The following is a 54,437-nucleotide window of genomic DNA, read 5'->3' on the forward strand; positions in this document are numbered from 1 at the left end:
CTCGGTGTCGAACCATTGCTGGAGGAAGAACCAGGCATCGATGGCGGCCTGGTGCATGGCCTTCTTGGCGGTTTCGTCCGGTGCGAAAGGTTTGCCCTTGACGATGCCCAGGGACGACAGCATGCCCATCATGACCTTGTCGTGTTCGCGCACTGGCTCCACGCTCATGATCGCGTGCATGTCTTCGAAGTGACGTTCGTCGTAGAACGGCAGCGTCGGGTAGCGCTCATGGGCTGGGTCGATGAACTTCTGCTGCGGTGGCGACTTGGCTTCAGCCAGGTAATACATGCGCAGGCGCTTGGCGTATTCGTAGGCGTCCTTGGCGGTCTTGCCCGCGGGCGGCACCGAGCGAAACGCCAGGGCGATACGGTAGTTAGGCGAGGCCACATGGATATAACCCTTGGGTACCTCACCCTTGTAATCAGGTGCCGTGAACAGGTACTTGCCACCTTTGCCTTTGTCGAGCCCTGCCGGGCCTACATCGGCGATGGTGAGTTGCCAGGCATCCACCACCTGGCCATAAAGGCTACCGTCCGCAGAGGCTGCCGGGATTTCCAGCACCACAGGGCCTTTGCGCAGGTCCGTGTAGGCTGCGATGTAAGGCGTGGTGCTATTGGCAGTAATGGCTTCAAGTTGTGGGCTAGCCGTTGCCGAGTAGGCAATGATGTCATTGTCCTTGTAGCCAAGATCCTTTTCGGCAGCACGGCGGAAGGAATAGATGGCAATCGCCGGCATGTTCCAGAGGATGGCTTCGAACGCACGCTGGTACTTGATCTGGTAGTCGAAGTCCTTCACCGAAGGGGTGGCTCCCGCTGGGGGTTGCCCGCCCAAGGGTTCGGTTGCTGCCTGCGCGGTGACGACAGTACAAGCGGCAATGGCTGTGACTAGCAGGCAAGGCTTCAGACAGGTGACCATCCGAGTCATCAATCCATCAATGGCATCCATGAGGATCTCCTGTGGGCAAGAGACTGCCGGTAGGCCGCTGCTTTGCAGCATGGCCGCCTTCATCGAACTTGAAGCAGTGTAGGTGAGGTTTTCTGGACAATCGGGAAAATGCTTACGTTTTGCACCCGTTCTTTAACGCCGCTGCGGTGGCACGGGTTGCATCACTCGCCAAGGCTGCACCACCACTTATGGCATCACGGAATCGACCTATGACTGGCATTCGCGCGAGTGGTCTATCCCCATCAATCAGACCGTCACCCAACTGCTCAGCTGGCGGCGACTGAGTGCATAAAAACTAGCGGCCGGCAATTGACCTTTCTAACCAGTCAGCACGAGTCATCTCCCATATTTCGACCTCCATCAGTCCAGATACAAATTCTCCTGCCCGCACGTCTACCAAGCGCATACCCTCATGTTTCGAGACCCTGCGAGATGCGTCGTTGGCAACAGCTTTGGGAACCTGCATGACCGGACGCGACAGTGTCTCGAACCAATAGGCATTGATAATCCGGCATGCCTCACGCATGTAGCCCTTTCCCCACCACTGTGGTGCGAGCCAGAAGCCTCTGTTGTTTCCAGGCTGATCATACAAACTGATGCTACCCAGGGTGCAGCCAGCATCGCTGCGCATGCGGATCATCCAGTGCCTTTCACGACCTGCTGCCATAGCAGGCAGGGCGATATCTCGGACATAAACCAGCGCCCCGTCTTCTGGATACGGCCATGGGACACGACGATCCAGGTAGCGAACCACCTCCCAGCAGGGGAATAGCTCCTGAATGATGGGTGAATCCTCCAATTGGAGAGGGGTGAGAACCAGCCGATCGGTGATCAGCGTCGGAAGACAGTCCATGACATTCGTTCCTGGGCATCCCTGTGAGACGTTGATTATCAGTACAGGGCTTTCCTGTGTCGACCGCTCTCTGATTTGTGAAACGTCACTGGCCTCGCCCTACCGTAAAACTCACAAACCGAGCGCCAACGCTGCAAGCTTCGCCACCTCAAGGGGTACATTCGGATCAATGTCGTCCTCGAGCATCCAGGCTGCTGACAACCCGGTCCAGGCGAGCACCCATTGCAACAACCTGCGGCGATCAATTTCGGAAGCTTGTGCCACGACCCCTATACGGCGCTCGAAACAACCTGGAGCCAAAGCGCTTTTGATATCCGGATTGCAGAAAATATTCGCGTAATCGAAGCCGCGCTCACCGTACAGTCCCTTAGGATCGATAGCGAGCCATCCCTTGGGGCCAAAGTCCAAGACATTTCCGTGATGGATATCGCCATGCAGTACCGTGACTTCGCGAGGGCACCTAAAAAGTTGGCGGGCGGTTTCTGCGCTTTGTTCAAATACACCTCTGTGCGTTGCCGCTGCGCTCCATAAGGCTTCGAACCGTTTAACCAGGGGGACCAAAGCAGGTAGCGGTTTTGTACGAGGGATGTGGAGGCGGCGGACCACCGCACAGATAATACGAGTAGCCTCGTCGTCCTGGCCGCAGCTCACCATGTGCCCAAGGGAGACCGAGCCGTTCGCCCGCTCCATGAGTAAGGCCTCACCGTCATGTGCCAGCACGGGAGCTGCTCCTTCACCGTCCCACCAAGCCATAAGCAGGTTGCCTGCTTGCTCTTCTAGCGCTTGCGAGATTTTGAGCATGGCTGGCAGGCCGTGGTGGCGAACGGGCAGTAGATGTCCATTCAGCGAGGCGAAAGCATCACCGTCGATGGTCAGCTCCCATCGTTTCAAGTATTGATCAAACATAAATTTATTAACTTTCGCACTTTCCAGAGCAGCATCATGAATGATTGAGACATAAGACGAAATGTCTGCTTAGGTCAGCACTGCTGACTGTCCCTCGGGTAGCTTTGGGTCGGTTAGCGCCCCTGGATCGGAATGACCATCCTTGTCCTCCCTCACGTGGAGGACAAGCCATGAACACCATTACGACCGGCAGCCATCAACCTTGGAACAAAGGAAAATTGGTCGGGCAGAAAGCCCCGCTCCGACTCAAAGATATCTGGGCCATTCGGGTAAGGCTCCAAATCGCGGAGGAAACTCGTGATTTAGCTCTCTTCGATCTGGCCATCGACAGCAAGCTACGAGCCTGCGATTTGACCAAGCTTCGTGTACGCGACGTTGCGCATGGGGAGCACGTGTCATCGCGAGCAATAGTGATGCAGCAGAAAACCCAGCGCCCCGTGCAGTTTGAGATTACTGAGCAAACGCGGGTGGCTCTGGAGGCCTGGATACATCAAGCCCATCTCCATAGCGAGGATTGCCTTTTTCCAAGCCGGCTACACGCCTCACTGCAACTCTCTACCCGGCAATACGCCCGAATCGTCAAAGCTTGGGTAAAAGCTATACCTGGGCATTGAGGTCGATGACGCATTGGAGATGGCGGAGCAGACGGAGGTCTGACAACTTACAGCGGCGGTCGAGGTATGACCGTCGCTATCCGACCCATAGCGACCATTCGACACCGGCAGTAATTGGCTGATTGGCCGCAAGGTTTCCCGGCAGGCCTGTGAAGGCCTGGAAGCAACTGGTCTTGCGAATGGCCTTGCCGGGAGGTTATGGCGTAGAGGCATGCAGATGTGCAGCTAAGGGAGTAATCAGACCGTTGGCAATGGCACTGGCTTCAAGCTTCGCATGCTCTGCGTTCAGAAAGACATAAGCGGCTTGAAGGGTGGCGATTTTCGCTTGAATTTCGACCATCTTGCTGGCAACTAAAGCTGCGCCTTGCGCGCAATCGATCTTATTGCCTCGCTTGGCTGCAAGAATTTCTCCAATCTCAGCGAGGGAAAAACCGCCACTCTGGGCGCTCTGAATAAAGGCCAGGTCAACAACCGTCTGATCGCTGTAACTGCGGTAATTGTTGGCTTGTCGTTGTGCCACGATAAGCCCGAGCTGTTCGTAATAGCGCAATGTATGCCGACCGACGCCACTGCGGCGCTCTAATTCTCCAACGTTCACACTAAAAACTCCTTGACTGTAGAGCGTGCTCTACACCTTAGCCTGCACCCATTATCCAAACAAGGGATCAGGCATGAGCGTGGAATGCTTCGTCACAGGCGGCAGTGGATTTGTGGGGCAACATTTACTGGCCCGTCTTACTGCTGCAGGGTACAAGACCTGGGTGCTTATGCGCACCCCTGGCAACATTGAGCGTCTTAGAAAACAGGTAGGTCAACTGGGTGGTAATCCCGCCTATATCCATGCCGTTGAGGGCGACATCAGCATAGAGGGGCTTGGGCTCAGCGAAGCGGACAAGCAGTGCGTGTCTTCGACCTCTGTGATCTTCCACCTCGCAGCGGAGTTTTCCTGGGGGCTGACAATGGAGCGCGCCCAATCAGTCAATGTGCTTGGGGCGCTGAGGGTCGCCAAGCTTGCGGCGAGCCAGAGCATCCGATTGCTGATGGTGGGCGGCTTTATGCTGAAAAACCTTAACCACCTTGCCAGTATCGGTGTTGATATAGAGTGCCCTGAAAACACAAGTTGGCACAAAGTCTACGGCCGTGTAGGTGGTTACGAAGGAAGCAAGATCGAGTCACATTTTGCAGTCATCCGTTATATGCAGGATGCGGGCGCGGACTACACGATCGTTCATCCTGCTACGGTGTGTGGCCACAGCGAGAGTGGGCACATACTGGAGGGACAACCTCTGGTCGCACTCATTCGAAATCTGGCACAAGGTCGGTTCAAAGCGGTCCCCGGTTCCCCCAGGCACTGGTTGCCATTAGTCAGCGTTGACTACCTGGTGGCGATGATGACCTATGTGGCGTTCGATCCCTCGATGGCCAACCGGCAGGCGCTGGCGCTCTATGAATACACATTGAGCCTGCAGGGGATGCTTGAGCAGATCGCAAAAACGCTGGAGGTCAAGGCGCCCCGCCGGCATGTACCGATAAGGTTGCTCAGGTGGCTTTTGACGATTCCCGGGCTGGCAGCACGATTTGCGATCAGCGACGAGTCATTGGACTTCATCCAGACGCAGCGCTTCGACATGAGTGATAGCGAGCAATTGGAACGCAAGTATCAGTTAACTCATCCCGATATGGCGCGCACGTTGGAGAAGACGGTGCACTACGTCAAGGATCAGTTTCTCCACTAAAGCAGGCCGGCCGTAATGGCTCAAGAAATACGTAAAACAGCGAGCTCGCGTTCGAAGCGCGTGGCCCTATGTCAGCAAGACCTCTCCGTACTCTAAAGACCCGTGACAAGGAATGTACTAATGCAATCCTATTTTGGCAAAGGCGTCCTCTTTGCACTCTGCGCCGCAGCCCTGAATGCGACAATCGGCGTACTTAGCAAGGTGTTGATGAACAGTGGGTTCAACTCCAGCAGCATCGCCTTAATTAAGACAGTTCTCGGCTGCCTGCTACTGTCAGTCCTGCTCCTGTTTCTCAAGCGACCCGCGACCACTGCCAAGTGGTTTCACGCAGCCATTTGTGCCTTTCTCGGCATTTTCGTGTTGTTCCACTTTGAAACCTCGGCCTATAGCCATTACGCGGCGGCGGGCGTCGTCGTCATTCTGATGGCGAGCGCCTCCATATCGTCGATTCTCTTTGGACGCATGGTCCTTCATGACCCCATTACCGCCAACGCAATGGTTGGCGCCGGCTTGGCCATCGCCGGTATTACGGTGATTTTTGGCGCCGACCTGGGACAAGGCTTCACGCTGCAAGGCGCAATGCTTGCTTCGATTGGTGGATGTGGCTACGGGGCCTTTTCGGTTGCCATGAAAAGGATGGGGGTATCGGGAGGGCTGCATTTCACCCGACAATTGTTGTTCTTTGGCAGCCTGTACCTGCTGATGCCGGCTGCGGCCGATGGTTTCGTGACAGGAGAGCTGTCGCTGCTGGCGATCGCTGTACTGCTGGCGCTGGCCACGCTGCCGACAGTCCTGGGTTTCTTCTGCACCACCAAGGCCATCGAGTATCTCAAACCATCACAAGTGCAGGCGCAGGCGCTGGAGCTGACCGAACCCCTGTTCGCCGCGCTGCTGGCATTTGTGGTGCTCAATGAGGTACCGCGCGAAAGCCTGTACGTGGGAGCGGCACTGATCATCATCGGACTGTGCTTCTCCAATGAACTAATCCGCTTGGGCGGCAAAGTATCTGCCCCTTCGACCGAATGAGTTTTTTCGGACCCTGATAACTTCAACAATCAGTTATTTGAAGTGGCTCAGGAGGCTGGGCGTTGCTGGCCGAAAGTGGACATCCTCCGGGCTACCCAACCTCCAGGTGCTGGCTATCGGCCAAGTTGCTGTCGAGTGACAGGGCAATGGTTGGTCGCTGCCAGGTGGTTTGCAGTGCCGGTGTTCGCGGCTAAAACTGCTCCCACGAAGATTGCGGATGAGCTCTGTGTCAGCTTTGGGTCGTAAGCAGCCTTTCGCGACTGGCCGCTATCGACCCAAAGCGGACCTAGTCAACCGTGATAATTTGCCGTTCGGCGAGCGACGCCTTCACTTATGGAGGAGCAAGCTCTTTTACCCTAACGCGGCAGCGAATGCTTCTGGCGTGGGGCTCTCCTCCCATTGCGCGATAGTCGCCGGCAGCACCAGCCATGGCTGCTTGCGCCGAGTCCAGATATGCGCAACCGGCTCGAAACACTCAGTCCCTTCCAGGATGCCGGCCCGTACCACTCGCATGCCGGGTGCTGCCGTGGTCTCGTTGAACAGCCGGGTATGACATGTACCGCAGGCATGTTGGGTAGACGTTTGACCTTGGTGTTCATGCTCAAAGATCGCCGTTTCGCCAGCCACCTGAACAGCCGAAGCCGCGCTCAGCATGTGCAGACCAAACGCACTGCCGCTCCAGCGCTGGCAGTTCAAACAGTGGCAGGCATACAGCGGCGGCAATTGCTGCGCCACGATCTCAAGGGTGATTTGCCCACATCGGCACTGACCGGTGATTCTCATGCGTTGGTTCCTTACAATGACGCCCGGAAAAATGTGGGCGAATGATCGCCTTTCACGGGTTCGGGCAGAAGATCAAATTAGGAGCAACTGTTGGCTAAGAATGTATGAGCGGCATTGAATGGGAAAGCCAGCGTGTATTTCTCGCCGTGTTGCGCTCTGGCAGCCTGAGCGGCGCGGCGAAGTTGCTGGGTATCGCCCAGGCCACTGCGCGTCGGCGCCTGGACCATCTTGAACACGCTCTCGGTGTAAGTCTGTTCACCCGCACACCTCAAGGGCTGACGCCTACTGCCGGAGCGCAGCGCCTGATTGAACATGTGGAGGCCATGGACCTGGCCGCGCAAACCTTCAACCGCATGGCCAGTTCTGAAGCGTCGGTGGATCACGGCACGATTCGGCTGACCTGTGGCGAGTTGCTTGGCGTCGAGGTATTGCCCGACCTGCTGCCCCCTTTCCATTACGAATACCCCAGGCTCAAACTTGAGTTGAGCATAAGCGATACCCTTGAAGACATCGCCAGGCTGCAATCGGACATTGCGGTCCGGCTGATGCGGCCCAATGAAGCGGATATCACCGTGCGGCGTGTCGGTAGTTTGCAGATTGGCATCCATGCCAGTGCCGGGTGCCTGGAGCGCTATGGTAATCCAGCCTCGCTGCTGTCGCTTCGCCAGCTGCCGCTGATCGGCCCGGATAGACGCTCAGCGGATTTGCGTCGGTTTGTCGATGCTGGTCTGTGCGATGCCGACCAGCATTTCGCCATTGCCTCTGATCATCACCTTGCTCAGCTGGCCGCTCTGAAAGCGGGCTTGGGCTTCGGACTCTGCCCGACGCGAATCGCAAAATCGCACGGCCTGGTACATGTCCTACCCCTCGATTTTGGCTTTGAGGTAGAGGTGTGGATCGCAATGCACAATGACCTGCGCAAAATCAACAGGATCGCTCAGGCGTTCGAGGTTCTAGGAGAGCAGTTACATCAGTATCTATGCTTGGCCGATCAGTGAGCAGCGTAGGCCGTGGCATCCACTGCTTGGTCTGAACGGCTTCAATGGGTCGAATCGCGACGGTCATACCTCGACCGTCGCTGGACGCTGTCAAACCTCCGTCTGCTCTGCCATCTCCAATGCGTCATCGACTTCAATGCCCAGGTATCGCACCGTGCTTTCAAGCTTTGTATGGCCGAGAAGGAGCTGAACTGCTCTCAGGTTCTTCGTCCTGCGATAGATCAGCGATGCCTTCGTACGTCTCATCGTGTGGGTGCCGTACATAGCTGGATCTAGCCCAATAGACTTTATCCACGCCTTGACGATTCGGGCGTACTGCCGGGTGGAGAGATGCACTGAGGCGTGTAATCGGCTTGGAAAAAGACAATCTTCGCTGTGGAGTTTGGCTTGATGTATCCAGGCCTGTAGGGCCAGCCGTGTTTGCTCTGTAATTTCAAACTGCACGGGCCGCTGGGTTTTCTGCTGCATCACTATCGCTCGCGATGACACGTGCTCCCCATGAGCAACGTCGCGTACGCGAAGCTTGGTCAGATCGCAGGCTCGTAGCTTGCTGTCGATGGCCAGATCGAAAAGGGCCAAATCCCGAGTTTCTTCCGCGATTTGGAGCCTTACCCGAATGGCCCAGATATCTTTCAGTCGGAGCGGAGTTTTCTGCCCGACCAATTTTCCTTTGTTCCAAGGCTGATGGCTGTTGGTCGTAATGGCGTTCATGGCTTGTCCTCCATGTGAGGGAGGACAAGGATGGTCAGCCCGATCCAGAGGCGCTAACCGACCCTTTGCAGCCGTTCGAGGAGTCTACGAAACCGAGGTCGATTCAGTTCGACATCTTTCGGGGGCCGCAGGACTCGTTCCTGGGACACCTGAGAACGAACTCACTGACGTTCGTGGAGGCGAGTTACCTGTGGTGACACCGAGTTCATGTCGCCAAGCTCCTTCACCATGTAGACCGCAGACGTCGGGCAGAGGCTGTTGAACTCCTCCGAATTGGAAATTGCCTTTGGGGCTTGGGATCGGTCTCTGTGCTCATATCCCCGAGCCTCGAAGAAGTCGGGTGCTGTAGTGGTCAGCAGATGAAGGCTCTGGGCTCCGTCAGCTTCCGCTATTCGCTCAAGTGCTCTGAGCAGCAGGGTACCGATCCCTGACTTTCGCTGGGCCGGTACGACAACTAGTGAGCGAATCAGACGAGTCCGGCCACTTCCTTCAATGCCCCCGTATCCCAACTCCGTTTCTCCCCGGTGAAAGGAATAGAACATTCGGTCGGGCTGCAAAAGGTCTTGGGTCGGCAAGCCCGCTGCAGTCAGATGCGCAGCCAGGCCTTGGATTTGATCGGTACCAAGCAATCGGACAGAGATATCAGACTGGTTCATTGGGGACTCTGGGGATGGTATCGAAGGCCAGTATAGGTCCCGGAGCGGGGGCTTTTTCCAGTTTTATGACGTCCCGTCAGGCGAGGCAATTATAAATATCTGCTTTACCGCATATTTGAATAGGCATATATTCGGATTTCCAGATATTGGCCGTACACGCATTCCCCAGGAGGTCACATGCGGGAAACACTGACTCCCCCCATCGTTTTCAAATGCCTGGCTGATGACACCCGGGCCCGGATGACCCTGCTGATCGCCCGTGAAGGCGAACTCTGTGTCTGCGAACTTACCCACGCGCTGGAGCTGAGCCAGCCGAAGATCTCCCGGCATCTTGCCCAGTTGCGCGAGGCTGGAATCCTGATGGATCGCCGCAAGGGTCAATGGGTGTACTACCGACTGCACCCCGAACTGCCGCAGTGGGTGGACGCGATGCTGAAGGGAGTGGTCGATGCCAACCAGGAATGGTTGAGCTCTGATGCATTGCGCCTTGCCGAAATGGGCGAGCGGCCGCAGGGCCCTGTTGCTTGTGCTTGAGACTTCCCTTCGCTGATTGAGTTGTAGTCATGCTGATCGCATTTTTGATTTTCCTGGTGACGATCGTTCTCGTCATCTGGCAGCCCAAAGGCCTGGGTGTTGGCTGGAGCGCCGCACTGGGGGCCGTCGTGGCGCTGCTGGCGGGCGTCGTGAGCCTGTCCGATATCCCCGTGGTCTGGCAGATCGTCTGGAACGCTACCGCCACTTTCATCGCCGTCATCATCATCAGCCTGCTGCTGGATGAGGCGGGGTTCTTCGAGTGGGCGGCATTGCACGTGGCCCGCTGGGGCAATGGCAGCAGCCGCAAGCTGTTCGCCTTCATCATCCTGCTGGGCGCCGCTGTCTCGGCGCTGTTCGCTAACGACGGTGCGGCACTGATCCTGACCCCGATCGTCATCGCCATGCTGCTGGCCCTGCGCTTCTCCCCGGCGGCGACGCTGGCATTCGTCATGGCGGCGGGCTTCATCGCCGATACCGCGAGCCTGCCGCTGGTGGTGTCCAACCTGGTGAACATCGTTTCCGCCGACTACTTTGGCATTGGCTTCAGCGAGTACGCCTCGGTCATGGTGCCGGTGAACCTGGTCAGCATTGCCGCCACTCTGGGAATGCTGCTGTGGTTCTTCCGCAAGGACCTGCCGCGTACCTATGAACTCGACCAGTTGAAGGCTCCGAAAGCCGCTATCCGCGACAAGGCGACGTTCGTTGCCGGCTGGTGGGTGCTTGCGCTGTTGCTGGTCGGCTTCTTCGCCATCGAGCCGCTGGGCGTTCCGATCAGCGCCATCGCTGCTGCCTGTGCGCTGATCCTCTACCTGATCGCCGCGCGCGGGCACGTGATTTCTACCCGCAAGGTGCTCAAGGACGCGCCTTGGCAGGTCGTGGTGTTCTCGCTTGGCATGTACCTCGTGGTCTATGGCCTGCGTAACGCCGGCCTCACCGACTACCTGACGCAGATCCTCAATGTCTTCGCCGGCTACGGGATCTGGGGCGCATCCCTCGGGACGGGGCTGCTCGCCGCTGGCCTGTCGTCGGTCATGAACAACATGCCCACTGTGCTGGTAGGCGCCCTGTCGATCCATTCCGCCGAGGCCACCGGCATCGTGCGCGAGGCCATGATCTACGCCAACGTCATCGGCTGTGACCTTGGTCCGAAAATCACCCCAATCGGCAGCCTGGCCACCTTGCTGTGGCTGCACGTGCTGGCCCGCAAGAACATCGTCATCACCTGGGGTTACTACTTCCGCACCGGCATCGTTCTGACGCTGCCGATCCTGCTTGCCACCTTGGCCGCATTGGCCATCCGCCTGAGCTTTTGAACCGGAGATACCTGATGAAAGTCTTGTTCATGTGCACCCACAACAGCTGCCGCAGCATCCTGTCCGAGGCGCTGTTCAATCACCTGGCCCCCGAGGGTATGGAAGCTGTGAGTTCTGGCAGCTTCCCAAGCGGCAAGGTCAATGAGCGGGCACTGAAAACCTTGGAAGCCGCCGGTATCCCCACCGCTGGTCTTTCAAGCAAGGCCTCGGATGCCTTCGAGAGTTCTCCTCCCGACATCGTTGTCACCGTGTGCGACCGCGCTGCCGGCGAAGCCTGCCCGATCTTCTTCGGTCCATCGCTCAAAGCCCACTGGGGCCTGGCCGATCCTTCAGCGGTCACCGGGAGTGAGACAGAAATCGAAGAAGCCTTCCAGACCACACTTGCGAAGATCGATGAGCGCGTGCGCGCCTTCATTGCGCTGCCTTTCTCGCAACTGAGCCAGGACGAACTGAAAGCCGAACTTGCCCGCATCGGCGCGCTGTAGGCCCTGGATCAATGGAGACCGAAATGAACGACCACCTGCCAAATGTCCAACCAGAACTGATTGATCTGCCGTCGCTGGAGCGGCTGGCGCCGAAGGATCCTTCTACACACAAACCGCGCATCCTGCTGCTGTATGGATCGACCCGCGAGCGCTCATTCAGCCGCTTGATGGTCCAGGAAGCTGCGCGCCTGCTGGAAGAGTTCGGCGCCGAAACCCGTATCTTCGACCCTTCCGGCCTGCCGCTGCCGGATGACGCTCCGGACTCCCACGAGAAGGTGCTGGAACTCCGCGAGCTGATGCAATGGTCCGAGGGCCAAGTGTGGTGCTCCCCCGAGCGTCACGGCTCAATGAGTGCTGTCTTCAAAGCGCAGATCGATTGGGTACCGCTGGCCATAGGCGCCGTTCGCCCAACCCAGGGCAAGACCCTCGCGGTGATGCAGGTGTGTGGAGGCTCGCAGTCTTTTAACGTGGTGAACCAACTGCGCGTGCTTGGCCGCTGGATGCGTATGTTTACCATCCCGAACCAGTCGTCGGTGCCAAAAGCCTTCTTGGAGTTCGATGAAGCCGGACGCATGAAACCGTCGTCTTTCTACGATCGGCTGGTGGACGTGATGGAGGAACTGACCAAGTTCACGCTGCTGCTGCGTGATCGCCAGGATTACTTGGTAGACCGCTACTCCGAACGCAAAGAGTCGGCGGAAGAACTATCCAAGAGAGTCAATATTCGGTCTATTTGAGGTCATGAGCATGTCGCATCCTTACTCATTGAAATCCTTGCCCCATGCTCCGGGTGTACTCATTTTTACGCCTTGTCCGGGCACCCAGACCAGCGCTCTCGTTGAAAGCCTGGATACGCTCAAGCAGGCCGGTGCCGTAGCGCTTGTTACGCTGATGTCGGACGCAGAGCTTCAGGAAAACGGAGTTGCCCAGCTTGGCATCGCGGCCAAGCAGCATGGGTTGGAGTGGTTCCAGCTGCCGATCGAGGATGATCAGGCTCCTGATCAAAACTTCGAGGCTCGGCTGGGAGAGATTCGCCACCAGTTGGACGCTTTGCTCGCTTCCAACAAGGCCCTGGCAATCCACTGCAAGGGCGGCTCCGGCCGCACCGGGCTGTTCGCTGCCCGTCTGCTGATCGAATCCGGAATGCCGCGCCGCGAGGCGATCACCTGGGTGCAGGAGCTTCGCCCTCGGGCGATTCAGAAGCCTGCGCACATCAACTACATCAACCAGTTCGGCGAAGACTGAGCGCTCCAGCCAGAAAGGAGAAACCATGGTCACCGAAGGCGAACTACTCGATGTCATCGTGATTGGCGGCGGGCAGTCCGCGCTGACGGTGGCTTATTTTCTCAAGCGAGCCAAGCTGTCGTTCCTGTTGCTCGATGCCGAAGCGGCTGCGGGCGGGGCTTGGCGCCATGGCTGGGACTCGCTGACGCTGTTCTCGCCCTCCGCATGGAGCACGATCGCGGGCTGGCCGATGCCGCCAGTCACCGAAGGTAATCCCGATAGGGATCACGTGGTCAGCTATCTGGAGCAGTACGAGGCACGCTACGGGTTTTCTATCGTTCGTCCCGTCAGCGTCACGTCTGTGGAGCGGACCGGGCGTGGTCTTCGTGTACGCTCGAAGGACCGCGACTGGGAGGCTCGTGTCGTCATCAGCGCAACGGGGACCTGGAGCAACCCCTATGTTCCGGCCTATCCGGGGATAGAGCTGTTCCAGGGACAGCAGATTCACTCCGCCCATTATCAATCACCCGAGGCTTTCCAAGGAAAGCGCGTGCTGGTCGTTGGTGGTGGCAACTCGGGGGCGCAAATCTATGCGGAGCTGTCTGAGGTCGCCGACGCAACGTGGGTAACCACGGAGGAACCGGCGTTTCTGCCTGATGACGTTGATGGCCGGGTGCTGTTCGAACGGGCTACCGAGCACCTCAAGGCTCAACAGGAGGGCCGTGTTATCGACGCACCGGTCGGTGGGCTTGGCGATATCGTCATGGTGCCCTCAGTGGTCCGGGCTCGCGAGCGCGGGGCCCTTCGTGCTGTAAGGCCTTTTACCTCATTCACGCCGGACGGGGTCGCTTGGCTGAACGGTGAGAAAACCCAGGTCGATGCTGTGGTCTGGTGTACTGGGTTCCGGCCGGCGCTGGATCATCTGAAGGCACTGGACGTGCTGGATGACAACGGTAGGGTCGAGGTTGATGGGGGGCACTCTATTCGCGAGCCGCGCCTCTGGCTGGTCGGATATGGCGACTGGACCGGCCTGGCCTCGGCGACGTTGATCGGCGTCACCCGTACCGCGCGCAGCGCGGTCAACGAAGTAGTTGAACACCTGAACAGCTTGGAGCAGCCGGATGCATAGCGGAATCGATATTCGTGTCGCCAGACCAGAGGATGCAGAAGAGATCCAGATCATCTACGCGCCCATCGTGCTCAACACGGCTATCTCATTCGAAGAGGCAGTGCCGAGCGTGGAGCAAATGCGCGAGCGGATCTCCACGACGCTGCAAACCTACCCGTATCTGGTGGCTGTGCGAGAAGGACGAGTAGTCGGCTATGCCTACGCCAGTCAACACCGCGCGCGTGCGGCGTACCGGTGGGCGGTGGATGTGACGGTGTATGTCGCTGAAGGGCAACGCCGCAGCGGGGTTGGTCGGCAGCTCTATGACGTGCTGCTGCCAGTTCTGAAGCGTCTGGGATATCGCTCGGCGTATGCCGGCGTTGCCTTGCCGAATGAAGGCAGTATCGGGCTGCACGAGCGACTCGGTTTTCAGCACATCGGTACGTTTCCGCAGGTCGGATTCAAGCTCGATGCTTGGCATGATGTGGGGTATTGGCGCTTTGATTTCGGAGACGAAGGTCTTCGCCCCGAGGCTCCAATAAGCTTCCTATCCCAAATTCCAATGCCACGTTAGAGCGTCCCAGTGAGATTAGCTGTCTTCCGCGAAAGGCAGCTATGGGTCGATTGCGGCCACTCGCGACCGTCTGCTTTCGATCCAAGGCGGGCGCTCACCATTGTCACATTTCGCCAATAGGCAGACTTGAAGCATCTTGGCTAGGGGCTAACTGGATTCGCCTGCGCGAGATAAAGCTTGGAGGACATCGATGGCTTTAGCGGCATCATCCTTGGCCACGAAAATGTGATCATGGTAGAACGCGGCGATCACGTTGCAACTGAGGCCAGCCTTTCCGAGTGCGGTCGCGAATGCGGCCGTCAAACCCACCGCATCAAGCGCTGAGTGGATCGTGAGCGTGATCCAAGCCGCCACAAAATTGTACTCAAGGCCCAGTGCATCAGCGCGTTCGCGCTCAATGATGACAGTGAAGCCTTCTTTTTCGCGGAATGTACCAAGTACATCGGTACCCAGAAGCGCGGACGCGTCCGCCACTGTGCAGAATACAAAGTCGCCTTCATTGAGGACTGGGCTCATGCCGCGGAGCAGGGCTGAGATGGATTTTTCGCCTGACATAGGGTACTCCCGCTTGAAAGGCAGTAGTGTGCATTTCAGCGGGTCATTAGTTTAATCAATTCTACTCATTATCGATTAGTTCTACTTATGCAAGATCCCGCCCAAGTCACCTTTCGTTCACCAGGCTAGACCAGGTCTGCCAGACGCGAGTGGCGCCATGCAGTAGAGGGCTGTTGTAGCCTCCTGTGTAGAGCATTCGAGCGCCGCCAGTAGGCAAGCATGCAAACTGTCCTTGCGCTGCGCTCGATGAAACGCAACCCCGTGCCTAGTTCGTGGGCAAGAGGATCACGAAGTTCTTTTTCATATCTTCCAGCACGGTCCATTTCCCCTTGGCGCCCGGCTCGATAATGAACGTGTCCCCAGCGGCCAGTGTGAGGGGGGCGCAACCTTCAAGTTCAATGACGCAGCATCCACTCAGGACATGGCAGAACTCCCAAACTTTGTAGTCGATGCGCCACGCTCCGGTGCTGGCTTCCCATTCTCCAGAAATGCGACCTTGCTGTTCATCGTGATAGTACTTGGACGTCAGCGTATGAGGGGCGCCTTCCACGACCTCTTCAAAAAAAGGCAGGTCGCGCACCGGTTGGATATCCAGTTCGCGGAACACGGTCAGTTTCTTGTTCATGGTTTTTTCTCGAGCACGTTGTGGGTAGGGCGATACATCAAATAGGCTTCGCCGGTTACGCTCAGCATGGGGTGCGGAACGATCTGGCAGGTTTTAACAATTTGAAAACCGTGACGTTCATAGAAGCGGCGTGCACCGTGGTTTTCTGCATAATCGATCAGGCATAGCCCATCCAGGCCAGCGTCGTCGGCGCGCTGCTGGGCGTGGCGAAGAAACTGGACGCCCAGCCCCTGGCTGCGCCAGGCCTCATCTAACGCCAGGCTGGATATGTATAAGGTGGCGGGTATTTCCATGTCGGAATAAGGCGCGAGGACCGGGTCTGTCTCGACAGGCCTGTCAGGGGTCTCGCGCAACGCATAGCTATGCATCATGCCGATGACGCGCCCTTCGAAAGTGGCCATCAAGCAGTTCTTGTAGGAAAAGTCACCCTGTTCCCTGGCATAGCGAGACGCACCGACACTCAGCAATGCTTCTCCTGGCACGGCAAGCTTGCTCCATATGTAATCGGCCATGCCCTCCGATGTCAGTTGAAAGAAGCGCGCAATATCGTGCGCGTCCGCGGCTTGAGCGGGTCTGAATTCGATAGACATGTACGGTGCTCCCATGGGATCGGGTAGTTCGTTTTCAAGGATTACGCCTTTGACAGGGTGGCAGGGTAGGCGGGTTTAACGGTTCCCATCATGCTCTGGGCGAACACCGTCAGCATGGTGTGCGACGCTATCCCACGATCAAAGGCTCGTGGCCGTCTAATGGCTCAAGCCTGGGAAATCGATCGATCAGTTGCCGGAGGTGGTGAGGCGAGAAGCAGGGCAACGTGTACTTCCATGGCGGGATGGCAGGATTCAGCGCGGGTTTGCCTCCTAGTGGGGGCGTCTAGGGGCCGCACTGGCTATCGCTGGAATTTCGGTAATCTTCGGTGGCGACCTGCAGCCGGTTTTAGCCTGCAAGGTGCTGCGCTCACCTCCATTGCCGGCACCGGCTATGGGGCCTTTTCGGTTGCCATGAAACGTATGGAGGTATCGGGAGGGCTGCACTTCACCCGGCTGTTGTTGCTCTTTGGCAGCCTGTATCTGCTGATGCCGGCTGCCGCCGAAGGTTTCGTGATCGGCGAGTTGTCGCCGCTGCTGGCGCTGGCTACGCTGCCGACAATCCTCGGTTTCTTCTGCACCACCAAGGCCATCGAGTACCTTAAGCCATCCCACGTCCAAGCGTTGGAGCTTACGGAGCCACTGTTCGCCAGAAGTCGTCATGTGAACCAGTTCAACGCCCGAGGCTCGCAATTGAGTAGCACGTGTTTGAGCTCACTGAATTCCTCCAGGCCCGTCGCCGATAGCTCGCGGCCGATGCCGCTGGCCTTGAAACCACCCCAGGGCGCCTGGGGAAATGCCAGGTTGTAATCGTTCACCCACAGTGTCCCAACCCGCAGCCGCCGGGCCATGCGATTGGCGCAGCCCAGGTCGCCGGTCCAGACCCCGGCCGCCAGGCCATAGGGCGTATCGTTGGCCAACCGCACGGCATGTGCCTCGTCGGTGAAGCGTTCGACGGTGATTACCGGGCCGAAAATTTCTTCGCGAGCAATGCGCATGTCGGCCTGCACGTCACTGAGCAGGGTAGGGCGTAACCAGAACCCCTTTTCCAGGTGCGCATCCGTGGGGCGCTGGCCGCCGGCGCGCAGGCGAGCGCCTTCGCCTTGTGCCGCCTGGATCAGCGACAGCACGCGATTCCGCTGGGCCGCCGATATCAGAGGCCCCATGCGCGTGCGGCTGTCGAAGCCATCGCCGAGAACAATAGCGTCGATGCGTTCGACCAGGCGCGCGACGAAGCGATCATGCACGGAGGCTTGCAACAGCAGGCGCGAGCCGGCCGAGCACACCTGCCCTGCGTTGAAGAACACGGCGTTGAGCGCCTGGTCCAGGGCCACGTCGAGGTCGGCATCAGCAAACACGATATTTGGGTTTTTGCCACCGAGCTCCAGCGCCAGGCGCTTGAAGTTGCCACTGGCGGCCTGCATCACCTTGGCACCGGCTTGGGCGCCACCGGTGAACGACACCATGTCCACCCGGTCGCTGAGCGCCATGTGGTGGCCTACGGTGCCATCGCCGCAGACCAGGTTGAACACCCCGGCTGGCAGCGCCAGGGCGGCCAGCAAAGCCGTCAGGTGCAAGGCACTTAGCGGCGTCAGTTCGCTGGGCTTGAGAATCACCGTGTTGCCCGCAGCCAAGGCGGGGGCGAGCTTCCAGGCGGTTTGCAGCAGAGGGTAGTTCCACGGCACGATCAACGCGCAGACACCTACCGGCTCATGGCGTGTGACGCTGATGACGTGGTCGGGGGCATGCGGGTGAGCGCGATCGGTGCGCGCTTCAAGCAGCCCTGCGTAGTAGCGAAAGGTGGCCACCACGCAGGCCATATCGGCCTCGCTCTCGCCCAGGGTCTTGCCGGTGTTGAGGGTTTCCAGGCGCGCCAGTTGCGCGGCATCGGCTTCGATGGCTGCCGCGATGCGCAGCAGCCAGGCGCTGCGCTCACTCGGTGGCAGCTGCGGCCAAGGGCCGTGGTCGAAGGCGTGACGGGCGGCGTCGATCGCGGCGTCGACATCCTGGGCGTCGGCTTCTGGCGCCAAGGCCAGCAAGGACTCGTTGGCGGGGTTGAGGATTTCCCGATAGCGGCCGCTGTGTGGCTCACGCCATTGCCCTGCGATGAATAGCGATTGATGGGACACACTGAGTCTCCTGGCTTGCCTATGTATGGGCACACCATAGACAGGCAGCAGGGTGCGAACTTGACGAAATACGACAGGGCCAGTGCTGCGCTCGTTCGCGACAAGGCAGGTCGCATCGCATCAAGTCAAAAGCGTCGCCATCCCTAGACTCGAAGGGTATGAACGCGCCCCCGAGGGGCGCGCCTGCCGCCCGAGGAGCTGCCATGCACAACTCATCCATCGCTGTTCTAGACGCCCATGCCCAGGCCCGCGTCGAGCTCGCCTGCGCATTTCGCTGGACCGCCCGCCTAGGGATGCACGAGGCGATTGCCAACCATTTCAGCCTGGCTGTTTCCGAGGATGGCCGGCGTTTTCTGATCAATCCCTATGGCCGGCATTTTTCCAGGATCCGCGCCAGCGACTTGCTGCTGCTCGATGCCGACGACCCCTCGGCGTTGCAACGCCCCGGGGCGCCGGACATCACTGCCTGGGCCCTGCATGGCGCCTTGCACCGGCGGCATCCGCATGCGCGCTGCATCCTGCATGTGCATTCGAAGTACGCCACCGCCTTGGCCTGTTTGGCCGACTCGCGCCTGCCACCGATCGAGCAGAACGCCATGCGCTTCTTCGAGCGCGTGGCCATCGACGAGGGGTTCGACGGCATGGGGCTGGGGGATGAAGCCGAGCGGGTAAGCCGCCAGTTGGGCGACAAGCCGATTCTGCTGATGGGCAACCACGGTGTGCTGGTGGCGGCCCCAAGCGTGGCCCAGGCCTTCGACGACCTCTACTACTTCGAGCGGGCCTGCGAGCTTTACCTCACCGCGCTTGCCAGCGGCCGCCCTCTGCGTATCGCCAGCGATGCCGTGGCGCGCAAGACAGCCCGGCAATGGCTTGATTATCCGGATTTCGCCGCCCGCCATTTCGCTGCGCTGCAGGAAATCCTCGATGAGCAGGAGCCGGACTATCGCAGCTGAGTGCATACGCCCGTGCATTGTCACGCCCACCCTGAACCGTTCTGGAGTCGCTCGCATGCCAAAGAAAACATCAGTGCCCGTGCTTGCCGCATCGCTGCTCGTCGCGTCCATCGCCACCGCCCAGGCCAGTGACCCCGCTGCCTGCCAGACAGTCAACTTCGCGGAGGTCGGCTGGGCTGACATCGCCGCCACCACTGGGCTCGCGACTACCGTCTTGCAAGGCCTGGGTTACAAGACCAAGACCCAGATGCTGTCGATCCCGATGGCGTACCAGGCCATGGAAATGAAGAGCATCGACGTCTACCTTGGCGCCTGGATGCCGTCGATGGCGGCAATTTCCACGCCTTTTCTGGAAAAAGGCAGCGTCGAGCGGGTACGCACCAACCTGACCGGTGCCAAATACACCCTGGCCGTGCCGGACTATGCCTACGAGGCCGGGCTCAAGCGCTTCGAGGACATCGCCCGGTTCAAGGACGAGTTGCAAGGGCGCATCTACGGCATCGAGGCCGGCAATGATGGCAACCAGATCATCCAGGGCCTGATCGACAAGGACAGCTATGGCCTCAAGGGTTTCCGCCTGGTCGACTCAAGCGAGGCCGGCATGCTGGTGGAAGTACGCCGGGCGGTGCGCTCGAAAAAGCCGATCGTGTTCCTGGGGTGGGAGCCGCACCCAATGAACAGCCAGCTGTCGATGCGTTATCTGAGTGGTGGCGACGCTGAGTTCGGCCCGAACTACGGGGCTGCAGTGGTCGACACCCATACGCGCAAAGGCTTCGGCCAGGAATGCCCGAACGTAGGTGCGTTATTGTCTCGGATGGCGTTTGAGCTGGGGATGGAAAGCCAGATCATGGGGGCCATTCTCAACGACAAACAAAAGCCTGCGCTGGCATCACGGGAGTGGCTCAAGCGCAACCCACAGGTGCTGGAGAACTGGCTGGCGGGGGTGACGACGTTCGATGGCCAGCCAGGGGCATCGGCGGTGCGCAGTTACCTTGGGCTTTAACCTATGGCCCTGGGGCGCTTTGCGCCCCAGGGCGGCGATGCATCTGTGCAAGCCCGCGCAATGCACCGAGATCAGATCGCCAACGGCTGCCGGTCATGCCCCAACGGCTGGCGCATGACCGGGGCGCTCAAACTCTGCGAACGGTCGTTGCTCGGTGCACAGCCGAATTTGGCGCGGTAGGCGCGGGAGAAGTGTTCCAGCGAGCCGAAACCTGCACTGGCTGCAACCTGGGCAACGCTCATGCGGGTTTGCTGCAACAGGTTGTGGGCGCGTGCCAGGCGCAGGCTGAGGTAGTACTTCAGCGGCGTAAGGCCGGTGTGCTGCATGAACTGGCGCTCCAGTTGGCGACGCGACAGTGCCACACGCTCGGCGATGGCCTCGCAGCTCAGCGGTTCTTCCAGGTGCTGTTCCATCAACTCGATGGCCCGCCCCATCTTGCCGGCCTGGGCATGCAGGTTGCGGCGATAGCCTTCGGCTTGCTGGACCTGCGGCTCGCGTACCTGCTCGATGAGCATGTGCATGGCCACTTCGCGTGCCAGGTTGCCACCGGCCAGCCGGTCCAGCCAGCTGAGCACCATGTCCAGCACGGCAGTGGCGCCTGCGCAGGTCAGGCGCTTGCGGCCCAACGAGTAGAGCTGCGCGCAGGCTTGCACCCTAGGGTAGCTTTCTTGGAAACCTTGCAGGTTGTCCCAATGGACGGCGGCCGGGTGGCCGTCGAGCACACCTGCCGCAGCCAGCAGCTCGGTGCCGGTTTCGATCCCTACCATGACTGCGCCGAAGGCCGCCTGGCGCTTGATCCAGGCCTTGAGGGCCGGGTTGCGCGCGTGGCGGTGCACATCGAAGCTGGCGATCACCACGCAGGCATCGAATTCGCTGTGCTCGCCGATGCCCGCCTGGGCACCGGCGAGCAGGCCGTTGCTGGCGGGCACCGGCTGGCCGTCTACCGAGAGCAGGGTCCACTGGAACAGGTTGCACTGGGCCAGCCAGTTGGCGATCGAAAGCGGCTCGATCAGCGAGGCCAGGCCGAAGTTGGAAAACGAAGGCAGCAACAGGATGCCGATGCGCAGCGGAGGGCTGGCAGGGCCCTGCCACTGAAGGTCAAGGGTTTCGGATCGTTTCATGGTTGCACCAGGCTCGGCAATGGGCGCCGGCTGCATTGGCCGGCACCTCGTTCACAGGAAAGGCCCGCTGCGCCTATGCAAGCGCAGTGGGCCGGCTTTGGCAAGTACCCCTCAACGCTGGCATTCGCGCCAGCGTGGGTGAACCCACACAGGTGCATCGCTTGCGGTAAGCGCGGTGAGGCCACGGATCAGGTCGCTGGCCTTCTCGGCGATCATCACCGTGGGCGCGTTGGTGTTGCCGCTGACGATCTGCGGCATGATCGAGGCATCGACCACCCGCAGCCCGCGCAGACCGTGCACGCGCAATTGTGGGTCGACCACTGCTTCGGGGTCGCTGGGCGGGCCCATCTTGCAGGTGCCGCTGGCGTGGTAGCCAGTCTCGGTGATGCGTCGCGCCCAAGCGTCGAGCTGCGCATCGCTCACCTGGTCGGCACCGGGTACCAGCTCGTCACCGGCATAGGCGCGCATGGCCGGCTGGGCGAGGATCTCGCGTACCAGGCGGGCGCCTGCACGCATGTCGGCGCGGTCGCGCTCGGTGGTCAGGTAGTTGAAGAGGATGCGCGGCGCCAGGTGCGGATCGGTGCTGACCAGGCTGACGCTGCCCAGGCTGGTGGGGCGCATCAGGTCGATGTGCACCTGGAAGGCGTGCTCGGGCACCAGGTCGACGCTGCCTGGCTGGACCGCCAGCGGCATGAACGTCAGTTGCAGGTCGGGAAACTCCACCCCGGCCCGCGAGCGGATGAACGCGCCCGCCTCGAAATGGTTGCTAGCCGCCAGGCCATCGTGGCTGGCGAACCAGCGCGCGCCGATCAGCCATTTGCCCGGTGCACGTGTCCAGGGGTAGAGCGACACCGGCTGCTTGCAGCGGTACTGCACGACGGTATCGGGATGGTCGTTCAGGCGCTGGCCTACTCCCGGCAGGTCGCGTACCAGGGGGATGCCCAGGCGCCGCAGATGCTGGGCCGGGCCGACGCCAGAAAGCATCAGCAGTTGCGGTGAGTTGATGGCGCCAGCACTCAGTAGCACCTCTTGGCGCACACGCACCTGGTGCACCACGCCGTCCATTTCGAACTCCACCCCGTAGGCTTGTTCGCCGTCGAAGAGAATCCGCCGGCTCAGCGCCGAGGTGGCGATGGTGACGTTGCCGCCTTTGAGTGCTTCAGCCAGGTAGCCGCGCGCGGTGCTCCAGCGCTTGCCGTCGCGGGTGGTGCGGTCGACCGGGCCAAAGCCTTCCTGGCGATGGCCATTGAGGTCGCTGCTCACGCCATAGCCGGCTTGCTGGCCGGCCTCGATGAAGGCCTGGCACAGTGGCGGCGAGGTATCGCCTGGTGTGACGTGGAGCAGCCCGGTTGCGCCGCGGTAGGTGTTGGCGCCGTCCCGATGGTTTTGCGCCCGCATGAAGTAGGGCAGCACCTCCCGATAGCTCCAGCCTTCGCAGCCTTGTGCAGCCCAGCCGTCGTAGTCGCGGGCATGGCCACGAATGTAGACCATGCCGTTGATCGACGACGAGCCGCCCAGGGTGCGCCCGCGTGGTGTGCCGATGCGTCGGCCGTCCAGGCCCGGCTCCGGTTCGCTGGTGTAGCTCCAGTTGAAGCGGGTGCCACCTACCACGATGCCCACTGCTGAGGGCATGTCAATGGTCCAGCTGGCGTCCGGCGGGCCGGACTCCAGCACCAGGATGCGCAGGGCCGGGTTCTCTCCCAAGCGCTTGGCCAGCACGCAGCCGGCCGAGCCGGCACCAATGATCACATAGTCGTATTCATGCCCGAGCATAAAGGCTCCCCCATGACAGTGGTCAGCGGCCTGCGCCGATGCCGTCGAACACCAGCTTGTGGAAGTGATGCACCAAATGCTCGCTTTCGTTGCTGCGCTCGGCGTCGATCATGTAGCGGCCCTGGTCGTAGCCGAGCGAACGCAGGCCTTTCTGCACGCTGATGTTGAGCTCGATGTCCTCGGGGCCGAGGTCCTCGTTCATCCACTTCATGCAGGCGTGGGAAACCTCCGGGACCTGCTCGTGGGGGCTGTAGTAGCCAAAACGCAGCAGTGAGCGCTCTGCGTCCAGCGGGATCATGATGAACGTGCCGAGAAACGCCGAGAAGGGGAAGGTATAGAAGGTGTTGTTCGGCCACAGCCCGATGTTGAAGAAGCGCTCATCGGGGTTGCGTGGCCCGCTCAGCTTGACGCCGTAGGCTTCCTCGGCCTGCTGGTTGGCCGGTGCGATGTACGTCCACCAGTTGTCGCGCTTGGTCAGGCGGTAGCCCTTGAAGTCGATCAGCTTGGCCAGGTCGATATGGCAGGGCCCGGACAACTTGAAATGGTACCCCTCGATGGAGTTGTCCATGATCACCTTCCAGTTGGCCGGTACGATCACGTCCTGCTCTTCGATCAGGCGCATCTTGCCAAGGTCGGGAAAGACCGCGCGCATTTCTTCGTCGGCACCTGGGAACAGCTCCGCCAGCGACGGCGCGTCTGCGTCGAAGTTGAAGTAGACGAAACCGCCGAGTTCTTCGACGCGGACCTTGGGAATGTTGAATTGCTGCTTGTCGAAGGCTATCAGCCGTTCGCTGCGTGGCGCACTGCGCAGGCTGCCGTCCATTTCGTAGCACCAGGAGTGGTAGGCGCAGCGCAGCACTCGGGTGTCGTTACCACGACGCACATCCAGCAGGCGATTGCCACGGTGCTGGCAGACATTGTGGAAGGCATTGATCTTGCCATCGTTGCCACAGGCCACCACCACGCTCTGGTCGAACATGTCGCACACCACGAACTGACCAGGCTCGGCGAACTCGTTGCGATGGCCGGCCAGGTGCCAGGCACTCATGAAGATACGGTCGCGTTCGGCAGCGAAGATCTGCTCGTCGAAAAAGTACCGCGAGGGCAAGGTGAAGGCGTGTTCCGGGCGCTGCTCGGCCCAATCTGCAATGGAAGTGCTGTGTTTGAACTGCTCGACGGATTGCATGGCTGGTCTCCTCCAGACACTGCCCCTGGGGTTCGATCAGGGGCTCGCTCGGGAGTTAATCTAGGGGAGGGTGAGGGGCTGCTCTTGATGGAAAGCGACAACATACGCCGATGTGCGCGGTGTCGAGGCCAAGCCTGAGCAGCACAGGCCTTGAGCAGGGGCAATGGGCGTCAGAGGATGGCTGTGCCTTGCGCATCAAGGGCACCGGCAGCGTGACGACGGTGAAGCACGCCATGATCACGCAGGGAATGCGTCGGCGTAGGTCAGGCTTTGTGCTTCGCGTGAACAAGCCCGACGCGAGCTTCAAGCGTGCTGGATGTGAAGACCCACGTTAGGGGTGCGAATCAAAGGCTGTCCGGATCCCCGAAGAACATTTGGAAAGGCCTCTGGAACGGCATTTCTGGCTTCAAAAAGCAGAAATGTACCCCCAAAAATACCCGCGATACCCCCAGCAGGATGCACGATCGAGAATGGCGATTTCTGACAGCTGTCGAGATGGTGCAGCTTGGATTTCAGTGTAACTCCATGGCGGTGTGGTCGAAAGCAGGACAGTGCCTCGTCCGTATGGAAATTTTTCCACACGGCTGCTATCGACCCAAATCCGCCTGCCACGACCCTGTTGGTCAGGATAAGCTTGGCCGGAAGCCCGGCCAAGCAGGGCCCATCACAGCCGGGGATCGCTTTCCCACGTGGTGCCGTAGTAGTCGTGGATACCTCTGCCCCAAGTCGGATCGCTCATGTTTGGCCAGTTGTCCTTATCGAAGCCTGGGGCGTTCTTCAGGCGGTCCTTGTCGGCATCAAGGACGAAGCGCTTGTTCACCGTGTCCAGGCGCAAAGCAGCCCACGGCACGGCGAACAGCTTTTCACCCATCCCCAGGAAACCGCCAAACGACAGTACAGCGTACGCAACCTTGCCGCTGGCGGTGTCCAGCATGATTTCCTTGATGTCGCCCAAGTCTTCGTCTTGCGTGTTATACACGTCGTTGCCGATGAGGGTATCCGCGCCCATCAGCCGCGGCCCCGGGCCGCGGTCTCCCTCGGCAGTGAAATCGGTCCGTCCCTTGTACATACCGTACTTGTCGCGCTCTTCGAAATTCATAGTACGCTCCTGGCCAGCGGCCACAGGCAGTAGAGCCTCTCGACTCTTTGTTCAAGGCTGCTCGAGTGACGCCGGCGGGAATGTCGGCGTCATCTCACATTTTATAACCGCGCGATATCCCTCGAGCATTTAGTAAGGCTCGTACGAGAAGCGGGCGGGACAGCGAGCGACGGAATAGGACACTAAGCTACGACAGCCTGGATGCGTTCTGCGGCGCTCAGAATAGGAGAGTGGTCAGCATAACCAGCCGTTCGCTATTTGCGACCAGTGGTGGGACATGGAGTCGACTGAAGCGGCTGCGACTGGCCGTCAATTCGGTCTGAACGCCTTACCGACAGCACAGCACGCGCTGAGAATATCTACGGCGACCTGCGAAACTTGATGCTGACCGTCAATTGCAGAGACGAACAAGAGGTTTGCCCACGAATACTGCAAGGCGACCACTTGAGCGTTCGATGCAGCAAACGTGCAGTGCTCGCAGTCACACTCTGTAACTGCCTCCGGAAGACCCGGCCATGCCCATCGAGATCGTAAAAAGCGCCAGCAGAGGCCGAACGTGTAAACGGCACGGACCCCATCCATGGATCTGATCTGGCAAACAATCCAGGCCGAATTCGCCGATATCGGCGATGTGCGTGAGGTCGTGCGGATTCTTGTACGCCTCGTGATGGCTGCCGTACTAGGCGCGGTGCTGGGTTTCGAGCGCGAGCACAAGGGCAAATCTGCCGGGGTGCGCACGCACATGCTGGTTTCGCTCGGCGCGGCGCTGTTCGTACTGGCACCGAGCACGGCAGGTGCCGATGCGCAGGCGCTCAGCCGGGTGATTCAGGGCATCGTTGCCGGTATCGGATTTCTGGGCGCGGGCACCATTCTCAAAGGCAATGGCCAGGACACCAGTCATGTCAAAGGCCTTACCACAGCTGCCGGGTTATGGATGACGGCTGCCATCGGTACGGCAGCGGGGATGGGACGCGAAGCCACGGCGCTGGTCAGCACGGTGCTGGCGCTGTTGGTGCTGGGAACGATGCCTTTGCTGGTGGACAAGGTTGAAGGGCAGGACGAAGAAAAACAGAAGGAGGAGGGCAGGAAGCACTGAGGGGCGTGAGTCGCCCCCGGTAAAGCCCATCTTCTCCTATTCAAACCGACGCTGAGCCATTCAGGCGCTCGATCGCGTCAATCAAGTCGTCATAACCCACCGGCTTGTTCAAGTGGCGGTCAAAACCGGACTGGCGAGACTTGTGTTGGTCCGCGCTTGCCCCATAGCCAGTCAACGCAATGGCAGGGATGTAGCGCAGATGCTCCAGGCCGCGCAGCGCCCGGATCAGAGCATGGCCATCCATGCCAGGCATGCCGATGTCGGAAATGATCACGTCGTAACGCGCATCTGCCGCCGACTGCAGCGCCAGTTTCGGGTCGCTGTACGCATCGACGTCGGCATCTTCCATCAACAGCAATTGTTCCATCACTTCCAGCACATCGACCGAGTCATCCACCAGCAGGATGCGAACCCCTTTCAGGCGACCTTCTGAGGGCAGCACTTCGCCCTGAGCCTGGGGTTGCTGGGTATACACGCACAAAGGCAGGGTAATGATGAACGTACAACCCTGGCCTATTCCGGGAGACTCCACGCTTACCGCTCCGCCATGGGCTTCTACCAATTGACGAACCAGGGAAAGGCCAATACCTAGCCCCTCTCGCCCATGGCCGGTGGGTGCAGCCTGGTTGAACAGCTCAAAAATATCTTCCAGGGAGTTTTGGGCGAGGCCTATGCCCTGATCGATGACTTCAAGTCGCGCCTGCTCATCCTGTCGAGCAAGTCTCAACAGAATTTCGCCATCGGCAGGGCTGAACTTCAGTGCGTTGTTCAGCAGGTTCCAGATGATCTGCTCGACACGGGTGCTGTCGGCCTCCACATAGACCGGTTCGCCATCGGCCGGCAGCGTCAGCCGAACACTTCGGCCGCGCTGCTCATTGCAGGCTACGGAGCAGATACCCTGCAGCACGGCGCACAAATCGACCGGCTGGGTCTTCAGTTTGAGTTTGCCCGTGCGGATGCGCGCTACATCGAGCAAGTCATCGATGATCCGCGCCTGGCTGGTGACCGCTTCGCGAATGACGTTGACCGCTTTGCTCGCCATGCCGGTACTTGTGACCGATGGTATACGTCGCAAGATATCGGCATTGAGCTGAATCAGGTTCAACGGGTGCTTGAGCTCGTGGGACATCACCGCGAAGAACTCATCCTTCATGTGGCTGGAGCTTTGTGACTCGGCCAGGCGCTTGCTTTGTTCGTCCTGCAGGCGCTTGTGGCCGGTCAGATCACGGGCGATCTTCACGTAACCGCGCAGGCTGCTGCCCTTGAGGCGTGAAACTTCACCACTGCAATAAAAGCGGCTGCCGTCCTTGCGCACATGCCAGCGTTCGTCCTGGCCGCGGCCATGCAGGCGGGCAGCGCGCAATTCGCGTTCCGGCTCGCCGTTTTCGCGGTCCTGCTCGGTGAAAATCAGCGCATAGTGAATGCCCAGCACTTCATCCTTGGCGTAGCCGAAGATCAGCGCAGCGCCCGTGTTCCAGTCGATGATCAGGCCTTGTTCGTCAAGCAGGATGATGGCGAAGTCATGGGTGCTCTCTGCGACCAGGCGCATGCGCTCCTCGCCTTGACGCAAGCGTTCTTCGGCTGCGCGACTCTTGGTGATGTCGATAAACGTCAGCACGGTGCCATCGACATTCTGCTCGCTGGCCCGGTACGGTAGCAGGCGCGCCAGGTACCAATGCTGGTCCTGGCCGATCACTTCACGCTCGATCGTGGTTTCGCGTTCGATCACGGCGCGCGCATCGTCCGCCAGGCCTGGGTATTCCAGACGATGGGTGATGTCGAGCAGCGAGCGGCCGGTGTCGACCGGCAGTATGCTGAAAATGGCGGTGGCCCCAGGGGTGAACCAGCGAATGTGCAAGTTGCGGTCGACAAACACGGTGGCGATCTGGGTGGAGGCGATCAGGTTGCTCAGGTAGTCGTTGATCTTGTCGGTTTCATCGACCTTGGTCTTGAGCTCGTAGTTGACCGTCAGCAGTTCTTCGTTGATGGATTGCAGCTCTTCCTTGCTGGTTTCCAGCTCTTCGCTGGCCAGGCGCAGCTCCTCGTTGATCGCCTGCATTTCTTCGTTCGAGGCCATCAGCTCCTGGCTGGAGATATCCGACTGCTCGATGGTTTCCTGCAACTGCTGACGGGTGCGCTGCAGTTCGCGCTCCAGGGTGTTCAACACCATGCCTTCGGTTTGCTGGATAGCAGGCGGGGTATGGGGATCAGCTTCGCGAACCTGAAAAACCACCAGCAGGCATTCGCTGCCACTGGGTTCGTCCTGGTGGGGCTGGACCTGTAACTGGACTTCGACGCGTTGATCGTCGACGGTGGTGATCACTGCGCCAGAGCTGACCGGCTGACCGGTGTTCTGGGCCTGCAACAGGGTACTGCGCAGGGCAGGGCGCAGCGGCGTGAGTACCAGGTTGAGCAGGCTGGGGCTGACTTCGCCACCGGCGTGGCGCAGGAAGCGGCCGACACCATCGCTCATGTGCAAGATGTTGCCGTCAGTATCGACGATCAGGCTGGGCGGTGTGCGTCTGGACAATGCACGGTGATGGATTTCAGCATAGGACAGCTTGCGCAGGGGCTTGGGTTTGGTGCGTACTGCTTGCGTGTCGGGCGCTTGAAGCCGCCCTGGGCGGCTCGCCGGTTCTACTTCCCTGGCGCGGAAGATGCGATGGCGCTTGTCCACGGCAATAAACAGGTCGGCCGCCACGTCCGCTGATTCCGAACTGCCCAGGAACAGGTAACCTCCTTTGCGCAGGGCGAAGTGGAACAGCCGCAGGATCTCCCGTTGCACTTCCCGGTCCAGGTAGATGAGCAAGTTACGGCATACCACCAGGTCCAACTGAGAGAACGGTGGATCGGACAACAGGTTGTGCCGGGCGAACAGGACTTTTTCGCGAATGTCCTTGCGTACCTTGTAATGCTGGTCTTCCTTGATGAAAAACTGACGCAACCTGGCCGTGGGTACATCGGTGGCGATGGCATCGGGGTAGACGCCCAGCCGGCCGACATTGATCGCGTGTTCGTCGAGATCGGTGGCGAACACCTGGACTTTGGTGCTGCGCTGCTCCATGGCCAATTGCTCGGTCGCCATCATCGCCAGGCTGTAGGCTTCTTCGCCGGATGAGCAACCTGCCGACCAGATGCGCACTTCGCGCTGAAGCTCTTCGTTGTCGTCATTGGCAAGGCCCGGCATCACATGCTGCTGCAATGCTTCGAAGGCTTCGCGGTCACGGAAGAAATTGGTGACCCCTATCAACATGTCAGCCAGCAATGCACGGCATTCCTCAGGATGCTGCTCGAGGTATTCGCGGTAACCGGCCAGGTCGGTCTGTGCAGTGACATGCAGGCGCCGTTCAAGTCGGCGCAGGACCGTCGCGCGCTTGTAGTGCTGAAAGTCGTGACCGGTGCTGGCATGCAGGCGGGCAAGGATGTCGTCGAGCAGTGGGTCGCATTGAGCCGGGTCGCCTGAACGCTCGCCCAGAGGCGGTGGGAGGCTGTCATCCTCGATTTCAGGAAGTTTCACGTTCTGTGCCGAGCGCCACAGCTCCAGCAGCTTGCCCGGAATCTCGGTTACCGGCAGGATCAGGTCGACCATGCCGGTGGTGATGGCAGCCTTGGGCATGTCGGGGTACTGGGCGTCATCGGGGGACTGCACCAGGGTTACGCCACCCTGTTCCTTGATGCGTGACAGGCCCACTGCACCATCGCTGCCGCTGCCCGAAAGCACCACGCAGAACGCATGGTCCTTGTGCACGTCGGCCAGGTCGCGGAAGAACAGGTCGATGGCAACATGGTCGCCGCGGCTGCGCCTGGCCGGGCTGACCCGCAGGTAGCCGTCATTGGTGGACAGGCGGTTGGCCGGTGAAATCACATAGACGTGATCACGCTCGATCGGTACCGGCTCGCTCACCTGGCACACCGGCATGCGCGTGACACGCTGAATCAGGCGGTCGGCCTGGCTCTGGTGGTCCGGCGACAAGTGCAACACTACAACGAACGCCATGCCGCAGTGCTCGGGGGCGTGCTGGAAAAACGCCTGGACCGCCTCCAGCCCGCCAGCCGATGCGCCGATGCCCACCACTGGAAAGTCCAGGTGGCTAGGGCTGAGCGCAGGGTTGTGCGGCGACGCGATGGAAGTCTTGCTGGACGATTTCATTGGCACGAGCCTTGTGCGAACCGGGAGTGAGCTTTGGCACCGATTATAGGCCCGACACCCTTCAGACGACGAGCGGGGTTCACGTTAGGACAGCCCTCGTTGGCCAAAGTGCCGCTATTTATCAGTGAGCCGGTGGCTCAGCGGGCGGCTGCGGCAGCGCGGTGACCTTGATGGCACGTACCGGCACGGCAAACTTGGCTCCGATCCGGGTGAAGCGCTCTAGCAGGTGGAAGTTGATGGCCTGCTGGATATCCATGTAAAGGTTGTAGCCAGGGTCCCGCACGATATAAACGCACTCGAACTCCAGCGCCTCTTTACCAAAGCCGCGCAGGTGAGCGCGGTCGAAGCGGACCTGCTGCTGGGCCTTGATTGCCTCCTCGACGATGGCGGGTGCCTTTTTGACCGCATCAGTGGGGGTGTCATAGGACAAGCCGAACTCGAACACGATGCGTCGTTCCTGCAAGCGCTTGTAGTTCTGGATCGTGCTGCTGATCATGCTGGCATTGGCCATGACGATCTGCTCACCGCCCAGGCTGCGGATGCGTGTAGTCTTCAGCCCGACATGTTCCACTGTGCCGGCCAGTGGGCCGATGACGATGAAGTCGCCGACTTCGAAGGGTTTATCGACGGCGATCGACAATGAAGCGAACAGGTCACCCAGAATGTTCTGCACGGCCAGGGCGACGGCAATGCCGCCCACACCCAGGCTGGCCACGAAGGCGGTGATATTGACGCCCAGATTGGACAGCATGGCCAGCAACACCACCGACCACAACAGCACGCGCGCGCCCCAGGCCGAAAGCGTGGCCAGCGCACTGCCTTGGTAAAGGCCGTCGGCGCTGTGCCGGCTGAAGTAGCGGGTCAGGCCCAGCGCGATGGCGCGATTGACCCAGAGGCCGATCTGCAGGGCAGCGACCACGAACCACAAGCTACTGACCCGGCCCAGCCAGCGCTCGGGCAGGTCCAGCATGCTCAAACCCACCAGCAGCGAAGCGAGCAGCAGCAGGCTGTTGCTGGTGCCGGCCAGTACCTTGGCCAGCACCTGACTCATTGCCCCGTCATGTTCGGACCAGCGCTGCACCCGGCGCATCAACAGGCCGATGACAGCTCTGGCAATCAGGAACGTCAGCACAGCAACGCACAGCGCCACCAGCAGGTTGAGGATGGAAATGCCGAAGAATGTGGTGTCGGTGAACAGTTCGATGATTCGATCATTCATGGGGAGCCCACCTCCAGATGGCTCAAGGCAGGGCCGCAGGGCGGCCCCTGGATAGCGTGGTGACGTGTGGGTTACTTGCCGTGGGTGGCTTGCAGCGCCTTGGCCTGTTCCAGATGGTGTTGCAGCGTTGGCAGCTTGTCGCTGGCGAAGGCCTTCAGCTCCGGCTTGTCGGAGGAGGCGGCCTCTTTCTTGAACAGTTCCACGGCCTTTTCGTGCGCGTCGATCTGATTATTGACGTATGACCGGTCGAAAGACTCCTCGCGCCATTCGAGGATCATCTTCTTGACCTTGTCGGTCAGCGCCGCTTCGTCGGGCACGCTGATGTCCAGCTTGCGGGCGATATCAGCGAGTTCCTGGTTGGCTTTGGTATGGTCCGTGACCATTTGCTGGGCGAATTGCTTGATGTCTGCGCTCTGGCTCTTTTCCTGTGCCAGGTTGCCGGTGACCACTTCGGCGATACCGGCTTCAGTGGCCGCATCGACGAAATCGTCCGAAGACGCTGCCTGTACTTGCAACGAAGCCAGGCCCATCAACAGGGTTACCCCGGCGATTTTCAAGAATGGTTTGTTCATCTGTCACTCCTTCGCTTGGTGGCTGCGACCTCTGTGTCGCACTCGGTTGAGCGGTGGGAGCAGGTGAAGGTTTAGTTTTTCTCGAATTCAGGGCCGCCGTGAGGGCGCAACCGGCGTTTCGGGCACCGCTCATCCGCTATGTCGGAATCAGAACGAATTCACGGGTACCGGTCGGACTCGTTGCTGTAAGTCTTCACAAAAACGAGAGCTCATCAGATGAAAAACAACCTGTTTGTCGTGCTGCTGTTGTCTGCCAGTTTTTCGCTGCTCGGAGGTTGCTTCGACCGCGACAAGGATCATCCGGCGAAGGATGCTGACCCAAGTAAACCGTCGCTTCAGATGCAGCAACCCACACCGTCCGTAACCAATCCTCCAGCTGAGACCAAACCGCAGAATCAATGATCGAGGTACAAGGCATGGTGGCAATGACACAGGCAGGTACCACGACCCACAAGGCCAGCGCAGGGCTTGAACGCCGCTATCGAGCGCTACTTGAGGGCCCTGAACCGACGGGCGAGGCCTGGCTGGAGGAGCAATTGCGTCATGCCCGTCTGCTTGTCGACGATCTGCCAGAGGATCCGGGGCTACTTGCGCAATGGGCCGATGCCCATGCAGGTTGTGTCGCCAAAGCGCATGCGGCCTATCTGGAACACCGGCGTCAGGGTGGGGCCCGCCGTTATTTTGCCAACCGTTCCCATGCCTTGTGGTTCCTGCAACAAGTCGCGCCGACCAAGGCGGTCGACGGTGCATGGCTGCACGGGGCCCTGTGGCACTGGCAGGACCCGCGCTTCCATGGGCTGATCCGCACCTTTCTCGAAGAGCTCGGGGACGGCGACCCACGCTGCAATCACGTGCTGATCTACCAGCGTTTGCTCAGCCGTCTGGGTTGCTCGCAGGAGCGGCCGCTTGATCCTGCTCGTTACCTGCAGGGCGCGCTGCAACTGGCGCTCGGCCAGCACTGCGAGCGTTTTCTTCCAGAAGTGATCGGTTACAACCTGGGTTACGAACAGCCCCCCTTGCATCTGCTGATCACCACCCACGAGCTGGCCGAGCTGGGTATCGACGCCCATTACTTCCAGTTGCATGTGACCATCGATAATGCCGCCAGCGGCCATGCGCGCCGCGCCATAGAGAGCTTCACCGAGCTGATGCGGGATGAGCGACCCGCGTTTTACGAGCGTGTCAGGCATGGTTACCGTCTTAATGACCTGGGGATCGACACGCCGTCGTTGATCGCCTCGTTCGACCTGCGGGCCGAATTGCTCGGCGCGCTGGAGCGCAAGCGCATCTATGGCCAGTGCATGCATTCGGACCGTTGTCGCCTGCAAGGACGCACCATCAACCAGTGGCTTGCCGAACCCGGCGCGATGCCTGATTTTCTGGAGGCGCTACAGGTTCAGGGTTGGATCAAGCGCGACACCGATCCCCGACAAAGCCGCTTCTGGTCGCTGATAGAAGGCCCTGTAGCGGCCATGTTCGGTGTGTTCGATGCTTATGAAAAGCAGCTTTGGCATGACTGGATCGCCGGAGACTGGCAAGGCGCAGAAATCCGTCGGGTGCCGCCAGGGCAGTGGGAGCACGCCTTGCAGTTGGCAGATGAAACACCCCTTGCGCCGCCTGCTGCAGACATGGCTGCGCTGATCGAAGCAATGGCTGGCAATCGGCATGCTACCCCGCAGGGCCTGCACGCCACCCGCGCGTTCATTCAGGCCACCGGCTTGATGCAAGGAGGGCTCTACTGATGCTGCTCGACCAGGACCAGATCCGTGCCGATGAGGCCTTGTTGCAGTTGGGGCGTCGACTGCGTGCCGACGGCTATCGTTTCACCTGTGTGACGCCGGCGACCCAGGCCAGGGTCAATGCCCGGGCCGATGCGCAGCAGGCGCGTACCTTGCGTGATGTGTTCGGCTGGAGTCGACCGTTTGCCGCGTCGCTGCTTAGCCCTGACGAACTGGAGCAGCTGCGCCTCGCTGGCGTGCTGGAGGCCCAAGGTGCGCTGTGGCGCAGCACTGTGCGCTGGTCCAGCCTGGACGATCTGTTGCTGGTACATGCTGCCTGGCCAACGGACAGCCGCGACGCGGTGTTCTTTGGCCCGGACAGCTACCGTTTCGCCCAGCTGATACACGATCATTTGAGAAGCACGCCCGAGCGCGTGCAGCATGCCGTAGACATCGGCTGTGGCAGCGGTGTAGGGGCGTTGCTGATCGCTCGCGCCGCCCAACACGCTCAGGTTTGCGCAGTGGACATCAACCCTATGGCATTGCGCTACACCGCCATCAATGCCGCCTTGGCCGGTGTGGCCAATGTTTCGGTCGAGCGCAGTGACCTGCTCAATGACATCGCAGGTACGTTCGACCTGATCGTCGCCAACCCGCCGTACATGCTCGACGCCGGACAGCGCGCCTACCGCCACGGCGGCGGCGCACTGGGGGCCGAGCTGTCGCTGCGCATCGTGGAGCAAGCCCGGGAGCGCCTGTCGCCAGGGGGCACGTTGCTGCTCTACACCGGTGTCGCCATCGTCGAGGGGCGCGACGCGCTGCTCGAAGCCATGCGGTTGCGCCTGGCAGGGCCTGCGTTCAGTTGGTTCTATCGCGAGCTGGACCCGGATGTATTCGGTGAGCAATTGCTTGAACCCGGTTACGAGCAGGTCGAGCGCATTGCCGCCGTGGCCCTGACCGTCACCCGTCGCGGCTGATAGCGTCGTGGCGCGGCAGTGCACGTTTGGCATCGAGGAAGAATACCTGCTGGTGAAGCTGGCCACCGGGCAGGTCATGGCGGCTCCGTCAGCAGCCGTGGCCAGCTGTTGTCGGGATGCGCTGGGCCCGTGGTTCGCCGAGGAAATGTTCCACAGCCAGATAGAGCTCGCTTCGCCCATATTCGACGCACTGCACCAGGCGCGTGATTTCTTTGGCGAGCGGCGTCAGCGCCTGGCCCAGGCACTGGCCGACGAGGGCGCCGGGCTGTACGGCGCGGCGAGCCACCCCAGCGCCCAGTGGCTGCGCCAACGCCCACGTGGCACCCCGCACTATCGCCAGTTGTTCGACGATTATCAGCTGGTGGCCCAGCGCAGCCTGTTGAATGGCTTGCACGTGCACGTTGGCGTACCGGTGGGCATCGATCGGATGCGGGTGATCAATCGGGTGCTCTACTGGCTGCCCTTGTTGTTGGCGCTCAGTACCTCGTCTGCGTATTGGGGCGGGGAGGATACCGGCTACATGAGCTACCGCCGCGTGGTGTGCGGGGAATGGCCGCACATGGGGCTGCCTGAGCCGTTGCCGGACTGGAGCGCGTACCAGCGCTACCGGGCATTGCTGCAACGGACCGGCAGCTTGGCCAAGGACGGCGACTTCTGGTGGGCGATCAGGCCCTCGCGGCGGTTCCCTACGGTCGAGCTGCGTATCTGCGATGGCTGCCCGCGGCTGGAAGATGCACTGGCCGTCGCCGGCCTGTTTCGCCACCTTGTCGAGCTGGCGCTGGCCCGCCACGATGACCCCGCCAGCCGCGAGATGCGCTGGGTCACCCAAGAGAACTACTGGCGCGCCCTGCGTCAGGGCCGCCTGGCCACCTTCATCGGTGTCCACGAGCAACAGCCGGTAAGCGCCGAAGGTTGGCTCATGCAGTTGCAGCTGCAATGCCCGCCGGACACTGCAGATGCCGAGCGTTCATTCATTCAGGCCCGGCACATCCTGCGCGAGGGCAGCAGTGCCGATCGCCAGCGGCAGGCCTTCGCGTTGGCCCGTGAACAGGGCCTGGATAACCGCCAGGCGATGCGCGCAGTGGTCGGGCAGGTGATGAGCGATCATCGGTAGGCCGGTGGCGAGCCGCTGCCCTTGGAAATCCGGATAAACCTTCGCGGCGCCTTGGAGTCAGTTTCAGTAAGGGCCCGGATACTCCAGAGGGCCAGGGAGGTGGCTGATGAAACTCTACTGCCTGCTGCGTGGCTGCCAATGGCGCAGCCTGCTGGTGTGTGAAGTCGCCGGGTTTCACTGCCAGTGTTGCGAACGCTGTGGCGCGCTGCGCTACAGCCAGCCCGGCCAACCCTTCAATACGTAGGAGCGGACCATGGCCCGGTCAATCTGGAAAGGCGCGATCAGCTTCGGCCTGGTGCACATCCCCGTCTCGCTGAATACCGCCGTGCGCAGCGAGCGTGTGGACTTCGACTGGCTGGACAAGCGCAGCATGGAGCCGGTTGGCTACAAGCGAGTAAACAAGGTGACCGGCAAGGACATCGACAAGGAGCACATCGTCAAGGGCGTGGAGTACGAGAAGGGCCGTTATGTGGTGATCAGCGAGGAAGAAATCCGCAAGGCCAGGCCCGAGGCGACCCAGACAATCGATATCTTCTCGTTCGTCGATGCCGGCGACATCCCGCTGCAACAGTTTGACACTCCCTACTACCTGAGCCCCGACCGTCGTGGCGGCAAGGTCTACGCCTTGCTGCGCGAGACCCTGCACAGCACCGGCAAGGTGGCCCTGGCCACTGTGGTGCTGCACACCCGCCAGCACCTGGCCCTGCTGCGCCCGCTGGAAGACGCGCTGGTGTTGATCACCCTGCGCTGGCCGGAAGAGGTGCGCGGGCTGGATACGCTGGAGCTGGACAAGAGCGTGACCGAGAGCAAGGTCGACAAGCGTGAGCTGGACATGGCCCGGCGCCTGGTGGAGGACATGAGCGGGCAATGGACGCCGGATGATTACCATGATGCGTTTCGCCAGACCATCCTCGACCTAGTGGAAGAGAAAGCCAGCAAAGGCAAGATCGAGACCGTGGACAAAGGCGAGGGCGCGACGGCTGAGAAGGGCGCCGACATCATCGACCTCACTGAACTGCTTAAACGTAGCCTCGGCGGAAAGACCAAAGCGAAGAAGCCGGCAGCCAAGCGACCGCGCAAGGCGTCATGAGTTATGCAAACGGCCCCTCCAGCGCCTTGAGATAGTCCCCAAAGCCCTCGCGCGCACGGCTGTCCACCCGGCTGCTGGTGGCCACGCTGTGCGCTGCGGTCCAGACGATCTGTGCGCCGCTGGCTTCGAGGGCGAGCACCAGATGCACATCTTCATGCGCCGGCAATGGCTGGAAGCCGCCCACGCGCTGGTAGGCCTTGGTGCATACACCGAGGTTGGCGCCATGGATATGTCGATGCCCGTCTCGTGCCTGATAACGGCTGCGGTACAACTGGCGTAACGCTGCGTTCTGCCACGGCTGCCAGCGTTCGATGTGCACCGTGCCGCACACCGCGTCCGCGCGCCATTGCAGTTGTGACACCAGCCAATGCCCAGGCACGCGGCTGTCGGCGTCGGTGAAGGCCAGCCACTGGGCACCGCGCTCGATCATCCACTCCGCGCCCAGCCGCCGGGCGATGCCGACGTTGCCGGCCTCCAGTTCCAGGGTATGCACGCCATGGCGGCGGGCGATGCGCGCGCTGGCGTCGACACAGCGGTCGAGCACCACCAGGACCTCCACTGCCAAGCCCGCCGCTTCCGCTTGCGCCACCGCCAGCTTGACGGCGGCCAGACAGTGCCCGAGGCGACGAGCTTCGTTGTGGGCGGGTATGATGACGGCGATCATGGGCAGGTCTCGTCAAGGTCCACCACGCTGGGCTGACACGACCAGTATTCGAGCAGGAAGTCTGCCTCCTCGTGGCGCAGCACTGGATAAAGTGGCAGATGCCTGGCCAGCAGGGCATGCACCTCGCGGCCATCCTGCGGGCAACCGGCGATGGGATGGCGCCAGTGGCAGGCCAGCAAACCACCGTCATACGCCAGGCTGGCCACCGATTGCTCGATCACCTGCAGCCAGTCGGTGGGGTCCAGGTAGTAGCCGATTTCGCTGAGCACGATCAGGTCGAACTGCCCGCCCGGCCAGTCGCCCGGCAGGTGGCCCTGTTCGACATGGGCGTGGCTCACACCTGCAAGCCGCTGACGGGCAAGGGCCACGGCGGTCGCGTCGATGTCCTGGCACGACAGGCTGGCGCAGCGTTCGGCCAGCAGGATGCTTAGCTCGCCATTGGCGCAGGCTGGCTCGAATACGCGTTCATAGCATTGGCGCGGCAGGCTGGCCAGGGTCAGCTCGCGCTTGCGCCGTTCGTACCAGCGGGTACGAAAGGCCCAGGGGTCATCGCTGCCGGCATACAAGTCGGCGAAGTACTGTGCGTCCAGGCTCATGTTGCCTCCGTTGACAGGAATATCAGCTCGAACGGTTGCAACAGGCAAGCCTGCAGCTGTTCTGACACAACCGGTGGCCGATCACCATCGGGCTGCAACTGGCTGGCATGTGCGGCAAGGGCTTGGCGCTTGAGCGCCAGATGCTCATCGCACAGCTGCAGGCGGTGAGCCCGGGGCCAGGGCAGGCGCGGGTCATCGGGGCTTGCCCAGTGCCAGGCCCAGACCGGGACCTCAGCCAGTTGTACACGCCTGGCCTGGGCAGCCTGGGCACAGGCGCGACCTGCTGCTTCGTGGTCGCAATGGCCGTCGCCGCGCCATGTGGTCAGCAGCAGGTCGCCAGGTTTGAGCAACTGGTTCAGGTGATTGACCAGGAAGGCTTCATCATGGGGCAGCGCGCCATCCTTGAGGTTGAGTCGTCGCCAGTCCAAACGGTTGAGGTCCAGCCCAAGCAGTTGCAGGGCATGGCGGCTTTCCAGTAGGCGCTGATGACGCAGGCGGCGCTCGGGCCATTGCGAGGAATGCGGGTGGCTGCCCTCGCCATTGGTAGCAGAAATCAGCAGCACGTCCTGTTCTCGTCCCTGGAAGCTGGCCAGCAGCCCGCCGGCCATGAAGATTTCGTCGTCCGGGTGCGGAGCCAGCAGCACCAGGCGCCTTCCGGGGGGGCACAACTGCTCGGGCAGCGTCCAGCTGGCGCGGGCCAACTGAGCAGAATGCTGCCAAGCGCCCCATGGCGTTCCTTGCGCAGCCTGTATCAAGTTCTGGCTCATAGTTGCCATGCTCCCGCCGGCAGGCCGGTCAGTTGCCGGCCCAACTCGGCCAGGTCGCGTTCGGCATGGCTCTGGCGTATGTATACCGGCAGGTCGGCACTGAGCCGGGCGAAATGGCTGCTGCAACAGAACGGCGTGGCACCGAGCGCCCGGCCGACATGCTGAATGACCTGCTCGACCGCCTGCTCGACCTGGGCGCGGGTGCGCCGCACCTCGAAGCTGGCGTCGTCCTGAGGGTGGAGGTCGATCCAGGTGGCGCATTCGCGAAGGGCGGCACGGGCACCGTACAAGGCAGCATCGACTGCGCCCAGATGCGCATCGGCATGCGGGTCGCGCCGGGGTTTACGGCAATGTTCGCGAAGGTAGTCCGCCAGGGCCTCGGCGGCGCCATACCAGCAAGCGGCGATACCCGCGCCGCCTTGCCAGAAGCCGGGCCGGGACAGGTACTGGCCGGGCGAACCGATGGCCAGCCCTGGCGAGTCGTCGAATTCGATGACGACACTGCGGGTGGCGGCCATGCCTACGGCCTGCCAATGCTCGGCCAGGATGCGCTGGCTGGGATGAGGCAGTTCGATGGCCACCAACTGAGGCTGGTCGTCTTCCCAGGCCGTGAGCAGGGCACGGTCGACCTGCAACGCGCCCGAACACCAAGCCTTGCGGCCTTGCAGGCGCACGCGTTCACCGTCCCGCTCGACGATGTATGCCCGGGCATCTGGCGGCTCGGCGGCCCACACGCCCCAAATGCCGTTGGAGGCATGCTGGGCGGCACCGCATTCGGCGAGGATCGCCAAGGCGTCGGTATGGCCTTCATAGAGTTTGGCCAGGCTTAGATCGCAACCGGCGACCCGCGCCAGGACGCGCCAGCGTTCGAGCGTGCAGCCCTGGCCGGGCAACGGGAGCACGTCGAGCCGTTCGCCCTGCAAGGCCTGCATCAGTTCTATTAGCGAAGCGTCGCGTTCGATGGCCTGCGAACGGTGAGCAAAACGGTGTAACAACGAATCGAAGTGGGTCAGTTCCATCATGCAATACCCAACTGCTTGCGCATACGCAACGTGATCGACTGGCGTGTCTTGCCCATTTCGGCCCACGGGTCTTCGACCTGTGCAAGCCGCGTGTGAAGGTTGCCGATGTTCCACTGGTTGGCACCCTTGAGCTGGCTCAGTTCCTCACGCCAGATCGGCACCGACACCGGCAGGACCTCGCGGGCCCGCAGCGAGTAGGCGGCAACGGTGGTGGCACCCTTGCCGTTACGCAGATAGTCGATAAAGATCCGCCCGACCCGGTTCTTCGGCCCGGACACGGCGCTGAGACGATCAGGGAACAGCCCGGCCATGTGGTTGACCAAGGCATGGCTAAAGTCCTTCACCTCGTCCCAGCCAGCGCGTCGGGTCAAGGGTACGACGAGGTGCATGCCCTTGCCGCCGCTGGTCTTGAGAAACACCTTCAGGCCCAGTTCGTCGAGCAGGGTAAGGATCAACTGGGTGGCCTCAAGCATGGCTTTCCAGGGCAGCGCCGGGTCAGGGTCCAGGTCGAGGACAAAGCGGTCGGGTTTATCGAAATCCTTGGTGGTGGCATTCCAGGTGTGCAGCTCAAGCGTGTTCATCTGCACCGCGCCCAGCAGGCTGTCGGCGCGGTTGAGCACCATGGCCGCCTGGCCGGCCTGGGCCTTGTTGTAGCTGAGCACCTTGGGAATATGCAGCTGGCCGGCGTTTTTCTGGAAGAACAGTTCGCCGTCCAGACCATCCGGGGCCCGGACGAGGGCTACAGGCCGGTCCTTCAGCTGTGGCAGCAGCCAGTCGGCGACCTGAGCGTAGTAGTGAGCGACCTCGCGCTTGGTGGTACCCGTGGTTGCGTCGACCACGCGGTCGGGGTGGGTCAGGCGCAGGGTGCCCAGGTTCTCGGGTTCTGTCTGTGCTGCGCGCTTGGTGGGCATTGCTCGCTCCAGGTCGATGGCGGTGGCAGGTTTATCGTCACGCAGGCCGTGGAACACCGAGTGGCGAACGATGCCTTCACGGGTCATCTGGGCATAGGCGACCTCTGCCAGCAGCTGTGGTTTGAGCCAATGCACGCCGCGGGCTTCGGCACCGGTGGGTGGTTTCGGCAAGGGCGATCTGTCGGTTTGCAACGGCTTGAGGCGGGCGTGAATGCTATCCAGGGTGGTAGCGCTGAAACCGGTGCCGACCTTGCCGGCGTAGCGCAACTGGCCGCTGCCGTGGTCGTGCAGGGCCAGCAGCAGGGCGCCGAAGCCGTTGCGGCTGCCTTTGGGGTCGGTGTAGCCTACGATCACGAATTCCTGGCGCTGCTTGCACCTGAGCTTGATCCAGTCGCTACTGCGCCGGCCAACGTAGGGGCTATCGGCACGCTTGCCGATCAGGCCTTCGAGTTCCAGCCGGCAGGCGCTATCGAGCAGTGACTCGACGGGTTCCTCAAAATCGGCGGAATACCTGAGTACCTGCGATGCATGGCCTTCCAGTAACCGGGCCAGGCTGTCGCGACGCCGTTTTAGCGGCAGTGCACGCAGGTCCTCGCCACCCAGCCAGGGCAGGTCAAACAGGTAGTAGGTGATGCGCTCGTCATGCTCGGTGTCGAAGGCGTTCTGCAAGGCCTGGAAGTCGGCCACGCCGTTGTCGTCGACCACTACCATCTCGCCGTCCAGCCATGCCGAGTCCAGGCCCAGGGCCTTGAGCGCCTCGACCTGCCGGGGCATCTTCGCACTCCAGTCGTGGCCATTACGGGTAAACAGGCGTATGTCGTCACCGTCGATACGCGCCAGGATGCGGTAGCCGTCGAATTTGACTTCGTAGCGCCAATCGCCGCTTGGCGGGGAGTCGACCAACGTGGCCAGTTGCGGCTGGAGCGTATCCGGCAGGGGTTTGCGGCCGACTCGCTTGTGCCTGGCGGTGGTCGCCTTGGCCGGGCTGCGCGGGGGCAGGGTACGTTCGCTCAGCACGCTGTCCGGCAGGGCCTCGACAATGCTGTAGTCCGTTTCACTGCGTGCCTGCCCATCATGAGACTTGACCAGCATCCACTGCTCTTTCTTGCCGGCCAGGTGAGTACGGAACAGGTTCCAGACCCCTGACAGTTTTTCGCCCTGCAGGCGAAAGCGCAGCTTGCCCTTTGCATAGGCTTCGCGTGGGTCGCCTTCGGGCTCCCAGACACCCCTGTCCCAGACGATCACATCGCCTGCGCCGTAGTGGCCTTCAGGGATGCGCCCTTCGAAATCGGCGTAGTCCAGTGGGTGATCCTCCACATGCACTGCCAGGCGCCGAACCTTGGGATCCAGTGAGGGGCCCTTGGGGATGGCCCAGCTCTTGAGGGTGCCGTCGAGCTCCAGGCGAAAATCGTAATGCAGGTGGCTGGCATCGTGCTTCTGGATGCAGTACTGCAGCGCATGGGCCGAGCGGGGACAGGCGCGTTTACCAGCCGGCTCGGGCGTGGCATTGAAGTCGCGCTTGCGCTGGTACTCCTGCAGGGGTTTGGCCATGACGGGCTCCGGAAGGGTTCGCGGGTCTCAGGATTGGGAGGCGGCGGTGGCGCGAGGAGTTCAAAAAATGCGAGGGGTGAGGGCTGGCAGAAACTCTGAATCATTTGCCGCCGGGGAGAGTCGACCGAGTGAAGCCCACAGACGGAGAACGTTCATGTCCACACCCGATGACCCAAGACCGCCCATTGAGATCGACGACACCGAGGACCGCATGGGCAGCGTCCACGAGCTGGATTTCAGCGAACGCCGCGATGAACGCCAGGGGCGTGTCGGCGACGAGCGTCCGGCGCGGGAGATCGCCGAGGATTACCCGCCCCGGCGTGTCGCCGAAAGCGGCATGACCGGCGGCGAGGCGCTGAGCGACAGCCTGCACGAGGACAATGTCACCCTCGATGACCTGAGCCCCGATACGCTGCTCGATGAGACCGGTGCCCGCGATCCGCATGAGCCTGGCAGCGGCGGCCCGGCGGACAAGACCTTGCGCCAGGTGGAGGCCCACGAGATCGGTGCCGGTTCCGGCCTGGACGAGGCCGAACTGGCCCGCTCCGCGCCGCTGGACGGCGAGCTGTGGACCGATGAGGTGGTACCCGATGATGAAGGGAGAGAGCCGAAATGAATGAGCAACGTTGTTCCTGCACCCATTGTTCTTGCACCGTGGATGCCAATGCTGTGGTCCAGGATGGCAAGGCCTATTGCTGCGAGGCCTGTGCGAAGGGCCATCGCAATGGCGAACCCTGTCGAATGAGCGACTGCAAGTGTGGTGAGTTGGCTGAGTCGAAAGAGTCCAATGTCGATAATGCACTGGAGGAAACATTCCCGGCGAGCGATCCGATTTCGCCATGAGGCCAGTTGCTGCCAGATGTGAGACGGGAGTTGGGATCATGTGGAAACTCACCCGTCACGCATCTGGTTTGAGTTACGCCCTCAATGGGTCTGCCAGACACCGTTATTGCGTTCGCAATCGCTGCGGGCCTGGCCCAGGCTAGGGGTGTCGTAGTAGTAGGTGATGATCCGCGCATCCTTGGGTAGTGCAGGGCGGGTGGCAGGTTCATCACGCCCAGCGGCATCGGGGTTGGCCAGTGTCTCCTGCGTCAGTGGCGCGATACAGCTGCCAACGCTGCCGTCGGGGCAACGCTCAACCCGACGCTTCTCGTTGTTCAACATCTCTTTGCTTTCGTTGCTGCACGACCAGGCAATCGCCTCAGCGGGAATGTTGCCGTAGCTGTAACAGGTGTGTTGCTGCACGGGTTTGACCGCCTCGCTGGATGAGCGGGTAACCACGTCGCAACCTTCGGCCAACACCTGCCCGCAGCTCAGGGTGCCCAGCATTGCCATGTACAGAGCGAATCGCATGATATACCTCCCGGGCACCAAGGCCCGTCAGCGCTTGTCGAGGGCTGCCCCGACCTGCTTGCGCAGGGCCTTGGCGCGCTTCTCGAGAACCAGGTAGGTCACCACCGCCAACAGCAGCGGGATCAGGTAGTACAACGTTCGATAGCCCAGCAGCGCCGCGACCAGGGTGCCTTGGCCTAGCTGGCCGTGGAGCAGCGCCAGGAATACGGCCTCCAGTACGCCGAGCCCGGCGGGAATATGGGCGACCACCCCGGCCACGCAACTGATCAGCAACACACCCAGCACCGAGGGATAGAACAGCTCAGCGGGCAACAGCAGGTGAATCAGCGCTGCCATCAGCGCCCAGTTGCTTGCGCCCAGCGCGACCTGGCAGAGCGCCATACGCAGGCTTGGCAGGGTGACTTCGTGCCCGCGCAGCGCCCACGTGCGCCGCGTGGCGAAGGCGCAGGCGCACAGGTAAGCCAACGCTATCGCCACCATCAATACGCCGATCAGGCGCAGGCCGCTGGCACCCACCGCCCAGCTTTCCGGCAGCTTCACGAAGCCCAGGGCGAATACCGAGCCGGCCAGCAGCAGGTAGCCCATCCAGTTGGTCAGTAGCCCCAAGGTGAGGATGCGGGTGATGGTCGGGGTATCCAGGCCCAGCCGGCTGTACAGGCGATAACGCAGGGCCACGCCACCGACCCAGGTGGTGAAGTTGAGGTTGAACGCATAGCAGACGAATGCTACCGGCAGCACTTGACGGGCCGGCAGGCGGTGGCCGGTGTAGGCGCGGGCGAGCAGGTCGTAACTGGCGAATACCAAGTAGCTGCACAGGGCCAGCAGCAACCCCAAGGCCAGGGTCGAGGGCCGGTACGCCAGCAGCGATTGGCGGACTTCGTTCCAGTCCAGGTTGCGCGCGAGGGAGAACAGCAGCACTGGTATCAACACCAGAAACAGCACGGTCAGAAAGCGTTTGCCCCATGTCTTCCAGCGGGTAGTGGCCATCAGGTCTTGCCCCCGTGGTAATCGGCCGGGGCCTCGCCGTCGGCTTGCAGCGACTGCAGGCGCTGCCGGTGCGCCGGAAACCAGCCGGCGATCTGCGGGAAATAGCGCGTGATGTGAAAGCCCAGGAAGATCAGCGGAGCACGCCACCAGTAGCCGCGCACCATGCGCTCCAGCGTCACGGTCTTGCAGTGCTCCCGGCTCAGTTCGGTCAAGTGCTGGTACAGTTGTTCGTTGAACGCGGGGTCGCGTATCAGCAGGTTGGCCTCAAGGTTAAACGACAGGCTCAGTGGATCGAGGTTGCTTGAGCCTACGGTGGACCAGTCGTTGTCCACCAACGCAACCTTGCCGTGAAGCGGCCGCTGGCAGTACTCATGGATGCGCACGTCGTCGCGCAACAGGTAGTTGTAGAGCAGCCGCGAGAGCGCGCGTACCCAGCGCATATCCGGTTGCCCCTGGAGGATCAGCGTCACCTCGACCCCGCGGGCGGCGTTGCGCAGTTCGCGCAGCAAGCGGTAGCCGGGGAAGAAGTAGGCGTTGGCCACGACGATTCGTTGCCTTGCTTCACGGAAAACCTGAAGGTAGCAGGCTTCGATATCGTTGCGATGGCGCTGGTTGTCGCGTTCCACCAGCACGGCGCTGGCCGGGCCTGAAGCGATGCCGCCCGGCGCAATCCTGCTGGCGGCATCCAGCACCGGTGCGAGCATGCGGCAGGAAGAAGCATGCACCTGGGCCACCACTGGGCCGACGACCTCCACGGCGTAGTCCTGCTTGGCCTGTGGGCCGAAGTCACCCAGGTGGTCGGCACTGTAATTGATGCCGCCGATGAAGGCGCGTTGACCGTCGATCACCAGGATCTTGCGGTGCAAGCGGCGAAACAGATTGGTGCGCATGCCCACCAGCCGTGGTTGCGGATCGAACGAATGGAAACGCACCCCGGCCTCGGTCATCGATGAGATGAAATCGTCAGGCAGGTCGGCGGTGCCGTAGCCGTCCACCGCCACCTCGACCCGCACCCCGCGTCGCGCGGCATCGATCAGGGCCTGGCGCAGGGGCTGGCCGACTTTGTCGTCGTAGATGATGAAGGTTTCCAGGAGGATTTCCTCGCGTGCCTGGGCCATGGCCTCGAATACGCGGGGGTAATACTGCTCGCCGTTTATCAGCAACTCGACGCGGTTGCCGTCGCACCAAGGCAGCTTCATAGCGTCACCTGCGCCACCAGCGGGGCATGGTCGGAGAGGTGTGACCACGGGTATCTGGACAACACCCGTGCTTCGCAAGCTTGTGCGTTACGCAGGTAGATGCGGTCCAGCCGCAACATCGGCAAGCGCGCGGGAAAGCTGCGTGCCGGCTTGCCGAAAGCCTCCACCAGGTGGCCCGACAGCCTCGCATCTGCTTTCAGGCGCCAATCGTTGAAGTCGCCAGCGACGATGACCGGCTCATCCGGCGGCAGGCTGTCAAGCAATGCCTGCAGCAGGCCGACCTGCCGCTGACGATGCGCTTCACGCAGGCCCAGGTGTACGCAGACTGTGTGCACCTGTTCATGGCCCGGCACTTCCAGCTGGCAATGCAACAGGCCCCGTTCTTCGTTGCCATGGACCGAAACATCCAGGTTGTCATGGGCACGGATGGGAAACTTGGACAGCAGGGCGTTGCCATGGTCGCCATGGGGGTAGACCGCATTGCGGCCATAGGCGAACTGCGGCCACATGCTGTCGGCGAGGAATTCGTACTGGGGTGTCTTTGGCCACTTGGGATGGCGCTCGGCATGGTGTTGATGACTGCCGTGCACCTCCTGGAGAAACACCAAGTCGGCGCCGGTCGAGCGTACCGCCTCGCGCAGTTCCGGCAAAATGAAGCGGCGGTTGAACAGGGTGAAGCCTTTGTGCACGTTAAGGGTCAGTACCGTCAGGCGATGTACGGCGGTGACCTTGTCGATGATGCAGCGGGGGGCGGGCAGTGTCGGGTTCATAGCGGCTCCTGCGGCTCGACGCCTGGTTCGGTCGCCAGCTCGCCGTCAAGGCCTAGCTTGTCCAGCAGGCGGCGGGCATCGTAAGGGGCATGGACTTTCTGGTCGTTGTCGAAGTAGCAGTAGACGTCACGGGAGGTGCGTTTTGCCGGGGCGCGACGCACCACACGCTGAGCATCCTCAGGCTGACCGCCCGCAGCCCAGGCCTGGATGCGCAGGCGCCAGCGGCGCAGTGCCCTGGCCGTGTAGCCGCTGCTGTACAGTTCGACATCGCCATGCAGGCGCAGGTACATGAAATCGGCCGTGACCTCTTCGACATAGGGCCATTTGCCGGCGCTGTCGGCGACCACCAACGCAACCTTGTGCTTGCGTAGCAGGTTGATGAAGGTGTCGCAGAGGAAGCTGGGGTGGCGGATTTCCACGGCGTGGCGCAGGCGCGCATTACCCGGCACGGCCACGCCGCCGTTGCCTTGCAGGCGTTCTGCGGCGTGGCGCGCAATGCTGCGGGCGGCTTTGCGGTCGCGTGGCAGCTTGGCCAGAAAGTCGCCGAAGCGCTGCGCGTCGAATTTCAGGTTGGGGGGAAACTGCCACAGGAAGGGGCCGAGTTTGTCGCCCAGCAGCAAGGGGCCCGATGCGAAGAAGTTGGCAAGCGCCTCGTCGATTTCGCGGAGCCTGCGTACATGAGTGATGTAGCGCGGCGCCTTGACTGAGAAAACGAAGCCCTGCGGTGCCTCGTCACGCCACTTGCCATAGCGCTCGGGCGTTTGCAGGGCGTAGAACGAACCGTTGATTTCGATACTGTTGACTGCCCGTGAGGCAAACGCCAGCTCGTCGTCCTGGCGCAGCCCCTCGGGGTAGAAGTCCTTGCGCCATGGGCCATAGCGCCAACCGGAAATTCCAATGCGGATCTCGCTCACCATAGCCCCCTGAGCTCCTGTGCTTAACAGTAGCGACAGGCAGCAGGACGAGATTGTTCACCGGGATTGACGAGTGGATGGCTATGCAAAATTGGGAACTTTGCCGGTGTTGCAATCCTCCACCGGATGCCAGGGTTGCACCGCGGTACACCACGAAGGAGGCTCAGCGATGAAATTTGATCGTTTTGCACAATGGCTAGCCAACCACAGCGGGCGGCCGTTGACCTTCTTTATTGCCTTGATGTTGATCATAGCCTGGGGCGTAAGTGGGCCCTTGTTTCATTTCAACGACACGTGGCAGCTGGTCATCAACACGTCGACCACAATCATCACGTTCCTGATGGTGTTCCTGATCCAGAATACCCAAAACCGTGATAGCGACGAGTTGCACATCAAACTGGACGAACTGTTGCGCACTACCCAACGGGCGCACAAGGCATTGCTCGACCTTGAGGACATGGGGCCTGCTGAACTCCATGCGCTTCGAAAGCGGTACCAGCAACTGGGGGAGCACGACGAAGCGGGCCCAGGCAGGGACGATCCCCATTGAAATGTTCAGGAACAAGCCATGGCGTTGTCTAGGCAGGGGCAAGGCCGTGACGGTGACACACACACACACTCGGAGAACGGATGATGAACAAACCCGACGAGCAGCGGCAAAAAGGCCCCCATTCTTCCGATCATGCAACGAAGGATGAGGACCTGGGGTTCGACCCGGACTCTCCGGACTTGGACGACCCTCAATTGGACCCACAAGGCCCGGCGAAAGCACCCAGGGATGTAGAAAAGAAACCGTGAGCCTGGCTAGCGTGCCCGGCTGTGTGAGAGCCGGGGGCAGCGCAGCTGTCAGAATGTGTACTTCAGCGACAGCATCAGGTTGCGTTGCTCTCCGTAAACGCTGCTCGGCACCGTGACAGAGTTGCTGAGCGCGTTGTAATACTTCTTGTCGAACGCATTGTTGAGATTGACGCGCGCATCGATGTGTTCGGTCGGCTTGAACCCCAACATGAAGTCCACCAGTGTGTAGCCATCCTGCTCGATCATGTAGGTGGTGTTTTTGTTGTAGATTCGATTCTGGTGATAAAGGGAGGCCCCCACACGCCATTGGTTGAATTGCCCTGGCAGGGTGTAGGACGTGCTCATCTTGAACAGATGGCGGGGAATATCGGTGTCGAAGAGGCGGCCCTCGTTTTCCTTCTTGGCATCCTTGACATACTTGGCTTCGGCAAAGGTATAACCCGCAGCCAGTTGCCAATCAGGCGTCAATTGGCCCTGAACCTCCAGTTCTATGCCCTTGCTGCGCACTTTGCCTGCCGCTTCGTAGCACGGGGTAGTGGGAGCCGTAGGGCAACCGTCGGTAAATGACTTCGCGCGGTCCTCCTGGTCGATCTGAAAGAGGGCGGCCGATGCGTTCAGTGCCCCGTCGAAGTACTCACCCTTGATGCCCAGTTCATAGTTTTTCCCGGTGATCGGCGCAATGATATTGTCGGAGGCATCCCGGTAGTTCTGGGGTTTGAAGATGTCGGTGTAGCTGACATACACACTGTGATGCTCGTTGATGTCATAGATCAGGCCGGCGTACCTGGTGACATGCCGAGTGACTTTGAGCTCGCTCGGGGCGGTGCCTTTGTAGGGCGAGGAGGTGGTGTTGTCGTACCAGTCCAGGCGGCTGCCCAGGATCAGCTTCAGCGGGTCGGCCAGGCTCAGGCGTGTGGTGGCATAAACGCTGTTGAGCTTGGCATTGGTGTTCTGCCAGCCGTACTTGTCCTGGCTCGGCGGTTTTGGCGTGGCGCCAGCGTCCCAGTTGTAAAGGTCGATGTTGCTGTTGAGCAAGATGTTGTAGGGCACGTCCCCGTTGAACACCACCCGCCGGTGACTGGCGCCGACCACCAGTTCGTGGTCTCGGTCCATCAGGCGAAACGGGCCGCTGGCGTAGGCATCGAAGCTGTTCTGGGTTTCCCGATAGTGGCCCGCGCCGACGAACTGGTTATAGGCCTGGGTGGTGGTGTTAGCGACCAGATAGGTGCCCAGCATGTCCAGGTCGGCCCAGGTCTTGGTAGCCGAGATGTTGAGCTTCCAGCCGTTGTCCAGCAGGTGTTCCAGTGCCGCGTAGGCAGAGGTGCTGGTCTTGTCCCAATACTCCCAGTCACTGCTCAGCGACGTAGAGCGTGACAAATGCAGGTCACTGCCGTCGAAGCCCACTGGCAGGCCGGTCCAGCCGTTGCCATTGTTGTTGTCTTGCTGGCGCGATGCACTCAGGGTCAAGGTGGTGCTGTCGTCCAGGTCGGCCTCAAGGATGCCATAGAACAGGTTGCGTTCGTTTTCCAGGGTGTCCCGGTAGCTGTTGCCGGTCTGATACGCCGTCACCATTCTGCCGCGAACGGTTCCACTGTCGTTGAGCGCCCCGGAGACATCGACCTCGGTGCGGTATCGGTCCCAACTGCCCATGCTGCCTTCGATGCTGGCCTGGAATTCCCGCGTCGGCCGCTTGCGGATCAGGTTGATCGATGCAGCAGGGTTGCCCGCACCCTGCATCAGGCCGGTGGCACCGCGCACGACTTCGACCCGGTCATACATGGCCATGTCGGCCGACAGCAGGTCCTGGGACACCTGTGAGCTGTCCAGGCTGGTGGGCAGGCCGTCATACATGATGTTGTCGAGGGAAAACCCCCGGGCGTAGTACGAGGATCGTTCGGGGCCCGTCCGGCGCAGGGTGAGCCCAGGGGTGTTCTGCACCACCTCGTTGAGGTTGGCGAGGTTCTGGTCCTCGATGCGTTGGCGCGTGATGATCGTGACTGATTGTGGTGTCTCGCGCAGGGACAATGGCAGTTTGGTGGCCGTCTGCGCTGAACGTGTGGTGTATGAACCGGTACCTTCGGTGGTGCCAGCCAGCAGTGCGCCGGTTACGGTAGTCGCCCCCAGTTCCAGGGCACCTTCGCTGTCCGCTGCCACTTCTATTATGTAGCTGTCCGCACGCTTGAGCACGCGCAGGCCGGTGCCGGCCAGCAGTTGGGCGAGGCCGTCACTCACTGAGTAGGTGCCGCTGAGCCCCGGGCTATGCTTGCCGGCGGTCAATTGTGCGTCTGCGGACAGCAAGATGCCGGACTGGCTCGCGAAACGGTTCAGCGCCTGATCAAGGCCCCCAGCCGGGATGGCGTACTGGCGTGTCTGTTCGCTTGCGTAGGCCAGTGCTGCAGGCACGGCAAGCAGTAAAGGGGCGCCGCCGAGCAAGCTGGCAAGCAGGATGTGGTGGGTCAGCCGTGAACGGGTTGGCGTGGGCAGGTGCGACACTCTGAACGATCCTCTTGAGAAGGCTTGTTGATGGGTTTCAAGAGGTATCCCGTACAACTCGACCAAAACGACAACACTGCACAAACTCTTTTTTGCCATTCAGGCCGGAAGCAGACGGCCAGCAGCCTTCTGCGTTTCTAAGCCGGGCTGACGTTGACCCAGAAGCGCGTCAATCTGTGTATTTTTACGGGTAGCGACTGCTGAACGGCCATTAGCACGCGGTCGGTGTCTGCCAGGGGAAACACCCCCGTCAGTGGCAACTGCGCTACAGCGGGGTCGCAGCGAAGCACGCCGGGACGATGGCGAGCCAGTTCGGCGACGAAATGCCCCAGCGGCATGCGTTCGGCGATCAAGCGGCCGTCTAGCCAGGCGATGGTGTTGAGGTTGGCTGGCCCGAGGTCGCCGAGGCGATTGGCGGAAAACCAACGACTTTGTCCTGCCTGCAGGCGGCTGGCGGGCGCCTGCCGCGGACGCAACTTCAGCTCGCCTTCAAACAGCTCGACATGGCTGCCACCCTCACGCTGGTACACGGAAAAGCGTGTGCCCAACGCCTGGATTTCCCCCTCTGCAGTTTCAATAATCAGCGGGCGCTGCGCCGGGTCATGACCACTTTCAAGCAGCAGTTCTCCAGCAATCAGGCAAATGCGCCGCTCTGACGTGTTGAAGCGGATATCAACCGCAGTGCCGCTGTTCAGGCTAAGCCGGCTGCCATCGACCAGCGAGCGTCGCAAACATTCGCCAGTGCCGCTGCGCAGGTCTGCCATGGTTTCGCGCCAAGGGGAATGCGAATGCACCAGATAGCCGCTCCCGCCGGCCAACAGCAACATGCCAAGCAGCTTGAGCGTCTGCCGACGACGCGCATCGGGCAGCTCGCGCAGCACCCCTAGTGCTGTATCCGCAGGGACACCGCTCAGGGTACTTTGCAGGCGCTCCAGGCGTCGCCATGCACGATCGTGCTCCGGGTCCGCGGCGCGCCATTCAAGAAAGCGCTGCTGTTGTGCCGCTTCGAACTCACCGCTCCAGTGCAGCATGAGCCAATGACTGGCCTGCTCGAAGATTGCGGGGGAGAGCGGTGCTTCGCTGGCGTTTTTCATTCAGCGTACAGGACCTGATAGCAAGCAGTGATGGCGCGGAGCATGTACTTTTGTACCGAGCTGACGCTGACGTCCAGCCGAGCTGCGATCTGTGTGTAGGTCAGCCCTTCAAATTGCGACAGCAGAAATGCCTCGCGTACCTTTGCAGGCATGTTGTCGAGCATGGCGTCGATCTGCATCAGGGTTTCGATCACGATTGCGCGGGTTTCCAGTGACGGCGTCTCTGGCTCGGGCAGGGCTGCGAGGCTCTCCAGATAAGCTTGGTGGATACGCTGGCGACGCCACTGGTCTATGACCAGGTTGCGGGCGATCTGCACCAGGAATCGACGGCCGTCACGCTGTTCCGGCAGGCGGCGGGTTACCAGCAGGCGCAGGAAGGTGTCTTGAGCGATGTCCGCCGCCCGCTCGCGATCACCCAGGCGGTGGCGCAGCCAGCCTTGCAGCCAGCCGTGGTGATCGCGATACAGGCTGTCAATGGGTTGCAGTGGGGTGTCGATGGGCACTTCACCTTTCCGCTAATCAGATGCATATGGGAATTAATCGCGATTGTAAGGTGGTGTGCCGGTTTTGCAAACCGTTGCAGCAAAAGTCAGGTCAATGCGTGCAAACGGAGTTGGTGTGTTGAACTGGCAAACCAGGTGTTTGCCAGTTCACAGGTCAGGGAGCTAGCCCGCAAGGGCCTTGACCAATTGCTCGCTGAAGGCGGGGATATCATCCGGCTTGCGGCTTGTTATCAGGTTGCCGTCCACCACTACCTCTTCATCGACCCAGTGGCCACCTGCATTGCGGATATCATCCTGCAAGGTCTTGTAGCTGGTCATCCGTTTGCCCTTGGCCAGTCCACTCGATACCAGCAGCCAGGCGCCGTGGCAGATTACCGCCAGTGGCTTGCTGGCCGAATTGTGGCTTTTGACCAGTTTCTGGGCGCCAGGTATCAGGCGGATGGTGTCGGAATTCTGTACCCCACCCGGTAGCACGATGGCATCGTAAAGGTCGAGGTGGGCGCTGTCGAACGTCGCGTCCACCGCAAACTCATCGGCCGGCTTGTCATGGTTCCAGCCGCGGACAGTACCTTCCTTGTCACTCAGGATGTCGATCACGGCCCCGTTTTTCTGCAAGGCTTCGCGAGGTCCGGTCAACTCCACTTGTTCGAAGCCATCGGTGACCAGAAAGGCAACGCGCTTGCCACTCAGTTTTGCACTCATCGTTCAATCTCCGTTTTTGCCAGGTGTGGATGTGGGACGTCTCGGACGGGGTGAGAAGTTCCAATGCACTCCTTCAGTGGTATGGGATGCTGACCGACTGGCCGTTGCGGTTGAACATTGCGCAGCACTAGGGCTCTCACTAGCAGGGATAGAACGAGGCGGCCGTCATGAACATCGAACGCAGCATTCCTGAACTTGAAGCCTGGTACGCGCAGTACGACGACATCAGCTACCGGCGCGAATCGCCGGACGCCTACCACCATGAACTGGTTCGCACCGCCGAGGCATTACGGGACGATGGTGCGATTGACTGGGATGACTGGTTGAGGCTGAAGGCACTGGCCGATGAGGCACATATCCGGGCACTGGAAGATGCCGTGCAGGCTCACGTGAGCGACCCTGACGCATGAAAGCGCTGAAGATCGCCACCTTCAACATCAATGGCATCCGCAGCCGCCTGCCCGCACTGTTGGCCTGGCTGGAGCGGGAGCAACCGGACATTGCCTGCTTGCAGGAGTTGAAGGCGGCCGATCAGCAGTTTCCTCGCCAGGCCATCGAAGCTGCAGGTTATGGTTGCCTGTACCAAGGGCAACCCTCCTGGAACGGCGTGGCGATCCTGGCGCGTGATAGCGAGCCGCTGGAGGTGCGTCGCGGGCTGCCCGGCATGCAGGACGATCAGC

The 54,437-nt window shown here is 61.1% G+C and carries 57 protein-coding genes and 3 pseudogenes (2 of these 60 running past the window's edge); 28 read left to right on the plus strand and 32 right to left on the minus strand.

Features of this window, described 5'->3' with window-relative positions:
* Window positions 1–945: the 5' portion of a DUF1254 domain-containing protein gene (locus APH42_RS01165; RefSeq protein WP_082421362.1), read on the minus strand. 546 nt of this gene lie to the left of the window's left edge; 945 of the gene's 1,491 nt are visible here — the first part of the coding sequence; it begins with the start codon at window positions 943–945; its stop codon lies beyond the left edge, outside the window.
* Between the two features lie 181 nt (window positions 946–1,126).
* Between APH42_RS01165 and APH42_RS30750 the strand changes: the two are divergent.
* A pseudogene (locus APH42_RS30750) lies at window positions 1,127–1,213 on the plus strand (transporter); the annotation flags it as partial.
* A 27-nt stretch (window positions 1,214–1,240) separates the two neighbouring features.
* Here the strand turns inward: APH42_RS30750 and APH42_RS01170 are convergent.
* Together APH42_RS01170 and APH42_RS01175 are read right to left on the minus strand one after the other, a co-directional pair.
* Complete coding sequence (locus APH42_RS01170; RefSeq protein WP_060492503.1) at window positions 1,241–1,798, minus strand: GNAT family N-acetyltransferase; 558 nt, start codon at window positions 1,796–1,798, stop codon at window positions 1,241–1,243.
* Between the two features lie 111 nt (window positions 1,799–1,909).
* Window positions 1,910–2,704, minus strand: a complete 795-nt coding sequence (locus APH42_RS01175; protein WP_177336835.1) for an aminoglycoside phosphotransferase family protein — start codon at window positions 2,702–2,704, stop codon at window positions 1,910–1,912.
* 170 nt (window positions 2,705–2,874) lie between these two features.
* On the opposite strand from APH42_RS01175, the pseudogene APH42_RS01180 reads away from it, so the two are divergent.
* A pseudogene (locus APH42_RS01180) lies at window positions 2,875–3,361 on the plus strand (tyrosine-type recombinase/integrase).
* 153 nt (window positions 3,362–3,514) lie between these two features.
* On the opposite strand, the gene APH42_RS01185 reads toward APH42_RS01180, so the two are convergent.
* A complete protein-coding gene (locus tag APH42_RS01185; RefSeq protein ID WP_012272655.1) occupies window positions 3,515–3,916 on the minus strand; it encodes a MerR family transcriptional regulator in 402 nt (133 codons plus the stop codon).
* Between the two features lie 73 nt (window positions 3,917–3,989).
* Between APH42_RS01185 and APH42_RS01190 the strand changes: the two genes are divergently transcribed.
* Window positions 3,990–5,054 (plus strand): SDR family oxidoreductase, encoded by a 1,065-nt coding sequence (locus APH42_RS01190; RefSeq protein WP_060492506.1) that lies wholly within the window; start codon window positions 3,990–3,992, stop codon window positions 5,052–5,054.
* Window positions 5,055–5,174: 120 nt separating this feature from the next.
* Window positions 5,175–6,080: a DMT family transporter gene (locus tag APH42_RS01195; protein WP_060492507.1), complete on the plus strand. Its 906-nt coding sequence runs from the start codon at window positions 5,175–5,177 to the stop codon at window positions 6,078–6,080.
* 351 nt (window positions 6,081–6,431) lie between these two features.
* Here APH42_RS01195 and APH42_RS01200 read toward each other — a convergent pair whose 3' ends face one another.
* Window positions 6,432–6,863, minus strand: a complete 432-nt coding sequence (locus APH42_RS01200; RefSeq protein ID WP_060492508.1) for a GFA family protein — start codon at window positions 6,861–6,863, stop codon at window positions 6,432–6,434.
* Window positions 6,864–6,967: 104 nt separating this feature from the next.
* On the opposite strand from APH42_RS01200, the gene APH42_RS01205 reads away from it, so the two are divergent.
* Entirely contained in the window at window positions 6,968–7,861 is an 894-nt protein-coding gene (locus tag APH42_RS01205) for a LysR family transcriptional regulator (protein WP_060492509.1), read from the plus strand.
* 90 nt (window positions 7,862–7,951) lie between these two features.
* Here APH42_RS01205 and APH42_RS01210 read toward each other — a convergent pair whose 3' ends face one another.
* Both APH42_RS01210 and arsN2 read right to left on the minus strand, forming a co-directional pair.
* Window positions 7,952–8,572 (minus strand): tyrosine-type recombinase/integrase, encoded by a 621-nt coding sequence (locus APH42_RS01210; protein WP_060492510.1) that lies wholly within the window; start codon window positions 8,570–8,572, stop codon window positions 7,952–7,954.
* A 161-nt stretch (window positions 8,573–8,733) separates the two neighbouring features.
* Window positions 8,734–9,228, minus strand: coding sequence for an arsenic resistance N-acetyltransferase ArsN2 (gene arsN2 / locus APH42_RS01215; RefSeq protein ID WP_060492511.1), 495 nt, complete (start codon window positions 9,226–9,228; stop codon window positions 8,734–8,736).
* A 177-nt stretch (window positions 9,229–9,405) separates the two neighbouring features.
* Between arsN2 and APH42_RS01220 the strand changes: the two genes are divergently transcribed.
* The 7 genes from APH42_RS01220 to APH42_RS01250 are packed head-to-tail and all read left to right on the plus strand — an operon-like array spanning window position 9,406 to window position 14,466.
* Window positions 9,406–9,762, plus strand: a complete 357-nt coding sequence (locus tag APH42_RS01220; protein WP_060492512.1) for a metalloregulator ArsR/SmtB family transcription factor — start codon at window positions 9,406–9,408, stop codon at window positions 9,760–9,762.
* A 29-nt stretch (window positions 9,763–9,791) separates the two neighbouring features.
* Window positions 9,792–11,075, plus strand: coding sequence for an arsenic transporter (locus APH42_RS01225; protein ID WP_060492513.1), 1,284 nt, complete (start codon window positions 9,792–9,794; stop codon window positions 11,073–11,075).
* Window positions 11,076–11,089: 14 nt separating this feature from the next.
* The gene (locus tag APH42_RS01230) at window positions 11,090–11,560 is read left to right on the plus strand and encodes an arsenate reductase ArsC (protein ID WP_027917259.1); all 471 of its coding nucleotides are present in this window, start codon (window positions 11,090–11,092) and stop codon (window positions 11,558–11,560) included.
* 23 nt (window positions 11,561–11,583) lie between these two features.
* Complete coding sequence (arsH, locus tag APH42_RS01235; protein WP_027917258.1) at window positions 11,584–12,297, plus strand: arsenical resistance protein ArsH; 714 nt, start codon at window positions 11,584–11,586, stop codon at window positions 12,295–12,297.
* 4 nt (window positions 12,298–12,301) lie between these two features.
* Complete coding sequence (locus APH42_RS01240) at window positions 12,302–12,805, plus strand: cyclin-dependent kinase inhibitor 3 family protein (protein WP_060492514.1); 504 nt, start codon at window positions 12,302–12,304, stop codon at window positions 12,803–12,805.
* A gap of 25 nt (window positions 12,806–12,830) precedes the next feature.
* A complete protein-coding gene (locus APH42_RS01245) occupies window positions 12,831–13,913 on the plus strand; it encodes an ArsO family NAD(P)H-dependent flavin-containing monooxygenase (protein WP_060492515.1) in 1,083 nt (360 codons plus the stop codon).
* Window positions 13,906–14,466 carry an arsinothricin resistance N-acetyltransferase ArsN1 family B gene (locus APH42_RS01250; RefSeq protein ID WP_060492516.1) on the plus strand — a complete coding sequence of 187 codons (561 nt, stop codon included), beginning with the start codon at window positions 13,906–13,908 and terminating at the stop codon, window positions 14,464–14,466. Before APH42_RS01245 ends, APH42_RS01250 begins: the two co-directional genes overlap by 8 nt.
* A gap of 147 nt (window positions 14,467–14,613) precedes the next feature.
* Here APH42_RS01250 and APH42_RS01255 read toward each other — a convergent pair whose 3' ends face one another.
* From APH42_RS01255 to APH42_RS01265, 3 genes are all read right to left on the minus strand, one after another.
* On the minus strand, window positions 14,614–15,021 hold the full coding sequence (locus APH42_RS01255) for an ACT domain-containing protein (protein WP_060492517.1): 408 nt from the start codon (window positions 15,019–15,021) through the stop codon (window positions 14,614–14,616).
* A 265-nt stretch (window positions 15,022–15,286) separates the two neighbouring features.
* Complete coding sequence (locus APH42_RS01260; RefSeq protein ID WP_060492518.1) at window positions 15,287–15,646, minus strand: cupin domain-containing protein; 360 nt, start codon at window positions 15,644–15,646, stop codon at window positions 15,287–15,289.
* Complete coding sequence (locus APH42_RS01265; protein WP_012272648.1) at window positions 15,643–16,236, minus strand: GNAT family N-acetyltransferase; 594 nt, start codon at window positions 16,234–16,236, stop codon at window positions 15,643–15,645. Before APH42_RS01265 ends, APH42_RS01260 begins: the two co-directional genes overlap by 4 nt.
* Before the next feature lie 283 nt (window positions 16,237–16,519).
* Between APH42_RS01265 and APH42_RS28940 the strand changes: the two are divergent.
* Window positions 16,520–16,884: pseudogene (locus APH42_RS28940) on the plus strand (EamA family transporter); the annotation flags it as partial.
* Window positions 16,885–16,892: 8 nt separating this feature from the next.
* Here APH42_RS28940 and APH42_RS01275 read toward each other — a convergent pair.
* Window positions 16,893–18,362 carry an aldehyde dehydrogenase family protein gene (locus tag APH42_RS01275; protein ID WP_060492519.1) on the minus strand — a complete coding sequence of 490 codons (1,470 nt, stop codon included), beginning with the start codon at window positions 18,360–18,362 and terminating at the stop codon, window positions 16,893–16,895.
* A gap of 203 nt (window positions 18,363–18,565) precedes the next feature.
* Between APH42_RS01275 and APH42_RS01280 the strand changes: the two genes are divergently transcribed.
* Both APH42_RS01280 and APH42_RS01285 read left to right on the plus strand, forming a co-directional pair.
* Entirely contained in the window at window positions 18,566–19,315 is a 750-nt protein-coding gene (locus tag APH42_RS01280) for a class II aldolase and adducin N-terminal domain-containing protein (RefSeq protein ID WP_060492520.1), read from the plus strand.
* 55 nt (window positions 19,316–19,370) lie between these two features.
* Window positions 19,371–20,318, plus strand: coding sequence for a choline ABC transporter substrate-binding protein (locus APH42_RS01285; RefSeq protein ID WP_060492521.1), 948 nt, complete (start codon window positions 19,371–19,373; stop codon window positions 20,316–20,318).
* Window positions 20,319–20,389: 71 nt separating this feature from the next.
* Here the strand turns inward: APH42_RS01285 and APH42_RS01290 are convergent, their stop codons facing one another.
* The 4 genes from APH42_RS01290 to APH42_RS01305 all read right to left on the minus strand — a co-directional run bounded on the left by APH42_RS01290 (window position 20,390) and on the right by APH42_RS01305 (window position 25,497).
* Window positions 20,390–21,439 carry a GlxA family transcriptional regulator gene (locus tag APH42_RS01290; RefSeq protein WP_049773300.1) on the minus strand — a complete coding sequence of 350 codons (1,050 nt, stop codon included), beginning with the start codon at window positions 21,437–21,439 and terminating at the stop codon, window positions 20,390–20,392.
* 111 nt (window positions 21,440–21,550) lie between these two features.
* Window positions 21,551–23,212: a choline dehydrogenase gene (locus tag APH42_RS01295; protein WP_060492522.1), complete on the minus strand. Its 1,662-nt coding sequence runs from the start codon at window positions 23,210–23,212 to the stop codon at window positions 21,551–21,553.
* 22 nt (window positions 23,213–23,234) lie between these two features.
* Complete coding sequence (locus tag APH42_RS01300) at window positions 23,235–24,398, minus strand: aromatic ring-hydroxylating dioxygenase subunit alpha (RefSeq protein WP_060492523.1); 1,164 nt, start codon at window positions 24,396–24,398, stop codon at window positions 23,235–23,237.
* Window positions 24,399–25,062: 664 nt separating this feature from the next.
* The gene (locus APH42_RS01305; protein ID WP_060492524.1) at window positions 25,063–25,497 is read right to left on the minus strand and encodes a PRC-barrel domain-containing protein; all 435 of its coding nucleotides are present in this window, start codon (window positions 25,495–25,497) and stop codon (window positions 25,063–25,065) included.
* A 580-nt stretch (window positions 25,498–26,077) separates the two neighbouring features.
* On the opposite strand from APH42_RS01305, the gene APH42_RS01310 reads away from it, so the two are divergent.
* Window positions 26,078–26,593: an MgtC/SapB family protein gene (locus APH42_RS01310; RefSeq protein WP_060492525.1), complete on the plus strand. Its 516-nt coding sequence runs from the start codon at window positions 26,078–26,080 to the stop codon at window positions 26,591–26,593.
* A gap of 40 nt (window positions 26,594–26,633) precedes the next feature.
* Here the strand turns inward: APH42_RS01310 and APH42_RS01315 are convergent, their stop codons facing one another.
* The 3 genes from APH42_RS01315 to APH42_RS01325 all read right to left on the minus strand — a co-directional run bounded on the left by APH42_RS01315 (window position 26,634) and on the right by APH42_RS01325 (window position 32,534).
* Window positions 26,634–30,743, minus strand: a complete 4,110-nt coding sequence (locus APH42_RS01315; protein WP_060492526.1) for a CheR family methyltransferase — start codon at window positions 30,741–30,743, stop codon at window positions 26,634–26,636.
* Between the two features lie 121 nt (window positions 30,744–30,864).
* Entirely contained in the window at window positions 30,865–31,962 is a 1,098-nt protein-coding gene (locus tag APH42_RS01320) for a mechanosensitive ion channel family protein (RefSeq protein ID WP_060492527.1), read from the minus strand.
* 71 nt (window positions 31,963–32,033) lie between these two features.
* Window positions 32,034–32,534, minus strand: a complete 501-nt coding sequence (locus APH42_RS01325; RefSeq protein WP_060492528.1) for a DUF4142 domain-containing protein — start codon at window positions 32,532–32,534, stop codon at window positions 32,034–32,036.
* A gap of 216 nt (window positions 32,535–32,750) precedes the next feature.
* On the opposite strand from APH42_RS01325, the gene APH42_RS01330 reads away from it, so the two are divergent.
* The 6 genes from APH42_RS01330 (at window position 32,751) to APH42_RS01350 (ending at window position 37,433) form a co-directional block, all read left to right on the plus strand.
* A complete protein-coding gene (locus APH42_RS01330) occupies window positions 32,751–32,936 on the plus strand; it encodes a hypothetical protein (RefSeq protein ID WP_060492529.1) in 186 nt (61 codons plus the stop codon).
* 14 nt (window positions 32,937–32,950) lie between these two features.
* Complete coding sequence (locus APH42_RS01335; protein ID WP_060492558.1) at window positions 32,951–34,276, plus strand: iron-containing redox enzyme family protein; 1,326 nt, start codon at window positions 32,951–32,953, stop codon at window positions 34,274–34,276.
* Complete coding sequence (locus APH42_RS01340; RefSeq protein ID WP_060492530.1) at window positions 34,276–35,229, plus strand: class I SAM-dependent methyltransferase; 954 nt, start codon at window positions 34,276–34,278, stop codon at window positions 35,227–35,229. The genes APH42_RS01335 and APH42_RS01340 overlap by 1 nt, the downstream gene beginning before the upstream one ends.
* 7 nt (window positions 35,230–35,236) lie before the next feature.
* Window positions 35,237–36,343 (plus strand): carboxylate-amine ligase, encoded by a 1,107-nt coding sequence (locus tag APH42_RS01345; RefSeq protein ID WP_060492531.1) that lies wholly within the window; start codon window positions 35,237–35,239, stop codon window positions 36,341–36,343.
* A 106-nt stretch (window positions 36,344–36,449) separates the two neighbouring features.
* Window positions 36,450–36,587, plus strand: a complete 138-nt coding sequence (locus APH42_RS30075; protein WP_169725120.1) for a PSPA7_2676 family Cys-rich small protein — start codon at window positions 36,450–36,452, stop codon at window positions 36,585–36,587.
* A 9-nt stretch (window positions 36,588–36,596) separates the two neighbouring features.
* Window positions 36,597–37,433 carry a Ku protein gene (locus APH42_RS01350; protein ID WP_060492532.1) on the plus strand — a complete coding sequence of 279 codons (837 nt, stop codon included), beginning with the start codon at window positions 36,597–36,599 and terminating at the stop codon, window positions 37,431–37,433.
* Window position 37,434: 1 nt separating this feature from the next.
* Here APH42_RS01350 and APH42_RS01355 read toward each other — a convergent pair whose 3' ends face one another.
* Genes APH42_RS01355 through ligD form a run of 5 tightly spaced genes read right to left on the minus strand, consistent with a single transcriptional unit; the run spans window position 37,435 to window position 42,944 of the window.
* The gene (locus APH42_RS01355) at window positions 37,435–38,097 is read right to left on the minus strand and encodes a glycosyltransferase family 2 protein (RefSeq protein WP_060492533.1); all 663 of its coding nucleotides are present in this window, start codon (window positions 38,095–38,097) and stop codon (window positions 37,435–37,437) included.
* Window positions 38,094–38,693: a bifunctional 2-polyprenyl-6-hydroxyphenol methylase/3-demethylubiquinol 3-O-methyltransferase UbiG gene (locus APH42_RS01360; RefSeq protein WP_060492534.1), complete on the minus strand. Its 600-nt coding sequence runs from the start codon at window positions 38,691–38,693 to the stop codon at window positions 38,094–38,096. Before APH42_RS01360 ends, APH42_RS01355 begins: the two co-directional genes overlap by 4 nt.
* Window positions 38,690–39,460 carry a PIG-L deacetylase family protein gene (locus tag APH42_RS01365; protein WP_060492535.1) on the minus strand — a complete coding sequence of 257 codons (771 nt, stop codon included), beginning with the start codon at window positions 39,458–39,460 and terminating at the stop codon, window positions 38,690–38,692. The genes APH42_RS01360 and APH42_RS01365 overlap by 4 nt, the downstream gene beginning before the upstream one ends.
* Window positions 39,457–40,482 carry a hypothetical protein gene (locus APH42_RS01370; RefSeq protein WP_060492536.1) on the minus strand — a complete coding sequence of 342 codons (1,026 nt, stop codon included), beginning with the start codon at window positions 40,480–40,482 and terminating at the stop codon, window positions 39,457–39,459. The genes APH42_RS01365 and APH42_RS01370 overlap by 4 nt, the downstream gene beginning before the upstream one ends.
* Window positions 40,479–42,944, minus strand: a complete 2,466-nt coding sequence (gene ligD, locus APH42_RS01375) for a DNA ligase D (protein ID WP_060492537.1) — start codon at window positions 42,942–42,944, stop codon at window positions 40,479–40,481. The genes APH42_RS01370 and ligD overlap by 4 nt, the downstream gene beginning before the upstream one ends.
* 154 nt (window positions 42,945–43,098) lie before the next feature.
* Between ligD and APH42_RS01380 the strand changes: the two genes are divergently transcribed.
* Window positions 43,099–43,560: a hypothetical protein gene (locus APH42_RS01380; RefSeq protein ID WP_060492538.1), complete on the plus strand. Its 462-nt coding sequence runs from the start codon at window positions 43,099–43,101 to the stop codon at window positions 43,558–43,560.
* Window positions 43,557–43,787: a metallothionein gene (locus APH42_RS28945; RefSeq protein ID WP_081238088.1), complete on the plus strand. Its 231-nt coding sequence runs from the start codon at window positions 43,557–43,559 to the stop codon at window positions 43,785–43,787. The genes APH42_RS01380 and APH42_RS28945 overlap by 4 nt, the downstream gene beginning before the upstream one ends.
* A gap of 81 nt (window positions 43,788–43,868) precedes the next feature.
* Here APH42_RS28945 and APH42_RS01385 read toward each other — a convergent pair whose 3' ends face one another.
* Genes APH42_RS01385 through APH42_RS01405 form a run of 5 tightly spaced genes read right to left on the minus strand, consistent with a single transcriptional unit; the run spans window position 43,869 to window position 48,170 of the window.
* Complete coding sequence (locus tag APH42_RS01385) at window positions 43,869–44,297, minus strand: hypothetical protein (RefSeq protein ID WP_060492539.1); 429 nt, start codon at window positions 44,295–44,297, stop codon at window positions 43,869–43,871.
* A gap of 27 nt (window positions 44,298–44,324) precedes the next feature.
* Window positions 44,325–45,284 carry a lysylphosphatidylglycerol synthase domain-containing protein gene (locus tag APH42_RS01390; protein ID WP_060492540.1) on the minus strand — a complete coding sequence of 320 codons (960 nt, stop codon included), beginning with the start codon at window positions 45,282–45,284 and terminating at the stop codon, window positions 44,325–44,327.
* Entirely contained in the window at window positions 45,284–46,483 is a 1,200-nt protein-coding gene (gene clsB, locus APH42_RS01395; protein WP_060492541.1) for a cardiolipin synthase ClsB, read from the minus strand. Before clsB ends, APH42_RS01390 begins: the two co-directional genes overlap by 1 nt.
* A complete protein-coding gene (locus APH42_RS01400) occupies window positions 46,480–47,253 on the minus strand; it encodes an endonuclease/exonuclease/phosphatase family protein (RefSeq protein WP_060492542.1) in 774 nt (257 codons plus the stop codon). Before APH42_RS01400 ends, clsB begins: the two co-directional genes overlap by 4 nt.
* Window positions 47,250–48,170, minus strand: coding sequence for a DUF72 domain-containing protein (locus APH42_RS01405; RefSeq protein ID WP_060492543.1), 921 nt, complete (start codon window positions 48,168–48,170; stop codon window positions 47,250–47,252). Before APH42_RS01405 ends, APH42_RS01400 begins: the two co-directional genes overlap by 4 nt.
* Before the next feature lie 166 nt (window positions 48,171–48,336).
* On the opposite strand from APH42_RS01405, the gene APH42_RS01410 reads away from it, so the two are divergent.
* Both APH42_RS01410 and APH42_RS30080 read left to right on the plus strand, forming a co-directional pair.
* Complete coding sequence (locus tag APH42_RS01410) at window positions 48,337–48,717, plus strand: low affinity iron permease family protein (protein WP_060492544.1); 381 nt, start codon at window positions 48,337–48,339, stop codon at window positions 48,715–48,717.
* Window positions 48,718–48,800: 83 nt separating this feature from the next.
* Window positions 48,801–48,965 carry a DUF6021 family protein gene (locus tag APH42_RS30080; RefSeq protein ID WP_169725121.1) on the plus strand — a complete coding sequence of 55 codons (165 nt, stop codon included), beginning with the start codon at window positions 48,801–48,803 and terminating at the stop codon, window positions 48,963–48,965.
* Window positions 48,966–49,013: 48 nt separating this feature from the next.
* Here APH42_RS30080 and APH42_RS01415 read toward each other — a convergent pair whose 3' ends face one another.
* The 4 genes from APH42_RS01415 to APH42_RS01430 form a co-directional block, all read right to left on the minus strand.
* Window positions 49,014–51,458 (minus strand): TonB-dependent receptor, encoded by a 2,445-nt coding sequence (locus APH42_RS01415; RefSeq protein ID WP_060492545.1) that lies wholly within the window; start codon window positions 51,456–51,458, stop codon window positions 49,014–49,016.
* A gap of 137 nt (window positions 51,459–51,595) precedes the next feature.
* Complete coding sequence (locus APH42_RS01420; protein ID WP_060492546.1) at window positions 51,596–52,552, minus strand: FecR domain-containing protein; 957 nt, start codon at window positions 52,550–52,552, stop codon at window positions 51,596–51,598.
* A complete protein-coding gene (locus APH42_RS01425) occupies window positions 52,549–53,055 on the minus strand; it encodes a sigma-70 family RNA polymerase sigma factor (protein WP_060492547.1) in 507 nt (168 codons plus the stop codon). Before APH42_RS01425 ends, APH42_RS01420 begins: the two co-directional genes overlap by 4 nt.
* Window positions 53,056–53,217: 162 nt before the next feature.
* On the minus strand, window positions 53,218–53,757 hold the full coding sequence (locus tag APH42_RS01430) for a type 1 glutamine amidotransferase domain-containing protein (RefSeq protein WP_060492548.1): 540 nt from the start codon (window positions 53,755–53,757) through the stop codon (window positions 53,218–53,220).
* Between the two features lie 167 nt (window positions 53,758–53,924).
* Here APH42_RS01430 and APH42_RS01435 point away from each other — a divergent pair, with 167 nt between their 5' ends.
* Together APH42_RS01435 and xth are read left to right on the plus strand one after the other, a co-directional pair.
* Window positions 53,925–54,167 (plus strand): hypothetical protein, encoded by a 243-nt coding sequence (locus tag APH42_RS01435; protein WP_060492549.1) that lies wholly within the window; start codon window positions 53,925–53,927, stop codon window positions 54,165–54,167.
* A protein-coding gene (xth, locus tag APH42_RS01440) for an exodeoxyribonuclease III (protein WP_060492550.1) crosses the window boundary here: on the plus strand, window positions 54,164–54,437 show its 5' end (the start). It continues 524 nt past the right edge of the window; the window shows 274 of its 798 coding nt (coding positions 1–274); its start codon is at window positions 54,164–54,166; its stop codon lies beyond the right edge, outside the window. Before APH42_RS01435 ends, xth begins: the two co-directional genes overlap by 4 nt.

The organism is Pseudomonas sp. NBRC 111140, from assembly GCF_001320885.1.
Lineage (GTDB): Bacteria > Pseudomonadota > Gammaproteobacteria > Pseudomonadales > Pseudomonadaceae > Aquipseudomonas > Aquipseudomonas putida_P.

Excerpts from the sequence above, each read along its gene's own strand:
- APH42_RS01290 (WP_049773300.1), bottom strand. The coding sequence starts at position 21,439 with ATGAAACGATCCGAAACCCTTGACCTTCAGTGGCAGGGCCCTGCCAGC.
- APH42_RS01225 (WP_060492513.1), top strand. The coding sequence starts at position 9,792 with ATGCTGATCGCATTTTTGATTTTCCTGGTGACGATCGTTCTCGTCATC.
- APH42_RS01195 (WP_060492507.1), top strand. The coding sequence starts at position 5,175 with ATGCAATCCTATTTTGGCAAAGGCGTCCTCTTTGCACTCTGCGCCGCA.
- APH42_RS01190 (WP_060492506.1), top strand. The coding sequence starts at position 3,990 with ATGAGCGTGGAATGCTTCGTCACAGGCGGCAGTGGATTTGTGGGGCAA.
- APH42_RS01400 (WP_060492542.1), bottom strand. The coding sequence starts at position 47,253 with ATGAACCCGACACTGCCCGCCCCCCGCTGCATCATCGACAAGGTCACC.
- APH42_RS01355 (WP_060492533.1), bottom strand. The coding sequence starts at position 38,097 with ATGATCGCCGTCATCATACCCGCCCACAACGAAGCTCGTCGCCTCGGG.
- APH42_RS01230 (WP_027917259.1), top strand. The coding sequence starts at position 11,090 with ATGAAAGTCTTGTTCATGTGCACCCACAACAGCTGCCGCAGCATCCTG.
- APH42_RS01335 (WP_060492558.1), top strand. The coding sequence starts at position 32,951 with ATGGTGGCAATGACACAGGCAGGTACCACGACCCACAAGGCCAGCGCA.
- APH42_RS01205 (WP_060492509.1), top strand. The coding sequence starts at position 6,968 with ATGAGCGGCATTGAATGGGAAAGCCAGCGTGTATTTCTCGCCGTGTTG.
- APH42_RS28945 (WP_081238088.1), top strand. The coding sequence starts at position 43,557 with ATGAATGAGCAACGTTGTTCCTGCACCCATTGTTCTTGCACCGTGGAT.
- ligD (WP_060492537.1), bottom strand. The coding sequence starts at position 42,944 with ATGGCCAAACCCCTGCAGGAGTACCAGCGCAAGCGCGACTTCAATGCC.
- APH42_RS01210 (WP_060492510.1), bottom strand. The coding sequence starts at position 8,572 with ATGAACGCCATTACGACCAACAGCCATCAGCCTTGGAACAAAGGAAAA.
- APH42_RS01430 (WP_060492548.1), bottom strand. The coding sequence starts at position 53,757 with ATGAGTGCAAAACTGAGTGGCAAGCGCGTTGCCTTTCTGGTCACCGAT.
- APH42_RS01255 (WP_060492517.1), bottom strand. The coding sequence starts at position 15,021 with ATGTCAGGCGAAAAATCCATCTCAGCCCTGCTCCGCGGCATGAGCCCA.
- APH42_RS01305 (WP_060492524.1), bottom strand. The coding sequence starts at position 25,497 with ATGAATTTCGAAGAGCGCGACAAGTACGGTATGTACAAGGGACGGACC.
- APH42_RS01220 (WP_060492512.1), top strand. The coding sequence starts at position 9,406 with ATGCGGGAAACACTGACTCCCCCCATCGTTTTCAAATGCCTGGCTGAT.
- APH42_RS01360 (WP_060492534.1), bottom strand. The coding sequence starts at position 38,693 with ATGAGCCTGGACGCACAGTACTTCGCCGACTTGTATGCCGGCAGCGAT.
- APH42_RS30080 (WP_169725121.1), top strand. The coding sequence starts at position 48,801 with ATGAACAAACCCGACGAGCAGCGGCAAAAAGGCCCCCATTCTTCCGAT.
- arsN2 (WP_060492511.1), bottom strand. The coding sequence starts at position 9,228 with ATGAACCAGTCTGATATCTCTGTCCGATTGCTTGGTACCGATCAAATC.
- APH42_RS01300 (WP_060492523.1), bottom strand. The coding sequence starts at position 24,398 with ATGCAATCCGTCGAGCAGTTCAAACACAGCACTTCCATTGCAGATTGG.
- APH42_RS01175 (WP_177336835.1), bottom strand. The coding sequence starts at position 2,704 with ATGTTTGATCAATACTTGAAACGATGGGAGCTGACCATCGACGGTGAT.
- APH42_RS01265 (WP_012272648.1), bottom strand. The coding sequence starts at position 16,236 with ATGTCTATCGAATTCAGACCCGCTCAAGCCGCGGACGCGCACGATATT.
- APH42_RS01245 (WP_060492515.1), top strand. The coding sequence starts at position 12,831 with ATGGTCACCGAAGGCGAACTACTCGATGTCATCGTGATTGGCGGCGGG.
- APH42_RS01315 (WP_060492526.1), bottom strand. The coding sequence starts at position 30,743 with ATGAAATCGTCCAGCAAGACTTCCATCGCGTCGCCGCACAACCCTGCG.
- APH42_RS01170 (WP_060492503.1), bottom strand. The coding sequence starts at position 1,798 with ATGGACTGTCTTCCGACGCTGATCACCGATCGGCTGGTTCTCACCCCT.
- APH42_RS01295 (WP_060492522.1), bottom strand. The coding sequence starts at position 23,212 with ATGCTCGGGCATGAATACGACTATGTGATCATTGGTGCCGGCTCGGCC.
- APH42_RS01390 (WP_060492540.1), bottom strand. The coding sequence starts at position 45,284 with ATGGCCACTACCCGCTGGAAGACATGGGGCAAACGCTTTCTGACCGTG.
- APH42_RS01410 (WP_060492544.1), top strand. The coding sequence starts at position 48,337 with ATGAAATTTGATCGTTTTGCACAATGGCTAGCCAACCACAGCGGGCGG.
- clsB (WP_060492541.1), bottom strand. The coding sequence starts at position 46,483 with ATGAAGCTGCCTTGGTGCGACGGCAACCGCGTCGAGTTGCTGATAAAC.
- APH42_RS30075 (WP_169725120.1), top strand. The coding sequence starts at position 36,450 with ATGAAACTCTACTGCCTGCTGCGTGGCTGCCAATGGCGCAGCCTGCTG.
- APH42_RS01240 (WP_060492514.1), top strand. The coding sequence starts at position 12,302 with ATGAGCATGTCGCATCCTTACTCATTGAAATCCTTGCCCCATGCTCCG.
- APH42_RS01260 (WP_060492518.1), bottom strand. The coding sequence starts at position 15,646 with ATGAACAAGAAACTGACCGTGTTCCGCGAACTGGATATCCAACCGGTG.
- APH42_RS01350 (WP_060492532.1), top strand. The coding sequence starts at position 36,597 with ATGGCCCGGTCAATCTGGAAAGGCGCGATCAGCTTCGGCCTGGTGCAC.
- APH42_RS01435 (WP_060492549.1), top strand. The coding sequence starts at position 53,925 with ATGAACATCGAACGCAGCATTCCTGAACTTGAAGCCTGGTACGCGCAG.
- APH42_RS01200 (WP_060492508.1), bottom strand. The coding sequence starts at position 6,863 with ATGAGAATCACCGGTCAGTGCCGATGTGGGCAAATCACCCTTGAGATC.
- APH42_RS01330 (WP_060492529.1), top strand. The coding sequence starts at position 32,751 with ATGAAAAACAACCTGTTTGTCGTGCTGCTGTTGTCTGCCAGTTTTTCG.
- APH42_RS01370 (WP_060492536.1), bottom strand. The coding sequence starts at position 40,482 with ATGATGGAACTGACCCACTTCGATTCGTTGTTACACCGTTTTGCTCAC.
- APH42_RS01340 (WP_060492530.1), top strand. The coding sequence starts at position 34,276 with ATGCTGCTCGACCAGGACCAGATCCGTGCCGATGAGGCCTTGTTGCAG.
- arsH (WP_027917258.1), top strand. The coding sequence starts at position 11,584 with ATGAACGACCACCTGCCAAATGTCCAACCAGAACTGATTGATCTGCCG.
- APH42_RS01365 (WP_060492535.1), bottom strand. The coding sequence starts at position 39,460 with ATGAGCCAGAACTTGATACAGGCTGCGCAAGGAACGCCATGGGGCGCT.
- APH42_RS01280 (WP_060492520.1), top strand. The coding sequence starts at position 18,566 with ATGCACAACTCATCCATCGCTGTTCTAGACGCCCATGCCCAGGCCCGC.
- APH42_RS01320 (WP_060492527.1), bottom strand. The coding sequence starts at position 31,962 with ATGAATGATCGAATCATCGAACTGTTCACCGACACCACATTCTTCGGC.
- APH42_RS01310 (WP_060492525.1), top strand. The coding sequence starts at position 26,078 with ATGGATCTGATCTGGCAAACAATCCAGGCCGAATTCGCCGATATCGGC.
- APH42_RS01405 (WP_060492543.1), bottom strand. The coding sequence starts at position 48,170 with ATGGTGAGCGAGATCCGCATTGGAATTTCCGGTTGGCGCTATGGCCCA.
- APH42_RS01380 (WP_060492538.1), top strand. The coding sequence starts at position 43,099 with ATGTCCACACCCGATGACCCAAGACCGCCCATTGAGATCGACGACACC.
- APH42_RS01250 (WP_060492516.1), top strand. The coding sequence starts at position 13,906 with ATGCATAGCGGAATCGATATTCGTGTCGCCAGACCAGAGGATGCAGAA.
- APH42_RS01385 (WP_060492539.1), bottom strand. The coding sequence starts at position 44,297 with ATGCGATTCGCTCTGTACATGGCAATGCTGGGCACCCTGAGCTGCGGG.
- APH42_RS01285 (WP_060492521.1), top strand. The coding sequence starts at position 19,371 with ATGCCAAAGAAAACATCAGTGCCCGTGCTTGCCGCATCGCTGCTCGTC.
- APH42_RS01325 (WP_060492528.1), bottom strand. The coding sequence starts at position 32,534 with ATGAACAAACCATTCTTGAAAATCGCCGGGGTAACCCTGTTGATGGGC.
- APH42_RS01420 (WP_060492546.1), bottom strand. The coding sequence starts at position 52,552 with ATGAAAAACGCCAGCGAAGCACCGCTCTCCCCCGCAATCTTCGAGCAG.